Source organism: Isoptericola jiangsuensis (genome assembly GCF_002563715.1).
In the GTDB taxonomy this organism is placed as follows: Bacteria; Actinomycetota; Actinomycetes; order Actinomycetales; family Cellulomonadaceae; genus Isoptericola; species Isoptericola jiangsuensis.
On record NZ_PDJJ01000001.1, the window covers coordinates 853,727 to 911,397 of the forward strand.

Here is a 57,671-nt window from a genome sequence, read left to right on the forward strand (position 1 = left end):
TCGTCGCCGCCGCGGAGGTCGTCGTGGGGCTCGCGATCATCGTGACGATCTTCCGCGCCCGCCGGTCGGCCTCGGTCGACGACGTCAACCTGCTGAAGAGCTGAGGGGCCGACGACGATGACGACGCAGACGCTGTCCCTGGTGCCCTGGCTGGTGGCCACCCCGCTGATCGGCGCGGCGCTGCTGCTGCTCCTCGGCCGGTGGACCGACCGCTGGGGCCACTGGCTGGGCGTGCTCGCCTCGGCGACGACGTTCGTGCTGGGCCTGGTGGTGGTGCTGGCCATGCTGGGGGTCGACCCCGAGCAGCGGGTCGCCACCCACACGGTGGGCACGTGGATCGAGGCCGGCCCGCTCTCGGTGCCGCTCGGGTTCCAGGTGGACCCCCTGTCGATGACCTTCGTGATGCTGGTGACGTTCGTCGGGACGCTCATCCACGTCTACTCCGTGGCGTACATGAGCGGCGATCGCGACCGGCGCCGGTTCTTCGCCTACCTCAACCTGTTCGTCGCGGCGATGCTGCTGCTGGTGCTCGCCAACTCCTACCTGCTGCTGTTCGTCGGCTGGGAGGGCGTGGGTCTGGCCTCGTTCCTGCTCATCGGGTTCTGGGACCACCACCTGCCCAACGCGGTCGCCGGCAAGAAGGCGTTCGTCATGAACCGCGTCGGTGACATGGGGCTGCTCGCCGCGATGATGCTCATGCTGGCCAACGTGGGCGCCCTCGACTTCGCCACCGTGCTGGGGAACACGGCATCCGACGCCGTCCCGGGTGCCGGGCTGTCCGAGGGCACATGGACGGCGATCGGGCTGCTGCTCCTGCTCGCGGCGTGCGGCAAGTCCGCGCAGCTCCCGCTGCAGGCCTGGCTCGGGGACGCGATGGCCGGCCCCACGCCCGTGTCCGCGCTCATCCACGCCGCCACCATGGTCACCGCGGGCGTCTACCTGCTGGTGCGCTCCGGCCCGATCCTCGAGGCCGCGCCCGACGCGCAGCTCGTCGTCGCGATCGTCGGCGCCCTGACCCTGATCTTCGGGGCGATCGTCGGCTGCGCGAAGGACGACATCAAGAAGGCGCTCGCGGCGTCCACGATGTCGCAGATCGGGTACATGATGCTCGCCGCGGGCCTCGGCCCGGTCGGGTACGCGTTCGCGATCTTCCACCTGGTGACGCACGGCTTCTTCAAGGCGGGGCTGTTCCTCGGTGCCGGGTCGGTCATGCACGCGATGGACGACGACGTGAACATGCGGCGGTTCGGCGGCCTGGCCCGCCTGCTGCCGGTCACGGCGATCACGATGGGCCTCGGCTGGCTCGCGATCCTCGGTGTCCCGCCGTTCTCCGGCTTCTACTCCAAGGACAAGATCATCGAGTCGGCGTTCGTCGGCGAGGGCTGGGAGCCCTGGGTGTTCGGCACCGCGGCCCTGCTGGGCGCGGGCATCACCGCCTACTACATGTCCCGGCTGTTCTTCCTGACGTTCGCGGGCCGGCGGCGCTGGAGCACGGGTCACGACGGTCGCACCGGCGACGACGTCGTCACGCGGCACCCGCACGAGTCGCCGTGGCTGATGACGGTGCCGATGATCCTGCTGGCCGTCGGGTCGGTGGGGCTCGGGTTCGTGCTGAACGCGGGGGACCGGTTCGTGACCTGGCTGGAGCCCGTGACGGGCCACGCCGAGCATCACGAGCCGGTGCTGCCGATCTGGCTGATCATGACGCTCACGCTGCTCCTCGTGGTCGTGGGTGCCGCACTCGCGTTCTGGCAGTTCGCGACGCGCGCGGTGCCCGTCGAGCCGCCGGCGGCCCCCGCGCTGGTGCGCGCTGCCCGGGTGGACCTCCACCAGGACGACGTCAACGAGACGCTGGTGATGCTGCCCGGACAGGTGCTGACCCGGTCGCTGGTGTACGCGGACCGCACGGCGGTGGACGCGGGGTGGCTGGGCCTGGCCAGCGGGGTCGGCCGGTTCGGCCGGGCGCTGCGCGGGATGCAGTCGGGATATCCGAGGCAGTACGCGGCGGTGACGCTGGGCGGCCTCGGTGTGGTGGTGCTGGTGATCTGGCTCGTGGCCCAGGGCGCGAGCTGAGCGGAGGAACATTCGATGTCGACATTCCCCTGGTTGACGGCCCTGGCGGTCTGGCCGCTCGTGGCCGCGCTCGCGACCGCGCTGACCGGCGTGGGTCGCGGACGACCCGCGGCGGGCGTGACGGGCGGCGGGAGGTTCAGCGCCGGCTCCGCCCGCACGGTGGCGCTCGTGGGCGCGGTGGTCGAGGTCGGGCTGCTGGTGGGCGCGTTCCTCGCGTTCGACACCGCGACGGCCGGCACCCACCAGCTCACCGAGACCTACTCCTGGATCCCGGCGCTCGGTGCGAGCTACGCCGTCGGGGTCGACGGGGTGGGGCTGCTGCTCGTGGCCCTGTCCGTCGGACTGGTGCCGCTGGTGATCCTCGCGGCCTGGCACGAGCAGGGCGGTGACGCGGCCCGGCTGCGGCGCTACCTCGCGACCGTGCTGGTGCTGCTGAGCTTCATGGTGCTCGTCTTCGCCGCGCGCGACGTGTTCCTCTTCTACGTCGTGTTCGAGGCGATGCTCATCCCCGCCTACTTCCTCATCGGCGGGTTCGGGCAGGGGGCGCAGCGCCGGTACGCGGCGGTCAAGTTCCTCATGTTCTCCCTCGGCGGCGGGCTCGTCATGCTCGCCGCGGTGGTCGCCCTGTACCTCCAGGTCCCGGTCGACGCCGCCACGGGCACCCGCCCCGCGGACGCGTTCCTCACCGACACGCTGACGGGGCTGCCGCTCGACCCCACGACCGAACGCCTCATGTTCTGCGCGTTCTTCCTCGCGTTCGCGATCAAGGCCCCGATGTTCGGCGTCCACACCTGGCTGCCCGACGTCACCCAGAACGCCACCCCCGGCACGTCCACGCTGCTCATCTGCGTGCTCGACAAGGTCGGCACGTTCGGGATGCTCACCCTGTGCCTGCCGCTGTTCCCGGAGGCGAGCCGCTGGGCGGCGCCGTTCGTCGTCGTCCTGGCGGTGATCTCGATCCTCTACGGCGCGATCCTCGCGATCGGGCAGTCCGACGTGCTGCGCCTCATCGGCTACACGTCGGTGTCCCACTTCGGGTTCATCATCCTGGGCATCTTCACCTTCACGTCGCTCGGCATCTCCGGGTCCAGCTTCATGATGCTCAACCACGGGATCTCCACGGCGGCCCTGTTCCTCATCGCCGGGTTCGCCATCGCGCGGCACCCGCGCCGCAGCCAGGAGATCGCGGACTTCGGCGGCCTGCGCACCGTCGCGCCGCTGCTGGGCGGCACGTTCCTGGTGGCCGGGCTGTCCGCGCTCGCCCTGCCGGGGCTGGCGACGTTCGTGTCCGAGGTCATGGTGTTCCTCGGCGCGTACGGCCGCTGGCCCGTCGCGGCGCTGGTGGCCGTGCCCGCCGTCGTCCTGGCCGCGGTCTACGTCCTGCTCACCTACCAGCGCATGTTCACCGGTGCGGTGGGCGCCGAGATCGCGGGCGTGCCCGACCTCGGGCGCCGCGAGAAGGTCGTCGCCGGGGTGCTGGTGACCGCGCTGGTCGTCCTCGGGCTCGTCCCCGGACCGGCGCTCGACTACGTCCGTGAACCCGCCACCGTCTCCGTCGAGACCGTCGGTGCCACCGATCCGCAGCCCGTGCTCGGGGCGGCCGAGGGGAGCCAGCAGTGAACGAGTTCGTCGCACCGGAGATCGACTGGTCCGTCCTGTCGCCCGTCCTCGTGGTGCTCGCCGCGGGCGTCGTCGGGGTCCTCGTCGAGGCGTTCGTCCCCGCCCGGGCGCGCCGCACCACCCAGCTCGTCCTCACCCTCGCCGCGCTCGCCGGCACGGTGGTGGCGGTCGCGCTGCTCTGGGACCGGGTCAGCACGGACGGGCTGGCGTTCGTCGTGGACGGCACGTTCCTGCTCACGCCGTTCACGCTCGGGATCCAGGTGGTCGTGGCGCTGCTGGCGTTCCTCGGCGTGCTGGTCATCGCGGACCGCACGGGCGCGGGGGAGGACTCGTTCGCGCCGACCGCCGCGGCGGTGCCCGGCACCGCGTACGAGGACGCCGCGCGCCAGGCCGGGCTGCAGCAGACGGAGATCTACCCGCTGCTGCTGTTCGCCACCGGCGGCATGCTGCTGTTCCCCGCGACCGACAACCTCATCGTGCTGTTCATCGCGCTCGAGATGATGTCGCTGCCGCTCTACGTGCTGTGCGCGACGGCCCGACGCCGCCGGCTGCTCAGCCAGGAGGCGGCGTTCAAGTACTTCCTGCTCGGCTCGTTCGCGAGCGCGCTCATGCTGTTCGGCATCGCGCTGGTGTACGGGTTCGCCTCCTCGGTCGGCCTGGAGACGGTCGTGTTCGTGCTCCAGCACCCGGACTCGACGGTCCTCGCGGACATGCCGGGGCTCGTCATCGCGGGCGTGCTGCTCGTCACCGTGGGCCTGCTGTTCAAGATCGGTGCCGCGCCCTTCCACACGTGGACGCCGGACGTCTACCAGGGTGCCCCCACCCCGATCACGGGCTTCATGGCGGCCTGCGTGAAGGCCGCGGCCGCGGGCGCCCTGGTGCGGGTCGTGTTCACGCTCGCCGCCGGGCTCGACGAGCAGCTCCGCGCCGACCTCGTCACCGGGCTGTGGGTCGTGGCGATCCTCACCATGCTGGTCGGCACCGTCGCCGGTGCCGTGCAGACCGACGTCAAGCGGATGCTCGCGTACTCGTCCATCGCGCACGCCGGGTTCCTGCTCGTCGCCACCGTCGGGTTCTCCGTCACCGGGGCGCGCGCCATCCTGTTCTACGTCCTGGCGTACGGCCTGGCCACCGTCGGCGCGTTCGCCGTGGTCACGCTGGTCCGGGAGCGCGACGCGGCCGGCAACGTCCTCGGCGAGGCGACCCACCTGTCGCAGTGGGCCGGGCTGGGCCGCCGGTCCCCGCTCCTCGCCGCGGCGTTCTCCCTGTTCCTGCTGTCGATGGCGGGCATCCCGCTGACGGCCGGCTTCATCGCGAAGTTCTCCGCCTTCTCCGCGGCGGTGGACGCCGGCGCGTGGCCGTTGGCCGTGATCGGCGTGCTCGCCTCGGTCGTCGCCGTGTTCTTCTACGTGCGGCTCATCGTCCTCATGGTCCTCACCCCGCCCGCCGAGGACCAGGCGGACGTCGGCGGAGCCGCCGGGGGAGCGGCGACGTCGTCCACGGGGGAGGCCGGGACGACCACGGGGACCCTCACCGCGACCCGTTCCGCGATCGCGCAGGTCGGCGTGGTCGTGGTGTCGTCCCGCGGCCCGGCGGCGGTCGCGATCGCGCTGTGCGTGGTGGGCGTCGTGGCGCTGGGACTGGTGCCCGGACCGGTCCTGGACTGGATGACGCACGCCGCCGACTTCCGGCCCTGAGAGCAGTGTCCAGCGGGTCCCGTTCGGCCCGAGGGCCTGTCGGCAGATAGGTTCGGACCGTGACAGGTGCTTCCCACGTCCCGGCGCAGGCCGCCGCGACCCTGCCGACCGGCATCCCGATGCAGGACCCGGAGCTGGCCGACCGGATCGCGCAGCGGATGGCGCAGGTCGACGCCGCGCTCGACGCGGCCACGCGTTCGGCCGACCAGCTCGCCGACGACGCGGGCCGCCACCTCGTGGCCGCCGGCGGCAAGCGGTTCCGTCCGCTGCTGACCCTGCTCGCCGGCGAGCTGGGCGACGGCACGGTCCCCGAGCTGGTCGACGCCGCCGTCGTCGTGGAGCTGACGCAGGTGGCCTCGCTGTACCACGACGACGTCATGGACTCCGCGCCGGTGCGGCGCGGGGCGCCGTCGGCGCACACGGTGTGGGGCAACACGGTCGCGATCCTCGTGGGTGACCTGCTGTTCGCCCGGGCGTCCGCGCTCGTGGCCGGCCTGGGCCCGGAGGCGGTGGTGCTCCAGTCGCGCACGTTCGAGCGGATGTGCCTGGGGCAGCTCCACGAGACGATCGGGCCGCGCGACGGCGAGGACCCGGTGGACCACTACCTGCAGGTGCTGAGCGACAAGACGGCGTCGCTGCTGGCGACGTCGGCACGCCTCGGTGCGCTGTTCGGCGGCTGCCCGCCGGAGATCGTGGAGGCCGTGACGGCGTACGGCGAGAAGGTCGGCATGGCGTTCCAGCTCGCCGACGACGTCCTCGACGTGGCCTCCAGCGGCGCGGAGTCCGGCAAGACCCCGGGCACGGACCTGCGCGAGCACGTGCCCACGATGCCGGTGCTGCTGCTGCGGCGGCTCGTGGAGCGGGGCGAGGGGACGGCGGCCGACGCCGACCTGCTGGCGCGACTCGACGGCGACCTGTCCGACGACGCGGCGCTGGCCGCGGTGGTGGCGGACCTGCGCGGGCACGCGGTGCTGGCCGGCACCCGGGAGCTGGCGCACCGCTGGGCCCGCGAGGCCGCGGCCGAGCTGGCCCCGCTGGCGGACGGCCCGGTCAAGCAGGCGTTCGCCGACCTCGCCGAGATGCTGGCCGACCGCACCGTCTGACGGCCGCGCCCTGCTGACGGCCACGGCCTCCTGACGGCCGGTCCGTCAGGCGGCCAGCCGCGCGGCGGTGAGCGCCAGCGCGGTGCCGACGAGCATGAACGGGCCGAAGGCGATGGCCGTGGTCCGGGTGGCGCGGCGCGCGACGACGAGCCCGAGGGCGACGACGCCGCCGACGACGAACGGCAGCACGAGGGCGGCCCACCACACGGTCCAGCCCGCCCACGCGGCGAGCAGGCCGACGAGCGGGGCGAGCTTGACGTCGCCGAGCCCGAGGCCGGGGCGGTGCGCGAGGTGCAGCAGGAGGTAGAGGCCGCCGAGCGCGGCGGCTCCGGCGAGGGCCCGTGCCAGGGCCGCGCCGTCGTCGGCGGCGAGCGCGGCGAGGGCGAGCAGCGCGCCGACGGTGACGGTGGCGGGCAGCGTGAGGGCGTCGGGCAGCCGGTGGGTGCGGACGTCCACGACGAACAGTGCCGTGCCGGCGGCCGCGGCGACGACGAGCGCGGGCGTGGTCCACGACGCCCCGCCGACCCACATCGCCCAGGCGACGACGGGGACGAGCCCCCACGTGACGGCGCGACGGTGGGGGACGACCTCGTCGCGGGCGCGCTGCAGCAGGGGCGGCATGCCGGGATGCTACGCAGGGGCGCGAGGGGTCCGGGGCGGTCGTCCACAGGCTGCCCGGACCCGTCGGCCGCCGGGCGGGGACCCCTGGCGGCGGCGTCGACAGGCCCCCGCAGGGCCGTGACCGCCTCGGTGAACCACATCTGCTCGCCAGGTGAGACGGGCTGTTCAGTTCCCGAGACGTCTGTGGCATCCTGGAACTGTTGAGGCCTTGGCGTGAGGTATACCTCACCTACGCCCGAGGGATGCCTCCTAGAATCGAACCTCACGCAAGCCCCGACCCGGAAGGCGTACCTGGCTGTGACCAGCACCCGATCCCTGCGCGTCGCGATCGTCGGCGCGGGCCCCGCGGGCATCTACGCCGCGGACATCCTGTCGAAGACGGACCTCGACGTCAGCATCGACCTCTTCGAGCGGCTGCCCGCACCGTTCGGCCTGGTCCGCTACGGCGTCGCGCCGGACCACCCGCGCATCAAGGCGATCATCAACGCCCTGCACAAGGTGCTGAGCAAGGGCGACGTGCGCCTGCTCGCCAACGTCAACTACGGCGTCGACCTCAAGCTCGAGGACCTCCGCCAGTACTACGACGCGGTGATCTTCTCCACCGGCGCCATCAAGGACGCCGCCCTGCCGATCCCGGGCATCGACCTCGACGGCTCCTACGGCGCCGCCGACTTCGTGTCCTGGTTCGACGGCCACCCCGACGTCCCGCGCACCTGGCCGCTGGAGGCCAAGGAGGTCGCGGTGCTCGGTGCCGGCAACGTCGCCCTCGACGTCGCGCGCATCCTCGCGAAGCACCCGAAGGACCTCCTGGTCACGGAGATCCCGGCGAACGTGCAGGCCGGTCTCGAGGCCTCGCCCGTCACCGACGTCCACGTGTTCGCGCGCCGCGGCCCGGCCCAGGTGAAGTTCTCCCCGCTGGAGCTGCGCGAGCTCGGCCACGTGCCGGACGTCGACATCGTCGTGTACCCCGAGGACTACGACTTCGACGAGGGCTCGATGGCCGCCATCGAGGCGACCAACCAGACCAAGCAGGTCGTCAAGACCCTCACCGACTGGACGCTCGTCGAGCCGTCGCAGCAGACGGCGTCGCGCCGCATCCACCTGCACTTCCTGCACTCCCCGGTCGAGGTCCTCGGCGAGGACGGCAAGGTCGTCGGGCTGCGCACCGAGCGCACCGCGCTCCAGGGCGACGGCACCGTCAAGGGCACGGGCGAGCACCACGACTGGCCCGTCCAGGCCGTCTACCGCGCCGTCGGCTACTTCGGGTCCCCGCTGCCGGAGATCCCTTTCGACGACCTCAAGGGTGTCATCTCCAACCGCGAGGGCCGGGTGGTCGACCTCGACGGCGAGCACCTGCCGGGCGTCTACACGACCGGCTGGATCAAGCGCGGCCCCGTCGGCCTCATCGGCCACACCAAGTCGGACGCGTCGGAGACGGTGCGCCACCTCGTCGAGGACGTCACCGGAGCCTCGGCCGACTCCGACGAGCCGGGTGACCTGACGGGCGGCCGCACGGCCCCGCACGGCGACCCGCAGCAGATCGTCGACTTCCTGGCCGAGCGTGGCGTCGACGTCGTCACCTGGGACGAGTTCAGCGTCCTGGACGCCCACGAGATCGGCCTGGGCGAGGCGGCGGGCCGCGAGCGGATCAAGGTCGTGCCGCGCGACGAGATGATCGACGTCGCCAAGGGTCGCGGCTGACCGCCGCAGCAGCGCCACGGCCATGACGGGCCGGGACGGGACGCGAGTCCTGTCCCGGCCCGTCGTCGTCCCGGGACCTGTGGACGGCGCCGGTCGGGGCCGCGGACCGCTGCGGTATGGTCCGGGTCGGTCCCGCCGCCGACGGAGAGGTCCTCCCTGTGAACGCATCGAGCAAGCGCACGCTGTACGTCGTGGTGCTGGTGGTGATCGCGCTCTGGTCGGCCGTGCGGCTCACCGTCGACCTGCGGGCGGGCCGGTCGGACGCCGCGACGCTCTGGATCGCGCTGCTGGTGGTGCTGGTGATCGTCGCGGTCACGCTCGCCGTCGTCACGCGACGCGTCGCCGCGTGCGCCGCGAACGCCGCCCGGTTCCGCCCGGGGGCGGTGGTCGTCCCGGGCTTCACGACGGCGGAGATGCCCGACATCGCCCGGCACCAGGGTGCGTCGGGGCGCGGGTGGCTGCCGATGGGCGGCAGCCCGCTCGCCGTCGTGGTGACGCCCACCGAGCTGGAGGTGTGGGGCCGCAAGGACACCGGGCCGCGCTGGGTGGTGCAGCGCACGGCCGGCGGCGTGACCGCCAACGGCGCCGTGTACGGCAACCGGGAGGTCCCGGCCGTGTGGGCCCACGACGGGCTCGCCGCCGTCGTCCTCGTCCCCGCCTACCGGCCGTTGCGCGCGGCGGCCGGCATGGTCGCCGGCGACGTCGACCGTGCGGTGGCCGAGCTCTCGGGCGCCGCACCGCACGGCCACCACGGCGCCCCCGGGTGACCCCGGGGTGAGACGCATGGGGAGAACTGCCCATGTCCGCGGGACGGAACACCCTCTACCGTTTGACCCGGGCATGGATATCCTGTGCGCGCGGACCTCGCCGTCGACGACGCGAACGTCACGGCGCGCCACCACCTCGGGGGAGAAGTGAGCATACTGACGCGCCTTCGCGCGGACCGTCGGACCAGCATCTCGACGGCGGTCGTCCTGGCGTTCTCCGGCGGTGTCGCCGTCGCGGCGATGCTCTACGACGGCGAGGCCACGGCATCCGTCGACCTCGACGACTCCGGCGTGTGGGTGACCAAGGAGTCCTCGGGGCTCGTCGGCCGCTTCAACACCGAGGCCAAGGCGCTCGACGGCACCCTCCTGGCGGGCAGCGCGTCGTTCGACGTGCAGCAGCAGGCCGGGGACGTCCTCGTCGCCGACGGCGGCAACAGCTCGGTGAGCGTCGTCGACGTCGCCCGCCTCAAGTACGCGTCCACCACCCTCCTGCCCGCCGGCGCGGCGGTCGCGTCCGGCGGCGGCCACGTCGCGATCCTCGACCCGGAGGACGGACGGCTGTGGACCACCACGGTCGAGCGCCTGCCCGGGTTCGACGCGACGGAGACCGACCCCACGGTCGAGCTCGACGCCGCCGCGAAGATCGTCGTCTCCCCGGGCGGCACGGCGTTCGCGGTCGTGCCCGAGACCGACACCCTGTGGACGTTCGCGCCCGGCGAGGACCCCGCCTCGACCGAGCTGGACGGCCTCCTCGCCGCGGGCGACGACGTCGTGCTGACGACCGTCGGCGACGACGTGGTCGTCCTGGACCGCACCGGTGCGCGGCTGCGGCTGCCCGGCGGTGACGTCGTCACCGTGCCCGACGCGCAGGGCGCGCGCCTGCAGCAGCCCGGCCGGGACACCGACGCCGTCGCCTACGCCACCGTGTCCGCCCTGGTGATGCAGCCGCTGGACGGCGGGAGCGCCACGACGCGGCGCGCGTCGGGCACCCCGGCGGCCCCGGTGCAGCTCGGCGGCTGCCTCTACGGCGCGTGGTCCGGCACGGGCCAGATCCTGCGCGACTGCGCCGGCACGGACGCCGACCTCGACCGCACGCTGGACGGCATCGACGCCGACACGCGCCTGGAGTACCGCGTCAACCGCAACGCCGTGGTGCTCAACGACCTGTCGGCGGGCACCCTGTGGATGGCGCTCGACGAGTACGAGAAGGTCGACGACTGGGAGGTCCAGCGACCCGAGGAGGGCGACGGCGAGGACGAGAACGCGGACGACGACACGCCCGAGCTGGTCGACAACACGATCGTCGACCGCGAGCGGCAGGACCCGCCCGAGGCCAACGACGACCGGTTCGGCGTGCGCCCCGGGCGCGCGACGGTGCTCGACGTCCTCGCGAACGACCTCGACCCCGACGGGGACGTCATCACGGCGTCGTTCGACGGCGACCAGCCGGACGACATGACGATCCAGGAGGTGCTGGGCGGCAAGGCGCTCCAGGCGGTGGTGCCTCAGGACGCGACCGGCCGTGCGAGCTTCCGGTACACCGTGAGCGACGGCCGCGGCGGCGAGGACACGGCCGAGGTCGCGGTGAAGGTCGTGCCGTGGGAGGAGAACTCGGCGCCCGAGCAGACCGGCGAGCCGGTGCTCAAGGTGCAGCAGGGCGGGTCCGCGGACATCCGCGTCCTGCCGTTCTTCCGTGACCCGGACGGCGACGACGCCTACCTGGCCACCGCCTCCTCGACCGTCAAGGGCGACGAGGTGCGCGCCTACCCGGACGGGCTGGTCGAGTTCCAGGACGACGGGTCGGCCACGGGCCGCAAGAAGGTGGACCTCGTCGTGGTCGACGGCCAGGGCGACGCGGTCGAGGGCACGCTGTGGGTCGACGTCATCGGGGACACCCCGGAGCCGCCGATCGCCGTGGGCGACCACGTGGTCGTGCCCGCCGGCGAGCCGGTGACGGTGGAGCCGCTGAAGAACGACTCCGACCCGAACGGCGACACGCTGCGGCTCGCGTCCGTGAGCGAGGCCGCCCCGGCGGAGATCACGCCGAACTACGACGCCGGCACGTTCACGTTCGTGGCGTCCGAGCCACGGTCGTACGACATCCTCTACCAGGTGTCCGACGGCCCGAGCTCGACCACGGGCGTGGTCCGGGTGGACGTCCTGGACCCGGACGACGCCGCGGGGCCGCCGGTGGTCGTGGCCGACACGGGGCTGCTCCCGGCGGGCGGCTCGACGCTGGTCGACGTCCTCGCGAACGACGTCGACCCGGCGGGCCGCGTGCTCGTCGTGCAGTCCGTCGAGGTGCCCGACGACGCCGGCGTGACGGTGGCGGTGCTCGGCCACCAGATGCTCAAGGTGACGGAGTCCCGGCGCATCTCCGAGCCGGTCGTCATGGAGTACACGGTGACGAACGGCGAGGAGTCCGCGACCGGTCAGGTGCGGATCCTCCCGGTCCCCGCGCCGGAGAAGCTCCAGCCGCCGCACGCCTCGCCCGACGAGGTCACCGTCCACACGGGCGACTACGTCAACATCCCGGTGCTGGCGAACGACACCCACCCGGACGGCCTCGAGCTGATCCTCGACGACGAGCTGGAGCAGGGCGTCGACCCGTCGCTCGGCGAGGTGTTCGTCGCGGAGGACATGCTGCGCTTCCGCGCGGGCGCCGAGGACGGCACCGCCTACGCGATCTACAAGGTGTCGGACGCCAACGGGCAGGAGGACTCCGCCCAGGTGACGATCCACATCCGCGGCGGCGAGGACAACGCGGCGCCCGTGCCGCACGACGTCGAGGCGCGCGTGATCTCCGGCGGCACCGTCCGCGTGCGGGTGCCGCTCGACGGCATCGACCCCGACGGCGACTCGGTGCGCCTGGTCAACCTGGTCCGCCCGCCCACGAAGGGTCTCGCGCAGATCGTCGAGGGTCGCTACGTCGACTTCCGCGCGACGCGCGGCACGTCCGGCCAGGACACCCTGACCTACGCGGTGCAGGACTCCCGCGGCGAGACCGCCGTGGGCACGATCCGCATCGGCATCGCGGCGCCGTCGACGAAGAACCACCCGCCCGTGGTCGAGGACGACTCCGTGACCGTGCGCCCCGAGCGCCGGGTCGCGGTGCCCGCGCTGCGCAACGACTCCGACCCCGACGGCGACCAGATCGGCCTCGTGCCGGGCGCCCTCGAGGCGGAGCCCCCGCTCGACCCCGAGGTGTCGCAGGACCGGATCGTCCTGGAGACCCCGGGCGACGAGGGCACCTACAGCTTCTACTACGCCGTCGAGGACTCCTGGGGCGCGCGGGCCATGGGCACCGTGTCCGTCCAGGTGGCCGAGGACGCGCCCCTGCTGGCACCCGTGGCGCGCGACGACGTCGTGCTGCCCGACGCGGTCACGCCGACGACGACCGAGGTGTCGATCGTCGCGCTGGAGAACGACGAGGACCCGGACGGCTCGGCCGACGAGCTGACCGTCACCGTCGACTCCCCGCAGGCGGTCGTGGACGCCGACGGCGTCGTCACGGTCACCCTGACCGACGAGCGCCAGCTCCTCACCTACACCGTGACCGACCAGGACGGCCTGAGCGCGAAGGCGTTCCTCCAGGTGCCGCCGCTCCACCGGGCGGAGGCGCAGGCCGCCGACGAGCCGGAGGACCTCGGCCCGGCGCCGCGCCTCAAGGACGGGTTCGTCGCCCTCGAGGTCCTGTCCGGGGAGACCCTGAAGATCGACCTCACCGACGCCGTCGTGGTCGCCGAGGGCGGCACCGTCGCGATCTCCGACGCGGGCAGCGTCAGCGCCGTGGCCGGCAAGGCCGACATCGTCGACGCCCAGCACCTGACGTTCGTGTCCGACCCCGACTACGTGGGTCCGGCCGCCGTGAGCGTGCAGGTGACCGACGGGCTGGAGGACGCCGACGGCGAGTCGCGCACCGCGCTCGTCCAGGTGCCGATCAACGTCCTGCCGCCGGAGAACCTGCCGCCGGAGCCGGGCTCACCGTCCGGTCAGGTGGCCGCGGGCGAGGAGAGCAGCGTCGACCTGTCGCGCTACGCGACCGACCCGAACCCCGAGGACGTGCTGTCGTTCGCGCTCGGGTCCGTGCCCGAGGGGCTGTCGGCCTCCGTCACGGGCGACGTCGTCTCGGTCCAGGCGGCCCCGGAGATCAGCAAGGGCTCCTCCTTCTCCATCCCGTTCACCGTGTCCGACGGCGTGAACCCGCCGGTGGACGGCACGATCGCGGTCGAAGTGGCCGCCTCGACGCGGCCGCTGCCGCGCGCCAACCCCGACACCGTCGAGGGCGCCCACCAGGGCGTCGCCGTGACGGTGCCGGTCCTGGAGAACGACGTCGACCCGTTCGCGCCGGAGGGCCTGGAGATCGTCGGCACCAACGTCGAGACCGGCGTCGGCGAGGCGACCTTCGACGGTGCCGACACGGTCGTCGTCAGCCCCGGCGCGAGCTTCGTCGGCACGATGGTCGTGGTGTACCGGATCCAGGACGTCACCAAGGACCCGGACCGCCAGGTCGAGGGCCGCATCACCCTCACCGTCCTCGGCGTGCCGGAGGCCCCGGCCGCGCCGCTGGTCGAGGAGGTGCGCTCCGAGACGGTCGTGCTGTCGTGGACCCCGCCGGTCAACAACGGTGCGGAGATCACCGGGTACACGGTGACCTCCAGCCAGGGCGACACGTTCCAGTGCGCGACGACCACGTGCACGCTGGACGGCCTGACGAACAACGTCACCTACACGTTCACCGTGGTCGCGACCAACGAGGTCGGCGACTCGAAGGCGTCGCCGGCGTCGGCCGAGGCGCGCCCCGACGAGAAGCCGGACCCGCCGGCCGCCCCGACGCTCGTCTTCGGCGACAAGTCGCTCGAGGTGACGTGGGAGAACGCGACCTACACCGACCGGTCGCCGATCCAGGCCGTCAACCTCGAGATCTCCCCGGCCCTGCCGTCGGGCGAGACGCAGAAGGTGGGTCTCACGGGCAACCGGATCGTGTGGGAGGGCCTGCAGAACGGCACCGCCTACAAGATCCGCGTGCAGGCCGAGAACCTGGCGCCGGACCCCTCGGAGTGGGGTGCCTGGTCCGCCTCCGAGATCCCGGCGGGCGTGCCCGACGCCCCGGCGGCCCCGACCGCCACGCGCGTCGACACGCCGCTGGGCGGGCAGGTCAACGTGTCGTGGACCGCGCCGTACAACAACGGTGACGCGATCAAGGCGTACTCGGTCGACGTCTACGCCGGCGGCAGCAAGGTGCAGACGGTCGAGACGTCGTCGACCAGCTACGCCTTCACCGGGCTGGACACCAAGTCGACCTACACGTTCGACGTCAAGGCGAACAACAAGGCGGGCTGGGGCGCCACGAGCGCGCGCTCCGCAGGGGTCACGCCGTACGGTCGCCCGTTGACGCCGTCGGCGCCCAGCGCGTCGATCGACGCCGGTGACGTCGTGGTGACCTGGGCCGCCGCGGACGGGAACGGCTCGCCGATCACGGGGTACACCGTGACCGCGTCGAACGGTTCGCGGACCACCACGACGGGGGGCCGCAGCGTGAAGTTCACCAGCCTGCCGGACGGCCAGAACGTCACCTTCACGGTGACCGCCACGAACGCGGGCGGCACGTCGGACGCGAGCCCCGCGTCCAACGCGGTCAAGCCGTTCTCCGCACCGAGCGCGCCGAGCGTGAGCTGGACGAAGACCTCGGCCACGGACGGTCGCTTCACCGTGAGCGGTCCGGGGAGCTGGAACGGCCAGTCCGGGACGGTCCACTGGAGCATGTCCGGGTCGGAGTCGAAGTCCGGCACGGGCACCGGCAACGTCGGCGTCAGCGGCGGGTACGGCAAGTCGTACACGCTGCAGGCGCGGGCCTGCAACGACGCCGGCTGCTCCGCCTGGCGCTCGGCCTCCGGCAGCACCGACGCCCCGCCGGACCCGAGGATCTGGACCTCGGACTCGGGCATCGTCTTCAAGGTGAGCGGCTGCGACACGAACAACTGCACCCGGGTGCGCGTCCACTCCAACGCCGACGTCCCGTCCGGGACGTACAGCTTCCGCTGCTGGAACGACCGGAACGGGCCCAGCAACTTCTCGACCCAGACCGCCTACCTCGCTTCCGGCGGGTACGCGGACCTGTACTGCGTCGTCGGCATCATGAACGGCGCCAACGTCTGGGCGACGGTCGACGGCAAGAGCTGGACCTTCGAGAAGCGGGCCTGGCCGCGATGACCTCGGCCCCCGGCACCGCCCCGCGCACACCCCTGAGAACCACGACCTGGAGAACCCACCGATGAGCACGATGACCCCCGAGCAGGCCGCCTGGTTCGCCCAGACGTTCGACCGCATCGTCGGCAACGTCGCCCAGGCGCTCCTCGGCAAGGACGACCAGATCCGGCTCGCGCTGACGTGCATGCTGGCCGAGGGTCACCTCCTGCTGGAGGACGCCCCGGGCACGGGCAAGACGTCGCTCGCCCGGGCGATGGCGGCGAGCGTGCAGGGCACGAACCACCGCATCCAGTTCACGCCGGACCTCCTGCCGTCCGACGTCACGGGCGTGACGATCTACGACCAGAAGTCGGGCCGCTTCGACTTCCACAAGGGCCCGATCTTCGCGAGCATCGTGCTGGCGGACGAGATCAACCGCGCCTCGCCGAAGACGCAGTCGGCGCTCCTGGAGGTCATGGAGGAGGGCCAGGTCACGGTCGACGGCGTCACCCACTCGGTGGGCGAGCCGTTCATGGTGATCGCGACGCAGAACCCCATCGAGCAGGCGGGCACCTACAAGCTGCCCGAGGCGCAGCTCGACCGCTTCCTCATGAAGACGTCGATCGGCTACCCGGACCTGGTCTCGACGGTGGAGATCCTCGCGGGTTCCGCGGTGCGCGACCGCAGCTCGGCCCTCCAGCCGGTGATCACCGGCCAGGCCGTCGTCGAGATGGCGTCCCTGGCGGCCTCCACGCACGTGGACCCGGCGATCCTCGAGTACGTGTCCCGCCTCGCGGAGGAGTCGCGGCAGGCCGCCGACGTCCACGTCGGCGTGTCCGTCCGCGGTGCGCTCGCCCTGGTGCGCTGCGTCAAGGTGTGGGCCGCCGCCCACGGCCGCAACTACGTGCTGCCCGACGACGTGAAGGACCTGCTCCTGCCGACGTGGGCGCACCGTCTCGTGCTGGACCCCGAGGCGGAGTTCGCCGGTGCCACGGCGGAGACGGTCGTGGCGCGCCTGCTGTCGGACGTGGCCGCGCCGCAGGAGCGCCGCACCGCCTGAGGCCGGACCGCCGACCGCACCGCACCATCCCTTCACCGGAGCAGCCATGACCACCACCACCGCGCCGGAGGCGACGACCGCCCCTGAGACGGCGGAGCCCGACGTCGTCGCACCCCCGGCACCGCCGGCCGCGCCGCAGCCGGAGCCGCGCCCGTCGGGCCGACGCCGGGCGGGGGCCGCGCTGGCGCCCGTCGCGGCGTCGGCGCAGGCCGCGCTGGCCGCGGCGCGCCGGCACGCCGGACCGGTGCTGGGCGTCGTCTCCCCGCTGGGCTGGTCCGTGCTGGTGCTCACCGCCGGCGCGTGGGTGGCCGGGCTGGTGCTGCACTGGGAGGAGTGGGCGCTGGTCGCCGTCACCGCGACCGTGGCCCTGCTGGCCGCGGTCGTGTTCGTGCTCGGGCGGCTGCGCTACGAGGTGACGCTGGACGTCGCGTCGCGCCGCGTCGTCGTGGGGGACCGTGCGGTCGGCCGTCTGCTGGTCCGCAACGGGTCGTCGCGCCCGATGCTCCCGGCGGTGATGGAGCTCCAGGTCGGGCAGGGCATGGCGTCGTTCCCGGTGCCGCGCCTGCGCCCCGACGCCGAGCACGAGGAGATCTTCGCGGTGCCGACCCACCGTCGCGCCGTGATCCCCCTGGGCCCGGTGCGGTCCGTGCGCGCCGACCCCCTCGGTCTGCTGCGGCGCGAGCTGCAGTGGACGGAGCCGGAGGAGCTGTTCGTCCACCCGCGCACCACGCCCCTGTCCGGCTCGTCCACCGGGCTGCTGCACGACCTCGAGGGTCGTGTCACCCCCGACATCTCCGACTCCGACGTGTCGTTCCACGCCCTGCGCGACTACGTGCCGGGCGACGACCGCCGCCACATCCACTGGAAGTCGACGGCGCGCACGGGCCAGCTCATGGTGCGTCAGTTCGAGGAGACGCGTCGGTCCCGGCTGGCCGTCATCCTGTCGACCCGCAGCGACGACTACGCCGACCCCGACGAGTTCGAGCTCGCGGTGTCGGTGTGCGGATCCCTCGGGCTCCAGGCGATCCGCGAGGACGGCGGCCTGGCCGTCATGGTCCAGGCGGGCCGGGTCCGCGGCGACCACCGCACGCGCCTGCTCGACGATCTCACCCGGCTCGAGCTGTCCCCGGCACGGACCAGCCTGACCGAGGTCGCGCGGGCCGCGTCCGTGTCCGCGACCGACGCCTCCGTCGTCGCCGTGCTCGTCGGCAGCACCGTGACGCCCACCGACCTGCGCGCCGCCGCCGTCCGGCTGCCCGTGGACGCCCGGCTCGTGGCCCTGCGCTGCGCGCCCGGCAGCTCCGTGAGCCGCGGCCGCGTCGCCGACATGCAGGTGCTCACGCTCGGCGAGCTCGCCGACCTGCCCCACGCCCTGCGGAGGATCCATGACTGACCCGCGGCCGACCCCTCCGGCGGAGGGCACGGGCTCGACCGGGCGCACCGGCGGGACGTCGCGCACCTCGGTGCGGGCCGGGACCACGCGGGCCCGTCGCCGACCCGGCGACCGGCCCCGGGCGCTCACCCTCGGCGGTGTCGTCGACGGTGTCGTGCTCGCCGCGATGCTGGGCGTCGTCGCGCTCGGCTTCGGCCCGGCGTGGGGGACCACCGGCTATCTGCTGCCCGCCCTCGGCGGCGCCGCGGTCGGGCTCGCCGTCGCCTGGACGGCGGCGGCGCTGCGCTGGCCCGTGCTGCTCACCGCGGGTGCCACGGTGGTCGCGTTCTTCGTCCTCGGCGGTGCGCTCGCGCTGCCGGGCACGACCGTCGCGGGCGTCGTCCCCACCCCGGAGACGTGGCAGGTCCTCGCCGTGGAGTCGGTGCGCGGGTGGAAGGCGTTCGTCACCACCGTGCCGCCGCTGTCCTCGTTCCCCGAGCTCGCGGTCGTGCCGTACCTGCTCATGACCGTCACCGGCGTGCTGGCCGGCACCCTGGCGTGGCGGGCCCGGCAGGCGGCGTGGGCGCTGCTGCCGGTGGCCGTCGCGTTCGCCGGTGTCGCGCTGCTCGGCACGATCCTGCCCGCCCGCCCGCTCGTCCAGGGCCTCGTCGTCGGCGTCGTGGGCCTGCTGTGGGCGTCGTGGCGGGCCGTCGAGACGCGCATGGAGGCGAACCGTCTGCTGTCGGACGCCAGCCGTGACGCCACCCGGCGACTGCGCGCGCAGCGGGTCCGCGGCGGCGCGGTCATGCTGGCGCTCGGCGGGGTCGTCGCCGTGCTCGTCGCCCCGGCCACCGTCGCGGGCGAGGAACGCGTCGTGCTGCGCGAGGTCGTCACCCCGCCGCTGGACCTGCACCAGTACACGAGCCCGCTGGTGGCCTTCCGCGGCTACACCAAGGACCAGGCCGACACGACGCTGTTCACCGTCACCGGGATGCCGGAGGGCGCCCGCGTACGGCTCGCCACCCTCGACGACTACGCCGGGACCGTCTACGACGTCGCCAGCGGCGGCGCCTCCGGCGTGTTCAACCGGGCCGGCGAGGTCATCGACACCGTCGCCGCGGGCACCCGCAGCGTCGTCGAGGTCGAGGTCGCGGGCTACGACGACGTGTGGCTGCCCGACGTCGGTGAGCTCGCCGGCATCCGGTTCACCGGCGAGCGCGCCGAGGCGCTCCAGGCCGCGACCTACTACAACGGGGCCTCCGGCACCGGGCTGGTCACGACCGGTCTGCGCCCGGGCGACACGTACGAGCTCGACGCGATCGTCACGACGCCGCCGGCCGAGGAGGACCTCGCGACGGTGCCGATCGAGGACGTCGACCTGCCCACGGCGAAGGACGTCGCGGACGCCGTGCCCGCGAAGGCGGCGCAGTTCGCCGCGGAGGCGACCGACCCGTTCGAGCAGCTCACGAACATCCGCGACGTCCTGGTGGCGACCGGCATCTACTCCAGCGGCCTCGACAACCAGCCGCACTCGCTGCCCGGCCACTCGGCCGCCCGCATCGACGCGCTGCTGTCCCAGGACGAGATGGTGGGCGACGACGAGCAGTTCGCCACCGCGCTCGCGCTGCTCGCCCGGCAGGCCGGCATCCCGGCGCGCGTCGTCATGGGCTTCTACCCGGACGACCGCGAGTGGGAGCCCGGCACGCCGTACGTCGTGACGGGTGCCGACGTGCACGCCTGGGTCGAGGTGCCCTTCGAGGGGTACGGCTGGGTGCCGTTCGACGTGGTGCCGGACGAGGACAACAAGGTCGAGCCGCTGCCCCGCTCGCGGCAGGTCCCCAAGCCGCCGGTCCTGGAGGATCCGGAGACGCCGGAGGAGCCGCCGCAGGCGGACGCCGGCGAGGTCGAGGACGAGGACAAGGACGACGACGAGGCGGAGTCCGTCGACTGGCGGCAGGTCGCGATCGTCGTGGTGACGGTCGGCGTCCCGCTGCTGGTGCTCGCGGCGCCGCTGCTCGCGATCCTGCTGTTCAAGGCGCGCCGTCTGCGCCGCCGCCGGTCCGCCCCGGTCGCCGTCGACCGTGTCAGCGGTGGCTGGCGTGAGGTGCTGGACACCGCGACCGACCTCGGGGCCGTGGTCCCGGGGGCCGCGACCCGGCGCGAGAGCGCACGCCTGCTCGCCGAGCAGCCCGCCACCTCGGCCGCCGGTCCCACCACGACGGCGCTCGCCCACCGGGCGGACCAGGTCGTGTTCGGCGCCGGCACCCCGACGGACGCGGAGACGGCCGCCTACTGGGCGGACGTCGACACGGCGGTGCGGGACATGCAGCGCTCGGTGCCGTGGGGGCGCCGCGTCCGGGCCCGGTTCTCGCTGCGCTCGGTGCGCGGCGCGGACGCCCCGCCGCTGCGCGCCGCCGCGTGGTCCGCGCTGACGGCCGGGCCGCGCGCCGTCGGGCGCGGGGCCGGTGCCCTGACGGCGCGGGTGCGTGACAGGATGGCCCGCACGCGTCGCCGCAAGCAGCGTGCGCAGCAGCAGGAGGATCGATGACGACGACGTGCACCGCGTGCGGTGCCCAGGGCCAGGCCGGCCGGTTCTGCACGGTGTGCGGGACGGCGCTGGGGGCACCCGCGGGCTATCCGGGACCGGACGAGCGGACCGACGCGACGACGGAGCCGGAGATGCGCGAGCAGACCCGGTACGGCGCGGTCGGCATGCTGCGGGCGGGCGCCGCGGCGCAGCAGGTCCCGCTCGCGGGCACCGGCCGCCGCGCGGGCGCCTACCTGCTCGACCTCCTGGCGGTCTCGCTGGTCGGTCTCGTCGTGGCCGTCGTCGTGGGTCTCGCGACCGGCCTGCCGGAGCAGTACGCCGCGCTGGCCGAGGTGACGACCCCGCTGGGCGCGGAGGCGGCGAGCACGGAGCTGCTCGGGACGCTGGTCGTGGTCTACGGCGCGCTGGGGCTGGTGAGCCTCCTCGGCTGGCTGGGCCTCGCCCTGGCGGACGGCCTGACCGGCCGCACGATCGGCGGTCGGCTGCTCGGCCTGCGCACGGTGTCCGCGGTCGACGGCGGACCGATCGGCGCGGGTCGGGGGCTGCTGCGCTGGCTGGTGCTGTCCCTGTGCGGCTCCGTGCCGCTGGTCGGCACGGTCCTGGTGCTGGTGTCGCCGAACTTCGACTCCTCGGGCCGCCGGCAGGGCTGGCACGACAAGGCGTCGCGTGCCGTGGTGCAGGACGTCCGGGGCGTGCCGCCGCGGACGTTCGCCCCGGCGAGCGCCACCGCGGGACCGCCGTCGGCGGTCCACCCCGCGCCGGTGCCCGTCGGTGGACCCGCCCCCGCCCCGGTGGCCGCGCCCTCCGGTCCGACGAACGGGCCGCAGGGCTTCGCGCCCGCCGCGACCGCCTCGGACCCGTGGGGGTTCCCGGCGGGAGACCGGGCCACCGGCGGCGTCATCACCGGCGTGCCGGGCTCGTCGGCGCCGTCCGGCGCCCCGACCCCGGCCTCGGCCGCACCCGCCGCGCCGGGCGTCGTCGACGCCCCGACGGTGATCGGCGCGCCCGACCGCGTGGCGGCGTCGCCGGCACCCGCACCGTCCGCACCGTCCACCCCGGTCCCCGCCGCCCCGGCGCCCGTCCCCGTGGCGTCCGTGGCCTCCCCGGCCCCGGCGACGGACGGCCTGGACGACGACCTCGAGCAGACCCGGTTCAGCGTCTCGTCGCACCGCGGCGTCGGCGGCACCGGCACGCCGCCGCGCATCGTGGTGCAGCTCGACACCGAGCGCCGCGTGCACGTGGCCCGGCGCACCCTCGTCGGCCGCAACCCGCAGCAGGACACCGGAGCCGCGGCCGAGCTCGTGCGGCTGGAGGACACGACCCGTTCGGTGTCCAAGACGCACCTGGAGCTGCTGCCCACGGCCGACGGCCTGACCGTGTCCGACCTGCGGTCGACGAACGGCAGCGCGCTCATCGCGCCGGACGGCACGGTGCGTGAGCTCGCGCCCGGTACGCCGGCGACGGTCACGGCCGGCTGGACCGTGCAGCTCGGGGAGCGTCGTCTCACCGTGCTCGGGGCGGACGCCGGCGCATGAGCGTCGAGGTGAACCTCGGCCTGCTCTGGGGCGCGGCGACGCACCGGGGGGCCCGGCGCACGCTCAACGAGGACTCGTTCCTCGCCGGCGGCTCGGTGTTCTTCGTCGCGGACGGCATGGGCGGCCACGACGCGGGCGAGGTGGCCAGCGCGGCCGCGGTGGACGCCCTGCGACCGCTGCAGGACGCCCCGATCGTCGGCGTCGACGCGGTCCGGGTCCTGGTCCGGGCCGCGCACCACGCCGTGCGGGGCATCGAGACCGCGCCCGGCCGTGGTGCCGGCACCACCCTGTCGGGGGTGGTCCTCACCGAGCAGGGCGGCGAGCCGTACTGGCTCGTCGTCAACATGGGCGACTCGCGCACGTACCGCCTCGCCGACGGCGAGCTCGAGCAGGTGAGCGTCGACCACTCCGAGGTGCAGGAGCTCGTCGACGCGGGCGAGATCACCCGGGCCGAGGCGCTGACGCACCCCCGCCGGCACGTCGTCACGCGAGCGCTGGGCGCCCCGGAGACGCCGGACGCGGACTACTGGTTCCTGCCCGTCCACGCGGGCGACCGCCTGCTGGTCTGCTCCGACGGGCTGACGGGCGAGCTGACGGACGAGCGAATCGCCGTCCTGCTGCTCACGCAGCCCGACCCGCAGACCGCCGCCGAGCGGCTCGTGGCCGAGGCGCTGGCCGCGGGCGGCCGGGACAACATCACCGTGCTCGTGGTGGACGCGACCGGGCTGGCCGACGACCTGGAGAGCACGGCGCCGCGGGACGCGCGCGACCTGCGGGACGACGAGGACACGGTGCCGCGCACGGCGGCGTGGAGGGAGACGCTGACATGACCGCCCGCTACGTGATGGGGCCGGCGTACGTCGTCGTGCGGGGCGGCGCCGTGGTGCTGCTGCCGGAGAAGGTGACGCCCGAGCTCGTGGACGAGCTGTGGACGGTCCTCGGCGAGCGGACCGGCGTCGTCGCGGTCCTGGAGGTCCTCACGGGGTCGTTCGGGGCGTCCCTCGCGTCGCTCCCGCCCTTCGCGATGGCGGTCACCGACGGGCGCCGCGTGCAGGTCGCGGCCCGGGGCGGTGCCTCCGTGACGATCGCCCGCGAGGACGGCCGCGAGCACGTGTCCGGCGACGGTGTGACGACCTGGGCGGAGCGGGTGTTCGACGACGTCGTGGACCTGGCCGTGCAGGTCGGCGTGACCGAGTCGCGCGAGGACCTGGTCGACGCCCGGGGCCTGCCCCTGGGCGACGGCGTGGTGCTGGCCGCGTCGGTGGGCGTGCGCCTGACGGACTCCGCCGCGCCCGCCGCCGCGGCGCCGCGGCCGGTCCCGAGCGCCGAGCCGTGGGAGGCGGAGCCGCGCCACCGGCCGTCGTCGGCGTCGTCCGCCGCGTCTCCGGTCCCTGCGCCGCCTGGCCCGGGTCCCGGGTCGTCGACGTCCGCACCGGTGCCGCCGGTCCGGCCCTGGCTCGCGTCCGGTGACGCGCCGGTGAGCGGGGTGCCGTCCGACCCGGCCGACGCCGAGGCCACGATCGCGCCGGAGGCGACCATCGCGCCGGAGGCCACCATCGCGCCCGAGGCGACGTTCGCGCCCCTGCCGTCGTGGTCGGCGTCGACGCCGGACCCTGCGACGCCCACCGGGTCGGACGGTCCGTCCGCGAGCCCGTCCGACGCGCCGGGGGGCGCCCCGGACGTCCCGGCGGAGGCACCGCCGGAGGAGACCACGGGATTCGGCCACCTGTGGGGCTCCACGGTGATGCGCGGCGTCGAGGACGCCGCGGTCCGTCCGCCGGAGGAGAACGAGGAGGAGGACGCCGCGTCGTCCCCCGCTCCGACCGCTGCGCCGGCTGCCGATCTACCGGCACCGCCGGCCCCCGACCCCGCCCTGCCCGCCGCGCCGGTGCCCGCGCCGCCGGGGCCGGCCGGGTTCGAGGACGAGATCGACGGGAGCACCGTGCTGTCGTCCGCCATCGCGGACCTGCGCGCCACGGCCCCTGCCCCGGGCCCGCTCCTCACCGGCGTCCCCGGGACCCCGGTCCCCCGGATCGGCGCGGTGCCGCCCGGCCCTGCGTTCGCGGCCACGCCGCCCCCGGCCCGCCCCACGATCCTCGCCCGCGAGTGCCCGCTCGGGCACCCGAACCCGCCCCAGCGGGACACCTGCGCGACGTGCGACCAGCCGCTGCTCGGCGAGGCCCGTCAGGTGGCGCGGCCCTCGCTGGGCACGCTGGCGGTGTCGGACGGGCCGCGGGTCGCGCTCGACCGCCCGGTCGTCGTGGGCCGTCGCCCGCGCTCGCCGCGCGTCACCGGCGACGACCTGCCACGGCTGGTCACCGTGCCCAGCCCGCAGCAGGACATCTCCCGCTCGCACCTCGAGGTGCGGCTGGAGGGCTGGCACGTGCTGGTCGGCGACATGAACACGACCAACGGGACCACGCTGCTGCGCTCGGGCCAGCCGCCCCTGCGCCTGCACCCCGGTGAGCCGGTCCTCGTGGTGGCGGGTGACGTCGTCGACCTCGGCGACGGCGTGACCCTGACGTTCGAAGGGATCCTCTGAGGTGAGCAGCAAGCGCACGCCGTCGCCGCCGCCCCAGATCGACGGCTTCGAGTACCTCTCGCTCATCGGGTCGGGCGGGTTCTCCGACGTCTTCCTGTACCAGCAGCGGCGCCCGCGCCGCCGCGTCGCGGTCAAGGTGCTGCTGCACGAGTGGACGAACGAGGGGCAGCGCGAGGCGTTCGACGCCGAGGCCGACCTCATGGCCACCCTGTCCACGCACCCGTCGATCGTCACGATGTACGAGGCGGACGTCGCGGAGGACGGTCGCCCGTACCTCGCGATGGAGTACTGCTCGCGCCCCAACCTCGGCTCGCGCTACCGCAGCGAGCGGCTCAGCGTCGCGGACGTGCTGCGCATCGCCGTGCAGATCTCCGGCGCGGTGGAGACGTCGCACCGCGCGGGCATCCTGCACCGAGACATCAAGCCCGCGAACATCCTGGTCACCGAGTACGGCCACCCGGCGCTGACGGACTTCGGCATCTCCTCGACCCTCGACGACGCGGGCCGCGCGGAGGGCATGAGCATCCCGTGGTCCCCGCCGGAGTCGTTCGGCGACCCGCCCGGCACCGGCGTCGGGACGGACGTGTGGGGCCTGGCCGCGACGACGTACTCGCTGCTGGCGTCGCGGACGCCGTTCGAGGTGCCGGGCGGCACGAACTCCAGCGCGGACCTGGTGTCGCGCATCGAGACGGCGCCGCTGCAGCCCACCGGTCGCACCGACGTCCCGGCGTCGCTGGAGCGGGTGCTGAGCACGGCGATGGCGAAGAACCCGGCCGCCCGCTACCCGACGGCGCTGGCGTTCGCCCGCGCGCTCCAGGCGGTGCAGACGGAGCTGTCGTTCGCGGTGACGCCCATCGACCTGCTGGACGACGCGGGGCTGGTGCACGAGACCGACACCTCGGCCGCGTCCGGCGGGAGCGCGGACGACGAGGACGACGTCGGCACGCGCCTGCGCGAGGTCGTCTCGGTCGACCCGCGCGGTCCGGGCGCGGGCGGTGCGTCGTCCGCGTCGTCGCCGACGTCGATGACCTCCGTCCCGACGTCCTGGTCGACGGCGGGCACGACGGGCACCGCCGGGGGCGGCTGGGCGGCCACGGGCTCGCGGCCCGGGACGCAGGGTGCGCCGGTCGCGACCGCGCAGCTGGCACCCGACCTCGGGGACACCGTGCACCGGGCGGTCGCGTCGGCCGCGAACCCGGAGCCGGCCCCGGCACCCGCGGCGGAGCCCGCCGCCCGGCCCCGCGGTGCGGTCGGAGCCCTGGTGGCGGTGGCCCTCGTGGCGGTGGCGGCGGTCGTGGCGCTCCTGGTCGTCCTGCTGGGGCCGGACGACGAGGACACGCCGGCGGCCCAGGAGACCACGGCGGCGCCGGTCGACGACGCCGGCCCACCGGCCGACAACCTCGGCGGGATCGTGCCCGCCGTGCGGGAGCTGTCCGGCGAGGTGCAGGGTGACGAGGTGGTTTTCACGTGGACCAACCCCGAGCCGCAGGACGGCGACGCGTACGGGTGGCGGGTGCCGACGATCGGTGAGGGCACCCCCTACACGACGGTGCCGGACCCGACGGTCACGGTGCCGCGCGCCGACGCTGGCGAGACCTGCGTCGAGGTGGTCGTGATCCGCTCCGGCGCCGGGTCGTTCGAGCCGAAGATCGCGTGCGTCGATGGCTGAGCTGGCGCTGGAGTTCGCGGGGGAGTGGTTCCACCCCGACCCGCAGGAGGTGTTCGAGATCGGGCGCGAGGGCGACCTCGAGCTCGACGACAACCCGTACCTGCACCGCCGGTTCCTGCGGATCACGCACGACGGCGGCCTGTGGTGGCTCGCGAACGTCGGCGCGCGCCTCGCGGTGACGGTGTGCGACGCCGGCGGCGGCGTGCAGTCCTGGGTGTCCCCGGGGACGTCGCTGCCGCTGGTGTTCCCCGCGACGTCGATCGTCTTCACCGCGGGTCCCACGACGTACGAGCTGCTGGCCCGGCTGGCGCCCGCCCCGTACGCGCAGATCCGCACCGAGGAGCCCGAGGGCGGGGCCACGACGATCGGGATGATCCCGTTCACCGTCAGCCAGCGTCAGCTCGTGGTCGCGCTGTGCGAGCCGATGCTGCGCCGTGACGGCACGGGGCTGTCGCAGATCCCGTCGTCGGCGGACGCCGCGGCCCGGCTCGGGTGGTCGACGACGCGGTTCAACCGCAAGCTCGACAACGTGTGCTCCAAGCTGGACCGGATCGGCGTGCGGGGGCTGCGGGGCGGCACCGGCGGGCCTGCGGCGAACCGGCGTGCGCGCCTGGTCGAGTACGCGGTGGCGTCCCGGCTGGTGACCGCGCAGGACCTGCCGCTGCTGGACGTCGACTCCGCCGACGACGGCGAGGCCGCGTCGTGAGGGGCGTCCGGTGAGCGGCGGCACGCGCCCCCCGTGGTGGCAGCTCGTCGTCGTGCTCGCCGTCGCCGGGGCGGCGATCGCGTTCGTCGTGACGTACGCCGTCGGTGTCGTCTCGGACGGCGCGGGCACCGGTGACCCGGCGGACTTCTACCGGGCGGTCGGCCGCGAGCTGACCGACCCGGGCACCTGGCGCGTCACCGCCGTCGGGGCCCTCGTGGGCGCCGTCGTCGGGGGCGTCCTCGCCCTGCTGGGGCGCCGGAGCAGTTGACCTGGCGGCGCGACCCGCCCGCGGGCCCCGTGCCCGCACCCCGTGACGGAACGACCCGAGGAGAACGATGCGCGTCAAGGTGACGCTGCGGCGCCCGGACACCACGCACGACGACGTGGTCGTCACCGCGGACGCCGGTGCGACGATCGGCGAGGTCGCGGCGACGATCGCCCGCGTGGACCCCGGTGCCGCCGGCGGTCCGGGCGACCGCCCGCGCACGCTGGAGGCGCGCCTGCCCGGGCAGGACACCCCCGTCCGGCTGCCGGCCGACGCCGCGCTGGGCGAGGCGTGGATCGGGTCGGGTGCCGAGGTGGCCGTGGTGGACACCGACCGGCCGGGCTTCGAGTACGCGTCGTCCCGGGACACCCGGGCCACGCTGCGGTTCGCCGACGGCTCCGTGCTCGACCTGCCCGAGGGCAGCTGGGTGCTGGGACGTGCGGCGGGCAGCGACGTCGTGCTCAACGACCCGTTGGTCTCCAAGCGGCACCTGCGCCTCGACGTCGGGGACGTCGTGGACGTGGTCGACCTGGGGTCGGCGAACGGCATCCTGGTCGACGGTGACCACGTGCAGCGCCTGCGCGTCGAGGGCACGCAGCGGATCGTCGTCGGGGACACGACGATGACGATCGAGCGGCGCCGCCCGCAGCACCTGACGGGCGTCGCGCCGAAGGCGGGGCCGGTCCCGTTCACGCGGTCGCCGCGCGTGGAGGCCCGCTACAACGGTGCGGAGTTCGACGCCCCGGACGTGCCGAAGGAGACCGACCCGCAGCCGTTCCCGCTCCTGGCGATGATCGCGCCGATGCTCATGGGCGGGGCGATGTTCATCGCGCGCGGCAGCGTGCTCTCCCTGATGTTCATGGCGATGACGCCGATCATGCTCGTGGGCAACTACCTCACCCGCGGGCGGCAGGAGCGCAAGCGCAAGGAGCGCGACATCGCGCGCTTCACCGAGCGGCTCGACGGGCTGCGCGAGGAGCTCGCCGGCGAGGAGGACACCGAGCGGGCCGTCCGGCTGCGCGAGGCCCCCGCGACCCAGCACGTGTTCGTCGAGGCCATGCGCCACGGCCCCCTGCTGTGGACGCGCCGCCCCGAGCACTGGAGCTTCCTCAACGTCCGGTTCGGCATCGGCACCATGCCGTCGCGCAACCGCGTCAAGGACACCGACCGCGGCGCGATGATCAAGGAGTACCGCGAGAAGCTCGACGAGGTCGTCGACACCTACCGCGACATCTCGGGCGTCCCCGTCGTGGAGAACCTCTACGACGCCGGCGCGATCGGTTTCGCGGGCCCGCCGGCGCGGGTCGTGGGCAGCGTCAACGCCGCCCTGCTGCAGCTCACCGGCCTGCACTCGCCCGCCGAGGTCGTCGTCACGGGCATGGTGAGCCCCGCGTGGACGCAGCACCTGCAGTGGCTCACCTGGATCCCGCACACCTCGTCGCCGCAGAGCCCCGTCGAGGGCCACCACCTCGCGGACTCCGCCAGCGGCGCCGCCCGGCTGGTCGCGGAGCTCGAGGAGCTCGTCACGACGCGCCTGCGCGCCGCCCGGGGGGCCCGGCGCCGCGGGGCCGTCGACACCGACGACGCCGCCCTGGAGCGCGGCGCCGACGTCGGCGCGGACGCCCAGCAGGCGGGCACGCCGTCCCCCGTGCCGGCCGTGGTCGTCGTCATCTCCGACGACATCGACGTCGATCGGGCCCGGCTGATCCAGCTCGCCGAGCAGGGCCCCGACGCGGGCGTCTTCCCGCTGTGGCTGGCCGCCGACCCCGCGAACCTCCCGGCCGCGTGCCGCACGTTCGTCGACCTCGGCGAGGCCGGCCCGCGGGTCGGCATGGTCCGGCTCGGCCGGTGGGTCGACGACGTCGAGCTGGAGGAGCTGGACCCCGCCTCCGCGCTCGACTACGGGCGGCGCCTCGCGCCCGTCTTCGACGCGGGCGCCATCGTCGAGGACTCGTCCGACCTGCCCCGGTCGGTGTCCGTGCCGGCGCTGCTGGGCCACGACCTGTTCGAGGACCCGGGCGCCGTCGTGGAGCGCTGGCGCCAGAACCTGTCGATCTACGACCGCACCCAGGTCAGCCCGCGCAAGCGTGCCGGGTCGCTGCGTGCGATCGTCGGGTCGGCCGGTCTGGACGCCCAGCACCTGGACCTGCGCAGCCAGGGGCCGCACGCCCTGGTGGGCGGCACCACCGGCGCCGGGAAGTCGGAGTTCCTCCAGGCGTGGGTGCTCGGCATGGCCGCCGAGTACAGCCCCGACCGCGTGACGTTCCTGTTCGTGGACTACAAGGGCGGGTCGGCGTTCGCGGACTGCGTCCAGCTGCCGCACTGCGTGGGTCTGGTCACCGACCTGTCCCCGCACCTGGTGCTGCGGGCGCTCACGTCGCTGCGCGCCGAGCTGCACCACCGCGAGCACCTGTTCAACCGCAAGAAGGTCAAGGACCTCCTGGAGCTGGAGAAGCGCGGGGACCCGGAGACGCCGCCGGCGCTCGTCATCGTCATCGACGAGTTCGCGGCCCTCGTCGGGGACGTGCCGGAGTTCGTCGACGGCGTCGTGGACGTCGCGCAGCGCGGACGCTCGCTCGGCATCCACCTCATCATGGCCACCCAGCGTCCCGCGGGCGTCATCAAGGACAACCTGCGCGCCAACACCAACCTGCGCGTCGCGCTGCGCATGGCCGACGAGTCGGACTCCAGCGACGTCGTCGACATCAAGGACGCTGCGCACATCGACCCGTCGATCCCCGGCCGCGGCGTCGTCAAGACGGGTCCGGGGCGCCTCCAGGCGTTCCAGTCCGGCTACGCCGGCGGGTGGAGCACCCGGTCGCCGGAGCGCGCCGCGATCCGGGTCGCCGGCCTGCACTTCGGACGCGAGGAGCGCTGGGAGGAGCCGACCCTCGACACCCCGGAGGAGGACGTCGACCTCGGCCCGAACGACCAGCAGCGGCTCGTCGCACGCATCACCGAGGCGTTCTCGGCGGCCCGGCTGCCCGCGCCGCGCCGACCGTGGCTCGACTCGCTGGCGGACGTCTACGACCTCACCCGCCTGCACCAGCGCACGGACACCGAGATCCTCGTGGGTGTCGCGGACATCCCCGAGGCGCAGGCGCAGCGGCCGGTCTACTTCAACCCGGACACCGACGGACACCTGGGCGTCTACGGCACGAGCGGCGCGGGCAAGTCGACGGCGCTGCGCAGCATCGCCACCGCCGCCGGCATCACGCCCCGCGGCGGTCCGGTGCACGTCTACGGCCTGGACTTCGCGGCCGGTGCGCTGCGGATGCTGTCGTCCCTGCCGCACGTCGGCACGGTCGCCCGCGGCGACGACGTCGAGCGCGTCGTCGGCCTCATGCGGATGCTGCGCGACGAGCTGGTGCGCCGCGGGGAGGCGTTCGCCGCGGTGTCGGCGTCCAGCGTTACCGAGTACCGGCGCCTCACCGGCCAGCAGGGCGTGCCCCGCATCCTGCTCCTCGTCGACGGGTTCCCCGCGTTCCGCGACGACTTCGAGGTGGGTGCGGGCCGCTCGGAGTGGTTCGACGCGTTCCGCGACATCCTCAACGACGGCCGTGCGCTCGGCATGCACGTCGTGTTCACCGCCGACCGGTCCGGCGCGGTGCCGACCTACGTGCGGTCGATGGTGCAGCGCAACCTGCTGCTGCGCATGACGGACGACGGCTACCTGGCGTTCAACGCGCCCCGCGACGTCATCACGGCGGACTCGCCGAACGGCCGGGCGCTGCTCGACGGCCTCGAGCTGCAGGTCGCGGTCATCGGCGGCACCCCGTCGGTGTCGGCGCAGGCCGCCGCCACGGAGAAGCTCGGCCGGTCCATGGTGGAGGCCGGCGTGCGTCCGGCGCCCGCCGTGCGGGTCCTGCCCACGCAGTACCGGCAGGCGGAGCTGCCGCCCGCCGTCGACGGACGGCCGGTGCTCGGCCTCGACTCGCTCGGCATCGCGCCGCTGCCGTTCGAGCCGACGGGCACGATGGTGGTCGCCGGCCCGCCGGGGGCGGGACGCTCGAACGCGCTCGTCGCCATCGGGCGTGCCGTGCTGCGCGCGAACCCCGACGCGCGGCTCTACCTGTTCGCGCAGGCCCGCTCCGCGATCGCGGACCAGCTGCCCTGGGCGGACGTCGCGACGGGCGTGGAGAAGGTCAAGGGGCTGGCCGCCGACCTGCTCGCCGCGGTCCAGGACGAGGACGTCTCGCCCGGGATCGTCGTGGTGGTCGAGGCGATCAACGAGTACCTGCAGACACCCGCCGACAAGGCGATCCAGGACCTCACCAAGGCGATCCGCAGCAGCGAACACCTGCTCGTCGCGGAGGCCGAGACCGGGGCGTGGGGCGCGACGTGGCCGCTGTTCGGCGAGGTGAAGAACGGCCGCCGCGGCCTGCTGCTCCAGCCGGAGAACCTCGACGGCGACACGATCCTCAAGACGTCGCTGCCGCGGTCCGGCAAGGGCGAGTTCCCGCCCGGGCGCGGCGCGTGGGTCGCCCGGGGCAAGCACACGCGGGTCCACCTCCCGTTCGTCCTGGACGAGCAGGGGTAGCGTCCACCCGGCGAGATGGGGAGTTCTCCCCATCGACGCCCCGGGCATCGGTCACTAGTGTCGGGTCCGACGACGGACCGACCCGCACGGGTCGGGTTCATCCACTCACGAGGAGCAATGTCATGGCGAACGTCAACGTGTCCTACGACGAGCTGCGGTCCCAGGCCGGCCAGCTGCGCAACGGCCAGCAGCAGCTGACCGAGATCCTGCAGAACCTGCAGACCCAGGTGAACAACCTGGTCTCGTCCGGCTTCGTCACCGACCAGGCCTCGGGCGCGTTCCAGACCTCCTACGAGGAGTTCACCACGGGCACCACCCAGGCCATCGAGGGCCTCGAGGGCATGGCCTCGTTCCTCGAGCAGACCGCCCAGACGCTGTCCGACGTCGACGCCCAGCTCGCCCAGGGCATCCGCGGCTGACGCAGGCGACATCCGACCGACGGGGCGGCCCAGAGCGGGCCGCCCCGTCGGTCGTTCCGGCGAGGTGACGGCAGGGAGACATGACCGATCTGAGGCTCGACACGGCGCTGCTGGCGAACACCGGCACCGGCCTGGAGCTCGTGGCGGCGGAGTTCGACGCCGCGGACACCTATGCGGGGCGGGTGGCCGACGCCGTCGGCGACGACGAGCTGGCCGACGCGATCCGTTCGTTCGCGGGCGACTGGAAGGAACGGCGCGCGAAGATGCGCGACTCGGTGGCGAACGTCGCCGAGCTGGTGGGTGCTGTCGCGGAGCAGTTCCAGTGCGTCGACGCCGACCTCGCGAAGTCGCTGGAGGAGTCGTGAGCCGCTGGGAGCCGCTGGCGGCGGCGAACCCCGTCCCCGGGAACCCGCAGACCTCGACGGACGCCGCGACGTACTACACCGGTGTGGCCGACGCGATCGACGAGGCGTGGCAGGCGCTCGGCGTCATCGAGGACACCTGCGACTTCACCTCGGACGCGGTCGAGGCGCTGCGCGAGAAGACGGACGACGTGCGCAAGGAGCTCCAGAAGGCGAGCACCCGCTACGCCGCCGTGGCGACGGCGCTGACCACCTACGCCGTGGCGCACCACCAGGCGCAGGCCGACGCCGAGGCCCTCCTGACGCGGGCGAAGGCCGCGCAGGAGGCGGTCGACGACGCCGAACGGGCGGTCACGACGGCGCAGGAGCACTACGACGACGCCGTCACCACGGCCCGCACCACCGGTGAGCCCGTCGACTCGGCGGCGAGCTGGATGCTGCGGACCCAGGTCTCCACGCGGGACACCGCCCGGACGTCCCTGAGCCTCACCGTCGGCGAGCTCGACGGCATCGTGTCGACGTGGCGCGCCGCCGCGCGGGCGGCCGCCGGCGACATCCGCGAGGGCGTCAAGGCCAGCGACCTGAACGACGGCTGGTGGGAGAAGTGGGGGTCCGACCTCGCGAACTTCGTCTCGAAGTGGGCCGGCAAGATCGCCATGTGGGCCGGCATCGCCGCGCTCGTCCTCGGGTGGGTGCCGATCCTCGGGCAGATCCTGGCGGTCGTCGCGCTCGTGGCGACGGTCGTGGCGCTGGTCGCCGACATCGCGCTCGTCCTCCACGGCGAGGGGGACTGGGTCAACGTCCTGCTCGGCTTCGTGGCCATCGCGACGTTCGGGGTGGGCCGGGGCGCAGGCGCCGCCTTCAAGGCCACGGGTGCCCGCGGCGTCGCGCAGGGTGCGGCGCGGCAGACTCGCCTCACGCAGAACATCAGCCGCTTCGGCAGCCCTCAGACGCGCAACGTCGTCCGCAGCACCTGGAGCCGTGCGACCTCAGGGTTCCGCAGCGCGGACGTGCGCCGGTACAACCCGGTGACATGGTTCCAGCAGGGCGTGCGCTCGTTCTCGGGACTCCGGGGGCGCGCCTGGGTCATGAACTTCATGGGTCATTCCGACGCGGCACGGTCCTTCCAGGCGTTGAGCAACGCGAACGGCGTCCGACAGTTCGCGCAGGGGGCGACGGCGTACCCGGCCACCCTGCAGCGTCTGGGCTCGCTCAACCCGCTCGCCGTCGGCTCCCTGGGCACCGTCGTCGCCCCGTACGTCAGCGACGTCGTCGGCAATGGCACACTGCTCTACCGTGATCAGAAGACGTGGTGACCGATGACCGATGACCCGGCGCGTCCCGGCGCGGACGAGGTGTTCACGTTCCCGTCTCGCCCGGGCTGGATCTTCTGGCCGGCCGGGCTCAACCCCGCCGGATGGGGCGACGTCGCTGCCGAGGTGCCGGGGGGCGAGAACGACGACGCCGTCATCGCCGCGGTGCGGGCCGTCGACGAGCGGGCCACGGGCGCGGGCGATGCCTGGGGCGCGGGGATCTGGTTCGATCCGGCGAACGACCACCGTCCGACCGCGAGCCTTCTCGTGCGGACCTTCCGCGCGCGCGGGGACGTCACCAAGGCGTTCCGCCGTGCGGTCAAGGGCGCGCGGCGGGTGCCGCGGATCCCCGGCGTCGTGGTGGATGGCTACACGTCCGACTCGGTCGAGACCGGCAGCGGTCCGCTCCTCGTGCAGGTCGTGGACACCTCCGACGCGACGACCGGCCAGGTGCTCCACACCTGGCGGTTGAGTCTCTTCCCCCTGTCCCGCGACGAGGTCGTCGAGATCGAGTGCGACACCCCGTACTCGCACCTCGTCGACCAGGTCGAGGACGAGATCTCCGTGCTGGTGAACGGTTCGACCTACGCCCGGCTCGAGGTGTCGTGAACTTTCCCGCGGACCCGCCGTGGCCCTCCCAGACGGCATCCGGTCTCTTCCTGATCGTCGTGATCGTCTTCTTCGCCTGGTTCTGCCTGCGCGGGCCGGTCCACGTCCCGGCCGTCCGAGCCGTCGTGTCCGAAGCGGTCAGCGACTCCACGGAGCGACTCTTCCGCGCCGGGGTCGCCTGGGCGATGTTCGCCGCCGCCGGCGTGTGGCTGGCGGTCCAGAGGGCGACCGACGCGCTGCGCGACGTCGAGCAGGACGGGTTCGACGTCTGGTGGGCGGCAGGTCGTCCCGACGACTTCCCGGTCCCGCCGTCGGCGGGGATCGGCGCGGCGGGATGGCTCGGTCTCGCGGTCGCGTCGGCGGCCATCGTCTGGGGGATCTGGTACGTGCTCCACGGCTTCCGGCGGTACGGTTCCGGACGACGTGCGGTACGGGTCGGTGCACTCCGGTTGAGCCTCGTGTCCTTCGTGGTCCTCGTCTACGGTGGGCTCCTGTGGTGGGAGGTCGCACGGCAGCGGCAGGAGTGGGCGAGCTGGATCGAGGTGTTCCCGGGATGAGCGACGTCCGGGCGCTGCCCACCGACCCGCTCGGCACCGACCGCGTCGCCGCCCACCTGACCGAGGAACGCGAGCCCGGCGGCGACGACGCCGTGCCTGAGCCCAGCAGCGAGCGGGTCGATCTCACCGAGGCGGCCACCCACTGGGCGTTCGTGTACCCGAACGGCTGGTGGCCGGTCCCGCTGGACGACCCGGCGGCGATCGACGCCCGCGTGCGCGACGTCGTCGTGCAGCGCCTGGGCCGGCGCGACGACCGGGCCCGGGCCCGGCGCGAGGCGCGGGACAACCTCACGGCGGCGGCCCGCGGCGCGGCCGAGGCGGGCGCGGCCGCGATCACGGTGTTCGCCATGGACGTCGGGGACGTCGCGCTCACCGGCACGATGGCGGTGTTCCCCGTGGACGCCGCGACGGCCGGCTCGGACGAGCTGGTGGCCCGGCTCGCGGGGACGCTCGCGGGCGCGGACGTCGACCGTCAGGAGCTCGAGGACGGCTGGGTGCTGCGTGCGGTGCGGCAGACGGAGGTCGAGCGGACGGACGTCGACGGCGAACCGGCGCTGCCCGAGCTGCGGGCCGATTACTGGACGGCCCGGCGCGGGCTGGAGCCGGTGCTCAACGTGACCTTCACGACGCCGTTCGTCCCGCTGCGCGAGGCGATGCTCGGCCTGTTCGACGCCGTCGTGCTGTCCCTGCACCCCGTGGTCCGCACGCCCGCCTGAGGCAGGACGGGAACCGGCGACGTACCCTGCGCGTTGCACGGGTGTCGTCAACCAAGGAGATCAGCGGTGGGTCATCAGCACTTCAACGGCCTCAAGACGGTGCTGCTCTTCGGGGTGCTGTGGGCGGTGCTCCTGGGCCTGTGGGCGCTGTTCTTCCGCGGCAGCCAGGGGATGCTGTTCCTGTTCACCGCGCTGGGTCTGATCGGCACGTTCGTCGGGTACTGGAACTCCGACAAGATCGCGATCAAGGCGATGCACGCCTACCCCGTGACCGAGCTCGAGGCGCCGGAGATGTACCGCATCGTGCGCGAGCTCTCCACGGTGGCGCGCCAGCCCATGCCCCGCCTCTACATCTCGCCCACCCAGGCGCCCAACGCGTTCGCGACCGGTCGCAACCCGAAGAACGCGGCCGTGTGCTGCACCGAGGGCATCCTGCGGATCCTCGACGAGCGCGAGCTGCGCGGCGTGCTCGGCCACGAGCTCATGCACGTCTACAACCGCGACATCCTCACCTCGTCGGTCGCGTCGGCGCTCGCGGGCGTCATCACGTCGCTGGCGCAGTTCCTGCTGTTCTTCGGCGGGGGCGACCGCCGCGAGGGCGGCAACCCGCTCGCCGCGCTCGCGCTGGCGATCCTCGCGCCGTTCGCCGCGATGCTCATCCAGATGGCGATCTCCCGCACCCGTGAGTACGACGCCGACGAGGACGGCGCCAAGCTCACCGGCGACCCCCTCGCGCTGGCGTCCGCGCTGCGCAAGCTGGAGAGCGGCACGTCGGCGGCACCGCTGCCGCAGACGCAGCCCCTGGAGAACGTCTCGCACCTCATGATCGCCAACCCGTTCCGCGGCGGCGGCATGGCCAAGCTGTTCGCCACCCACCCGCCGATGAACGAGCGCATCGCCCGCCTCGAGAAGATGGCCGGCGGCACCGGGTTCGGCCCCGGCGGCATCACCCGCTACTGACGCACCGCCCCGCCGCGCCGCTAGGGTGGCGCGCGATGTCCTCGACTCCCGCACCGCCGACCGACCGCCCCCTCGACCACCCCGACGGTCCGGCGACCGACGCGCCGGACGCCCGTCCTCGCACCGGTCGTCTCGACCGGGCCCGGGCCGCCGCGGGCGGCGACGGGGCCGGGGACCGGTTCGCGCGCTGGGAGCGTGCCGTCGAGTGGCCGCTGCTCGTGGTCGCCCTGCTGTTCCTCGTCGCGTACGCCGTCCCCGTCGCGTTCCCCGACGTCCCCGCGGCCGTGCGGACCGCCTGCTCCGGCGTCCTCTGGCTGACCTGGGTGGCGTTCGTCGTCGACTACGGGGTGCGGCTCGTCCTCACGCCGCGGCGGTGGCACTTCGTGCGCACCCACCCGCTGGACCTCGCGGTCATCGCGCTGCCGCTGCTGCGACCCCTGCGGCTGCTGCTGCTCGTCAACGCGCTGCTGCGCATCAACCGGATGGGTTCCCGCCACCTGCGCGGCCAGGTCGTCGTGTTCGCCGCCGCCGGCACCGCGCTGCTCGTCCTCACCGGCGCCCTCGCCATCACCAACGCCGAGCGCGGCGTGCCGGGGTCGTCGATCGCGAACCTCGGTGACGGGTTCTGGTGGGCCATCGTCACGATGTCCACGGTGGGCTACGGGGACATGTTCCCGGTGACGGTCACCGGCCGGTTCGTGGCCGTCGGCCTCATGATCGGCGGCATCGCGCTCCTCGGTGTCGTCACGGCGACGCTCGCGTCCTGGCTGGTGGAGCGCGTGGACGCCACCACGGAGGAGGAGCACCAGGCCACCCGCGGCCAGGTGGACGCGCTGCACGCCGAGCTCGCCGCGCTGCGCGCCGAGCTGAGGGACCGGGCCGTCCTCGCGCCGTCCGGCCCGTCCGGGACGGACGACGCCACGGGCGCGCCGCCGCACGGCGACCGGGAGGCCGACGGGCGCCGCTGACCGCACCCGGTCACCCGCCCCGCCCGAGCGGGGCGCGCCGCCGCCGGTTCGTCCCGGTGCCGGCTCCCCGGGCGTGCGGCCGCCGGTTCTGGCAGGCTGACCAGCGATGTCGTCGGAACCGTTCCTCCAGCAGGCCCTCGCTCGTCGCGAGTCCGAGGTGGTCGGGCCGCGCCTGCGTCGCTGGGAGGCCGCCACGGAGCGGCCGCTCACGGCCGTGGGCGTGCTGTTCCTCGTGGCGTACGCCGTGCCGATCGCCGTCCCGGAGGTCGGGTCCGACGTCCGGGAGGCGTGCGCCTGGTTCCTCGCCGTGACGTGGGCGGTCTTCGCCGCGGACTACGTCGTGCGCGTCGTCCTGGCGCGGCGCCGCTGGGTCTACGTGCGACGGCACCCGCTCGCCCTCGCCGTCGTGCTGGTGCCGGCGCTGCGCCCCCTGCTGCTCGTGTCGGTGGTGAGCCGGCTCAACCAGGCGGGTCGACGACGGCTGCGCGGCAAGGTGGTGCGGTACGCCGCCGTCGGGACGGTGCTGCTCGTCGTCACCGCCGCGCTCGTCGTCACGCAGGCGGAGCGGGGCGAGCCCGGCTCGACGATCGAGACGCTCGGCGACGGCGTCTGGTGGGCGCTGGTGACGGTCACGACCGTCGGGTACGGGGACATGGCGCCCGTGACGACGCTGGGCCGCACCATGGCGGTGCTCCTCATGCTCGGCGGCATCGCCCTGCTGGGCGTCGTCACCGCCACGCTGTCGTCGTGGCTCGTCGAGCTGGTCGCCTACACCCCGCCGGACGAGGACGACCTGGAGACCTTCGCCGCGCAGCAGGCCCGGGCCGGCTCCGACGACGTCGACGCCGCCGACCTGCCGCCGCGCTTCGTCGACGCGGGGGTGGGCACGATGGTGACCCCGGAGCAGGCGGCGCTCCTCATGGCCGAGCTGAGGGCGCTGCGCGGCGAGATCGCCGAGCTGCGAGCCCGGCTCCCCGAGGGCCCCGCCTGACGCGGGCGCCCGACGGCGGCGTCACCGCCCGGCGAGCGCACGCTCCAGCACCGACGCGACACCGTCGTCGTCGTTGCCGTCCGTGACGAGGTCCGCGCACCCCAGGACGTCCGGGTGCGCGTTGGCCACCGCGATGCCGCGCCCCGCCCAGCGCAGCATGGGCAGGTCGTTCGGCATGTCGCCGAACGCCCAGACGTCCGCCGCCGCGATGCCGAGACGGGCGCACCAGCGCGCCAGCGCCCGGTCCTTCGTCACCCCGGCGGGCAGCAGCTCGGCCAGCCCGGCCGCACCCGAGAACGCCAGGTGCGCGCGGTCGCCGACGGCGGTGCGGACCGCCGCGAAGAACTCGTCCTGCGCCGCGTCGGTCCGGTGCCCGCGCTGGACGTCACCGACCCGCGTGGACAGGCCCCGGCCCGGCACGACCGCCAGCAGCTTGCCGACCGTCCCGGCCGGATGTGCGACGTCGTCCAGGGACTCCTCCACCGCCACGGCGCGCACGGCGGGCGGGAGACCGGTCTCGTCCGGCGGGAACCACGGGTCGAAGACCGGCCCGGAGACCCGCTCCAGGGCCAGCGCGACCCCGGGCACCGCCGCGCGCACGTCCGCGACCAGCGCCCGGAGCTCGTCGTCGGCGAACCCGTGCACCTCGATCGCGGCACCCTCGGCGAGGTCCCAGACGGCGGCCCCGCCGAGGCACACGACACGGCCGTGACCACCCACGCAGTCGGCCAGCGGGTCGAGCCACCGCGGCGGGCGGGCCGTCACCAGCACCACCTCGACGCCCGCGTCCTCGACGGCACGCAGCGCGGCCCGCGTCCGCTCCGACACGGTGCCGTCCGAGCGCAGGAGCGTGCCGTCGAGGTCGCTGGCGACGAGGCGGGGGAGGGTCACCGGTAGTTCGTGAACTGCAGCGCCACGTCGAGGTCGGCGGCCTTGAGCAGCGCGATGACGGTCTGCAGGTCGTCGCGGCTCTTGGAGGTCACGCGTACCTCGTCACCGGTGATCTGCGTCTTGACGGCCTTGGGACCCTCGTCACGGATGATCTTGGTGATCTTCTTCGCGTTCTCGCTCGACAGCCCCTCCTTGAGGGCGACCGGCAGGCGGTACTCCTTGCCGGACGGCTGCGGCTCCTTGTCGTCGGTGTCGAGGACCTTGAGGGAGACGCCGCGCTTGATGAGCTTGGTCTGGAAGACGTCGAGCACGGCGTTGACGCGCTCGGCGCTGTTGGCGACGAGCAGGACGCCCTCGCCGCTCCACGCGATCGAGGCGCCGACGCCGCGGAAGTCGTAGCGCTGCGCGATCTCCTTGGCCGCCTGGTTGAGGGCGTTGTCGACCTCCTGGCGGTCGACCTTGGAGACGATGTCGAACGACGAGTCGGCCACGGGATGCTCCTTGCGTCAGGGGTCAGGGTTCGGTGACCACGGTAGTCGGTCCCGCGGCGGCGAGGCGCGTCGCGCGGGCGGCCCGCGTGCCGTCGACGGTGAGGACGACCAGCGCCACCCAGACGAGCCCGAACCCGACCCAGCGGACGGGGGACATGTGCTCGCCGAACACGAGCAGCCCCACGAGGAACTGCAGGGTCGGGGTGAGGAACTGGAGCATCCCCACGACCGACAGCGGCAGGCGCCGGGCGGCCGCCCCGAACAGCAGCAGCGGCACGCCGGTGACGACGCCGGCCGCGGCGAGCAGCAGCGCGTGCCCGGCGCCCTCCTGCGCGAACGTCGAGGTGCCCTGGGCGACGAGCCACCCGAGGTACGCGACGGCGAACGGGGTCGCGACGGCCGTCTCGACCGCGAGGCTCGGCAGGGCGCCCACGGTGCGTCCCACGCGGTTCTTCGTCAGGGAGTACAGCCCGAACGAGAAGGCGAGCACCAGGGAGACCCACGGCAGCCCGCCGACGCCGGTGGACAGGACCACGACCGCCGCCGCGCCCGAGCCGAGGGCCACCCACTGGGCCGTCCGCAGGCGCTCCCGCAGTAGGACGACGCCGAGCAGCGTCGTCACCAGCGGGTTGATGTAGTAGCCGAGCGCGGCGTCCAGGACGTGCCCGGACAGCACCGCGTACACGTAGGTGGCCCAGTTGACGACGATGAGGACCGACGCGACCGCGAGCACGCCGAGCGTGCGCGGCCGGCGCAGCACGGCCGTCAGCTGCGGCAGCGTGCGGGTGGCGGCCAGCAGGACGAGGCAGAACAGCAGCGACCAGACGATGCGGTGGGCGATGATCTCCAGCGCCCCCGCCGGTTCCAGCAGCGGGAAGTAGAGGGGCATGGCGCCCCAGAGCAGGTAGGCGCTCAGACCGAGGGGGAGCCCCCAGCGGTCCGGGGCGGGAGGGGTCGTCACTCGCGCAGGATATGTCCGCGCGGGGACACCGACCCGGGTGCCGGCGAGAGGGCCGGGGGAGGGGGCCGGGGGCGCGCGAGCGGCACCGGACGGGGCGTGATCAGGGCCACGGCGGACCGATTTCCACCTGGGCGCCCGGTGCCGCTATGGTTGTCCACGCAAGGTCGTTCGCGGCCCTGCTAGGCAGGTTGCCCGAGCGGCCAAAGGGAGCTGACTGTAAATCAGCCGTCATCGACTTCGGGGGTTCGAATCCCTCACCTGCCACCGCACGGAACGGCTCGATCCGCGGTCGAGACGCTCCTTGCACCAGGAGAAGGTGTGACGCAGGACCGGATTTCTTCGGAAGCCCGGGAACGTGTAGAGTCTTCTCCGCTGCCCCGATAGCTCAGTCGGCAGAGCGTCTCCATGGTAAGGAGAAGGTCAAGGGTTCGATTCCCTTTCGGGGCTCTGTGATTCGACGCGGGGCCGTCCACCGGTACGACGGACGGACGGTCCCGCGTTTCGTCACGCGCGGCGGGGTAGCTCAGCTGGTCAGAGCGCACGACTCATAATCGTGAGGTCGCGGGTTCGAGCCCCGCCCTCGCTACCAAGCAAGACATTCGTCCGACGGCCGGCGTCGGACCGACATCATTCCTTGACGCACGTTGCGCCTTCCGGGGGCGCGAGAGGTGACACACCATGGCTGCCAAGAGCGCGGACGTCCGCCCGAAGATCACGCTCGCCTGCGTGGACTGCAAGGAGCGGAACTACATCACCAAGAAGAACCGCCGGAACAACCCGGACCGTCTCGAGCTGGCGAAGTTCTGCCCGCGCTGCGGCAAGCACACGTCGCACCGCGAGACCCGCTGACCTCCGGCACAGAGCACCCCGACGTCGTGGCGAACCCTGACTTCGCGGGCCGCGAGTACCCGGCCACCGCGCCGTACTCCGTCGGTCGCGAGAAGATCCGCGAGTTCGCCTCGGCCGTCGGAGCCGAGCACCCCGCGCACCACGACCTCGTGGCGGCGCGGGGTCTCGGCTATCCGGACCTCGTCGCGCCGCCGACCTTCGCCGTCGTCGTCGCGCAGCGCGCCGAGTCGCCCTACGTCTCGGACCCCGAGGCCGGCATCGACTTCTCCCGCGTGGTGCACGCCGACGAAGGCTTCACGCACCACCGGCCCATCGTCGCCGGTGACGAGCTCGTCACCGTGCTGCACGTCGACTCCGTCACCCAGCGCGCCGGCATCTCCATGGTGAGCACCCGCTGCGAGATCTTCGCGGCGGACGCCGACGCCGCCCCCGGGGAGCACGTCGCCACCGTGACGTCCAGCCTCGTCATCCGCGGCGAGGAGTCCTGATGAGCGACACCACCCGTCCCGCGCTGGCGGACCTCGCCGTCGGTGACGTCGTCGCGACCCGCACCGTCGAGCTCGAGCGCGCCACCCTCGTGCGCTACGCCGGCGCCAGCGGCGACTTCAACCCCATCCACTGGGACGAGTCCTTCGCCACCGAGGTCGGCCTGCCCGGCGTCATCGCGCACGGCATGTGCACCATGGGCACCGTCGTCGGCGTCGTCGTCGACTGGGTCGGCGACCCCGGCGCCGTCGTGCGCTACGGCACCCGCTTCACCAAGCCCGTGCCCGTCCCGGCGCGCGGCGCCGCGACCGTCGAGGTGAGCGCCGCCGTCGGCGCCCTCGACGCGGAGGCCGGCACGGCCCGCATCGACCTCACCGTCACCCACGACGGCGCGAAGGTCCTCGGACGCACCCAGGTCGTCGTCCGCCTCTCCTGACCCGCGCCGGTCACGACAGTCCCCGCGACTCAGCGCACCTCCCCGCGACTCAGCGCGGCTCCCCGCGACTCAGCGCGGCTCCCCGCGACTCAGCGCGGCTCCCCGCGACTCAGCGCGGCTCCCCGCGACTCAGCGCGGCTCCCCGCGACTCAGCGCAGTCTCCCGCGAGTCAGCGCAGTCTCCCGCGACTCAGCGCGGCTCCCCGCGACTCAGCGCAGTCTCCCGCGAGTCAGCGCAGTCTCCCGCGAGTCAGCGCGGCTTCCCGCGATCCGTGCGTCCGGGTCCTGGTCGCGGCCTCGTCGTGACCGTGCAGGTCACGGCTCCACCCCCCCGTGCTACGTTGTCGTGCGATCCCACGGGTGCCCTGGCAAGGGCTGAGATCGGACTGCTGCCGTCCGGACCGTCGAACCTGACCGGGTCATGCCGGCGTAGGAAGCAGGAGCACTCATGGAGCACGACGTCGTCCCCACCCGCACGCTCGCCCACGAGACGTGCGAGCACACCGGCATCAGGGTGCCGGTCACCGAGATCACCCTGGCGAACTCCCCGGACGGGACCCCCAACGCGCCGGTCCGGGTCTACCGCACCGACGGCCCCGGCGGGGACCCCGTCCGCGGCATCCCGGCCCTGCGCGAGGACTGGGTCGCCGCCCGCGGCGACACCGAGACGTACGAGGGGCGCACCCGCGACCTCGCCGACGACGGACGCGGCGCCCGCCGCCGCGGTGCCGCGTCCGCGGAGTGGCAGGGTGTCGCCCGCCCGCCCCGCCGCGCCACGGAGGGCCGCACCGTCACGCAGATGCACTACGCCCGACGCGGCGACATCACCCCCGAGATGCGGTTCGTCGCGCTGCGCGAGGGGGTCGACGTCGAGCTCGTGCGCAGCGAGGTGGCCGCCGGCCGCGCCATCATCCCCGTCAACGTCAACCACCCCGAGTCCGAGCCGATGATCATCGGCAAGGCGTTCACCGTGAAGGTCAACGCGAACATCGGGAACTCCGCGGTGCACTCCTCGATCGCCGAGGAGGTCGAGAAGCTCCAGTGGGCCACCCGGTGGGGCGCGGACACCGTCATGGACCTGTCCACCGGTGACGACATCCACACCACCCGCGAGTGGATCCTGCGCAACTCCCCTGTCCCCATCGGCACCGTGCCGATCTACCAGGCGCTCGAGAAGGTCGACGGCGACGCGTCCCGCCTCACCTGGGAGATCTACCGGGACACCGTCATCGAGCAGTGCGAGCAAGGCGTCGACTACATGACCGTCCACGCCGGCGTCCTGCTGCGGTACGTGCCCCTCACCGCGAACCGCGTCACCGGCATCGTGTCGCGCGGCGGCTCGATCATGGCCGGCTGGTGCCTCGCCCACCACCAGGAGAACTTCCTCTACACCCACTTCGACGAGCTCTGCGGGATCTTCGCCCGCTACGACGTCGCGTTCTCCCTCGGCGACGGCCTGCGCCCCGGCTCCATCGCCGACGCCAACGACGCCGCCCAGTTCGCCGAGCTCGACACCCTCGCCGAGCTGACGAAGCGCGCCTGGCGCCACGACGTCCAGGTCATGGTCGAAGGCCCCGGCCACGTCCCCTTCCACCTCGTGCGCGAGAACGTGGAACGTCAGCAGGAGCTCTGCGACGGCGCCCCGTTCTACACGCTCGGGCCGCTGGTCACGGACATCGCGCCCGCCTACGACCACATCACGTCCGCCATCGGCGCCACCGAGATCGCCCGCTACGGCACCGCGATGCTCTGCTACGTCACCCCCAAGGAGCACCTCGGGCTGCCGAACCGCGACGACGTCCGCACCGGCGTCGTCACCTACAAGATCGCCGCGCACGCCGCCGACCTCGCCAAGGGGCACCCCGGCGCGCAGGCCCGCGACGACGCGCTGAGCAAGGCCCGCTTCGAGTTCCGGTGGCGCGACCAGTTCAACCTGTCCCTCGACCCGGAGCTCGCCGAGGAGTACCACGACGAGACCCTTCCCGCCGAGGCCGCGAAGACCGCGCACTTCTGCTCCATGTGCGGGCCGAAGTTCTGCTCCATGCGCATCTCGCAGGACATCCGCGACGAGTTCGGTGACGCCGGGGCGCAGCGCGCCGTGGTCGACGTCGCGCAGGAGGGCATGGCCGCGAAGTCGGCGGAGTTCCGGGCCTCCGGCGGTGAGGTGTACCTCCCGACGCCGACCGTCCCGGTCCGGTAGCCCGCGAGTCGGCGCACGTTCCCGCGAGTCAGCGCGGACTCCCGCGAGTCAGCGCGGACTCCCGCGAGTCAGCGCACGTCTTCGCGAGTCAGCGCACGTCTTCGCGAGTCAGCGCGGCCTCTTGCGGGTGGTGTGCCGGGTCGTGCGGCTCGGTTCCGGTCGGCGGAGGACGTCGCGCGTCGTCGCGTTCACGGGCGCAGGGCGCCCTCCACTTCGGGGTGGACGACGACGCGCGACGTCCTCCGCCGACCTTTACCGTCGCGTGGGTGGTCGTGCCTGCCCGGCACCCGCCCGAGGACCGGGTGCGGCCGGGTCGCGGTATCCGGTGCAGTTCGCGTCTCCCGCTGGGTGGCCGAGACATGCGCTGACTCGCACGAACTTGCGCTGAGTCACCGGAACCTGCGCTGAGTCACCGGAACCTGCGCTGAGTCACCGGAACCTGCGCTGAGTCACCGGAACCTGCGCTGAGTCACCGGAACCTGCGCTGAGTCACCGGAACCTGCGCTGAGTCGCTGGGCCCGCGCTCGGTCGTTCCGGGCGCGAGTGGTCAGGGTCACAGGGGTGGGCGTCTCGGATGGCGGTCCGGGAATGGACAGTGCGCCAAAGGTCGGCCTAAGTTAGGCGAGCCTAGCCTCAACATTCCCTGCACGGAGGTTCATCCGGCGTGTCCACGATCCCGCCCGACGCGACCCTGACCAGCACCGGAACGCTCCTGCGCGGTGCCACGGCCGGGACGTACGCCCGCGTCGTCCACGACGTCGTCGACGACGTCGCCGCCCGCTTCGCCGCCGTCTCCCAGCCGTGGAGCGGCGCGAGCCGCGACGAGCTCGCCGCGCTGGTCGACGCGGTCGACCTCGACGGGCCGGGCGTCGGCACGTCCGCGGCGCTGCGCGAGACGGCCGACCTGTACGCGACGCACGCCGTGTGGTTCCACGACCCGGGGTACGCGGCGCACCTGAACTGCCCGGTCGACATCGCGGCGGTCGGGGCGGAGGCGATGCTCGCGGCGATCAACACGAGCGTGGACACGTACGACCAGTCGACGGTCGCGACGCTCATGGAGCGCCGGCTGGTGGCGTGGACGGCGGACCGGATCGGGTTCGCGGGCGGCGACGGCGTGTTCACGTCGGGTGGCACCCAGTCGAACCTGCACGCGCTGCTGGCGGCGCGGGAGCGGGCGCTGACGGGTCCCGACGGGAGCCGGCTGGGCGGGCTGGCGCGTACGGGCCTGCAGGCGCGCCTGCGGATCCTCGCCACGGACGTCAGCCACTTCTCGGTGGCGAAGTCCGCGATGCTGCTGGGCCTGGCGGACGACGCCGTGGTGCCGGTGGCGACGGACGCCGACGGGCGGCTGGAGCCGGCGGAGCTCGCGGACGCGCTGGCCCGCACGGCGGCGGCGGGCGACGTCGCCATGGCGGTGGTCGCCACGGCGGGGACGACGGACCGCGGCACGGTCGACCCGTTGCCGCAGGTCGCGGACCTGTGCGACGCCCACGACGTGTGGTTCCACGTGGACGCCGCCTACGGGGGCGGGCTGCTGGTCTCGCCGACGCGCCGGCACCTCCTGGCGGGGATCGAGCGGGCCCGCTCGGTGACGGTGGACTTCCACAAGACGTTCTTCCAGCCGGTGTCCGCCAGCGCGGTGATCGTCCGCGAGGCGGCGGACCTGGCGCGCACGGCGTGGCACGCGGACTACCTGAACCCGGCCACCGACCCGGACAACCAGGTCGACCGGTCGTTGCAGACGACGCGCCGGTTCGACGCCCTCAAGCTGTGGGCGACGCTGCGCGCCATCGGGCCGGACGGCATCGGTGCGATGGTGGACGCGGTGTGCGACCTCGCGGCGGCGGTCCACGCGGACCTCGCGGACGACCCGGAGCTGCGCCTGGTCGCGCCGACGGACCTGTCGACGGTGATCTTCCGCTACCAGCCGGACGGGGTGACGGACGCGCAGGCGGACGCCCTCGTCGCGCAGGTGCGGCGCGTGCTGTTCGACTCGGGGCGCGCGAGCGTCGCCAAGACGGTGATCGACGGCCGCCCCTGCCTCAAGCTCACCCTGCTGGACCCGGGCCGCACCCTGGACGAGGTGCGGCACGTCCTGACGCTCGTGCGGGACGCCGCCCACGGCCTCCTCGCGGGCGAGGCCCTCATCGGCGCGGCGCAGCCGCCCTGCCGCGACGTCCACCCGCACCTGGACCGCACCACCCTGGAGGAGACCCGATGAGCGAGCGCACCTACGACGTCGTCGGCATCGGTATCGGGCCGTTCAACCTGGGCCTGGCGGCGCTCGCGGACCCGTTGGACGACGTGGACGCGGTGTTCCTGGACCAGGCGGACGGGTTCCGCTGGCACCCGGGGATGATGATCGACGGCTCGACGATCCAGGTGCCGTTCCTCGCGGACCTGGTGACGATGGCGGACCCGACGTCGCCGTTCTCGTTCCTGGCGTTCCTCAAGGACTGCGGGCGGCTGTACCCGTTCTACATCCGGGAGTCGTTCTACCCGTTGCGCGCGGAGTACGACGAGTACTGCCGGTGGGTGGCGGCGCGCCTGGAGTCCCTGCGCTGGGGGCGGCGCGTGGTCGCGGTGGAGCACGACGCGGCGTCGGACGACTACGTGGTGGTCGCGGAGGTGGCGGGCCCGGACGGGACGGTCACGGAGCGGTACCGCGCGCGGCACGTCGTGCTGGGCGTGGGGACGACGCCGCGGCTGCCGGCGCCGCTGGCGGACCTGGTGGCCGACGCGGCCGGGTCGGACGGCGGTCCGGTGGTGCACACGGCGGACTACCTGCCGCACCGGGACGCCCTGAAGGCGTCGGGCGCGGTGACGGTCGTCGGGTCGGGGCAGTCGGCCGCTGAGGTGTACCGCGACCTGCTGGAGGACGCCGGCGAGTACCGGCTGGACTGGGTGACGCGGTCGTCGCGGTTCTTCCCGATGGAGTACACGAAGCTGACGCTGGAGATGACGTCGCCGGAGTACACGGACCACTACCACGCGCTGGACCCGGAGCTGCGGGACCTGCTGGGCCGGGAGCAGCGCTCCCTGTACAAGGGGATCAGCGGGGACCTGATCGACGACATCTACGACACGCTGTACCGCCGCACGGCGCTGGGTGCGCAGGTGCCCACCACGCTGCTCAGCGACACGGAGGTGGTGGCGGCCCGCACGGAGCGGGCCGAGGACGGCGGGTGCGAGTACGTGCTGACGCTGCGGCACGCGCAGCTCGGCACGGTGGCGGAGCACCGCACGCGCGCGGTGGTCGCGGCGACGGGGTACGGGGCGGGCGTCCCGGCGTTCCTCGACCCGGTGCGGGACCGGCTGCGGCTGGACGACCGGGGGCGGTTCGACGTGACGCGCGACTACGTGGTGTCGGACGACGGGCGGGTGCTGACCCTGAACGGGGAGGAGCACTCGCACGGGGTGACGGCGCCGGACCTCGGGTTCGGGCCGTGGCGGAACTCGGTGGTGCTGGCCCGGGTGACGGGTCGGGAGCCGTACCGGGTGGAGCGCCGGATCGCGTTCCAGCAGTTCGGCCTGCCGGGCGGGGTCCCGGCGGGCGAGGGCGTGCGGGTGCACGCCGGGACGGAGGTGGCCCGATGACGGCGACGGCGCCGGCGCCCGCGGCGGTGTTCTCCCGCTCGACGCGGGTGGGGACGACGTCGGTGGTCCGCGCGGTCCCGGCCGAGGACGCGGCGCGCCTGCAGGCGTGGCTGGCGCACCCGGCGTCGGCGGCGTGGCACATGGGTGAGCTGGGGGTGGACGCGGTGCGGGAGCACCTGGCGACCCTCGTGGCCGACCCGGCGCAGGACGCGTGGTTCGTGCTGCTCGACGGCGAGCCGGTGGCGTACACGGAGACGTACGACCCGGCGCGCGTCCTGCTGCCGGGCCTGCACGACGCCGAGCCGGGCGACGTGGGCATGCACCTGCTGGTGGCGCCCCCGGGTGCGGGTGAGCGGCGGCATGGTCTGACGGACGCCGTGATGGCGACCGTGGTGGCGTTCTGCCTGGCGTCGGCGGCCGCGGGTGGCCGGGACGGGGCGCGCGTCGTCGTGGAGCCGGACGTCGCGAACGCGGCCATCGGCGCGAAGAACGCGGCGGCTGGCTTCCGGGTGCTGCGCGAGATCGAGGTGACCGACGGCGGGCACACGAAGACGGCGGCGCTGAGCGTGTGCACGCGCGCCGACTTCGCGGCCTCCCCGCTGGGGGAGGGCGTCGACCTGGCGCCGCACCTGCGCCGCGACCTGGCGGAGCACGCGCACCGGCACCTGGTCGCGAAGGCGGTGGCGGAGCTGGCGCACGAGCGGCTCTTCGCGCCGACGGCGACCGGGCCGGGACGGTGGCGTCTCGACCTCGACGGCGTCTCGTACGCGTTCGCGGCCCGCACGTTCGCCCTCGAGCACTGGGTGGTGGACCCGGCGTCGGTCGTCCGCACCGCCGCCGACGGCGCCGTGCTGCCGGTGGACGTCCTGGAGCTGGTGGCCGAGCTGCAGCCGCTCCTCGGGGTCCCGGACGACCTCCTGGCCGTCTACCTGGAGGAGCTGTCGGCGACCCTCGCGGCGGCGACCGCGAAGCGGGACCGGGAGCTCGCGGGCGTGACGCCGGACGTCGCCCGCCTGGTCGCCGGCCTCACCGCCGCGCCCGTCGACGCCACGGCCGGTGCCGCCGAGGAGGCCCGCCGCACGGCCGCGACGTTCGCGACGGTCGAGGCCGCGATGAGCGAGGGCCACCCGGGGTTCCTCGCGAACAACGGCCGGATCGGCTTCTCCCTGGACGACTACCGTGCCTACGCCCCGGAGCGGGGCGGGCGACTGCGCCTGCACTGGGTCGCGGCCCGCCGCGAGCACACCCACCTCGCGCTGTGCGCCGACCAGACCGAGACCGGCCTGTACGGCGCCGAGCTGAGCGGCGCCGAGCGCTCGGCGTTCGCCGACCGCCTGACCGCCCGCGGCCACGACCCGGCCGACTTCCTCTACCTGCCGGTGCACCCGTGGCAGGCGCAGCACCGCCTGCCGGTCACGTTCGCGGCGGACGTCGCCCGCGGCGACCTCGTGCCGCTGGGCCCCGGCGCCGACGAGTACACCCCGCAGCAGTCGATCCGCACCATGGTGAACCGCACACGCCCCGCGCGGCACTACGTCAAGACGGCGCTCGCGATCCAGAACATGGGGTTCCTGCGCGGGCTGTCCCCGGCGTACATGCGGGTCACGCCCGCGATCAACGACTGGGTCGCCGACCTCGTCGCCGGGGACGCCACGCTCCGGGGCGCCGGGTTCGGCGTGCTGCGCGAGGTCGCGGCCGTCGGGTACACCGGCGACGTCTACCACCGCACGCCCCGCCCCAACCAGCACCGCAAGATGCTCGCCGCGCTGTGGCGGGAGTCCGCCCTGCCCCGGGTCGGGCCGGGCGAACGGCTCGCCACCATGGCGAGCCTCCTGCACCGCGACGCCTCCGGCACGGCCCTGGCCACCGCCCTCGTGCGGGCCTCGGGTCTTGCCCCCGAGGCGTGGCTGCGCGCCTACCTCGACGCCTACCTCTACCCGCTCGTGCACGCGCTGCGCGCCCACGACCTCGCGTTCATGCCCCACGGGGAGAACCTCGTCCTCGTGCTGCGCGACGGCGTCGTGCAGCGGGCACTGATGAAGGACGTCGGCGAGGAGGTGGCCGTGCTGTCCACCGCCCGCAGCCTGCCCGAAGGCATCACGCGCATCGCGACCGACGTGGACGACGACGAGAAGGCGCTCGCGATCTTCACCGACGTCTTCGACGGCGTCCTGCGCCACCTCGCGGGCATCCTCGCCGTCGACGGCGTGCTGGGCGAGGACCGGTTCTGGGCCGTCGTGGCGGACGTCATCGACCGGCACCACGCCGAGCACCCCGACCTCACCTCGGGCGTCGACCTGCGCGCCGACCGGTTCGCGCACTCCTGCCTCAACCGGCTCCAGCTGCGCAACACCCTGCAGATGGTGGACCTCGCCGACCAGTCGTCGTCCCTCATCTACGCGGGCACGATGGCGAACCCGGTGGCGCGCGCGTGAGTCGCCCCTTCGAGGTCTTCCGCGACGTCCGCGGCGTGCCCCACGTGCGCGCCGCGGACGAGCTCGACCTCGCGTACGGCCAGGGCTACGTCACGGCGCGGGACCGCGGCTGGCAGCTCGAGACCGACCGGTGGCGGGCCGAGGGGCGGCTCGCCGCCCGGTTCGGCCCCGGCGGCCTGGAGTGGGACCGGTTCGCGGTGCGCGTGCGCCTGGCCGACACCGCCCGCCGGGTCCACGCCGCGCTCGCGCCGCCGGAGCGGGCCTGGCTGGCCGCATACACGGCGGGCGTCAACGCGGGTCTGGCCGACGGCGGCCGCGGCGTCCCCGAGCTCGACCTCCTGGCCCGGGCCCCGGGCCGGCTGCCCGACCACACCCCGTGGCCGGACTGGGCACCGCTCGGCGTGTTCTGCGTCAACCACGTCCTGTTCAGCGGGTGGCCCGGCCTGCTGTGGCGCGAGCACGTCGCCCGCACGCTCGGCCCCGGGCACCCGCTGCTCGGCGTGCCCGACGGCGCCTCGTCCGGGTCGAACGCGTGGGCGCTCGCGGGCTCGCGCACCGCGTCGGGCGCACCCCTGCTGGCGGGGGACCCGCACCGGATCCTGGAGCTGCCGGGCGTCTACCAGCAGGTGCGCCTGGCGTGCGACGAGTACGACGTCGTCGGCCTCGCGTTCCCCGGCGTGCCGGGCGTGCTGCACTTCGGCCACGCCGAGTCCACCGTCCCGTCCGGGACCGCGTCCGAGGACGGCGGTGACGTCGCGTCGCCGACGTCGGTCGCGTGGGGCATCACCAACGCGATGGCGCACCACGTCGAGGTGTTCACCGAGTCGGCCGCCACCCTGGAGGGTGCTGAGCACGGCGTCGAGGTCGTCCCGGTCCGGGGCGCCGAGCCCGTGGAGGTGGCCTGGACCGAGACGGCGCGCGGACCGCTCGTCACCGACCGGCACGCGCTGCGCTGGCCCGTGCGCGTCGACGCCGACCTCGGGGTCGCGTCGTGGCGTCGGCTGCAGCGCTCCCGCACCGCGCACGACGTCGCCGCCGCGTTCACCGGCTGGGTCGACCCCGTGAACCGGGTCCTGGCCGCCGACTCCGACGGCACCGTGCTCAGCCTCACCGCGGGCCGCGTGCCGGACCGGGACCGGTCGGAGCGCGTGCTGCCCCACGTCGTCGGGCCGGGCTGGGCACCGCCCGTCCGGCGGTCCGCGCCCACGGCGGTCACGGTCGACGACCTCGCCGTGGACGCCAACGACGCCCCGCACGAGCCTGCCCGGGTCCCCGACCTCGGCCACTCGTACGCGCCGCACCGCGGGCCCCGCATCCGGGCGATCCTCGCCGACGCGCCCGCGGGTGGCGAGACGCCCGCCACCCAGCACCGCGTGCACGGCGACGTCCAGGACGCCGGCGCCGCCGCGCTGGTCGGGCTCCTCGACCGCGTCACGGGTGACGACCTCGGCCCGGCCGCCGCCCGCCTGCGCGCGTGGGCGGCCGACGGTGCCCGCATGGAGGCCGGGTCGCGCGACGCCGGGCTGTTCGCCTGCTGGCGCGACGCCCTCGTGCGGCGCGTCGCCGCGCACCGGGCCCTCGCGCCGCTGCACGCCCCGCACGGGCTGCCGGTGGTGCTCGCACCCTGGCTGGACGTCACCACGAACGTCGGCCTGCACCTGCCCGCGGTGCTCGCGCACGGCGGGACGCCGGAGCACCCGCTCGACCCCGCCGCCGAGGCGGTGGCCGCGCTCGCCGAGGTGGCGGGCGCCGCCTCGACGTGGGGCGAGCTGCACCCCGTGGTGCCGTGGCACGCCCTCGTCGACGCCACCGGCGTCGCGCGCGAGCAGATCGCGGGCGTCCCGCCGGCGCTGCGGGCGGGGGTCGGCGGGACCGCCGACACCGTGTGCTGCACGGGCGGCGTCCCGGGGGTGTCCACCGTGTCGTGGCGCGGCAGCGTCGCCCGCTGGGTGTGGGACCTGGGCGACCGTCGCCGCAGCCGGTGGGGCGTGCCGTTCGGCGCGAGCGGCGACCCCCGCTCGCCGCACCACGCGGACCAGCACCCGCGGTGGGCGGCCGCCGGCACCGACGACATCGAGACCGACTGGGCGCGGCTGCGCCCCGAGACCTGGGAGGCGTCATGACGGACCGGTTGTACGAGGGGGAGCCCGGCGCCGAGGTGTGGCGGTCCGACGTCGCGCCGGGCTTCACCGTGCACGTCCTGGACCCTGCGGCGGACCTCGACGTCCTGCACGCGTGGGTGACGCGTCCCCACGCCGGGTTCTGGGGCCTCGACGCGCTGTCCCGCGACGAGCTGCGCGAGACGTACGAGTTCGTCGCGTCGCTGCCCACCCATGCCGCCTACCTCGTGCGGGCCGCGGGCGAGCCGGTCGTGCTCGTGCAGCTCTACCACCCCGAGGACGACCCGCTGGCGGCCGCCTACGACGTGCGCCCCGGCGACCTCGGCGTGCACTTCTTCCGCGGCGAGGGGTCGGTGCCGTGGCAGGTCCTCGGTCCGGCGATGCTCGACTTCGCGTTCTCGCGGCCCGCGGTCGACCGTCTGGTGGCGGAGCCCGACGTGCGCAACCGGGCGGCCGTCGCGCGCACCGCCGCGAGCGGCTTCGAGCTCGCGGGGGAGATCTCCTTCGACTCCGCCTCCGGTCGCAAGGACGCCGTGCTGGCGTTCTGCACCCGGGAGCGGGCCGAGCAGCTCGTGCGCCGCGCGGGCGCCGCCGCGGTGGGCTGAGGGCGGAGCCCGTCGGGCGGTCGCGGAGGTCCCGCCGCGCTCAGAGCGCCGGGACGGGGCCCGTCGTCGTCCCGGGGACGAACCCGACGGGAAGCGTGACGGTGGTGGGCTCCTCGCCCGCGAGCAGGTCGATGACGGCGCGGCCGAGTGCGGCGCCCTTGTCCCGCAGCGGCTGGTGGACGCTGGTGAGCACGTCGGGGGAGAGCCACGGCAGGTCGAGCCCGTCGAAACCGGCGATGGAGACGTCCTCGGGGACGCGCAGACCGAGCTCGCGCGCGGCGATGACGGCACCGGCGGCCAGCAGGTCGGAGTGCGCCACGATCGCGGTGGGGCGTTCCGACGCGGGCACCCAGGCGCCGAGGATCTCGGTCGCGGCGTCGCGGCCGTGCTCGACGAGCGAGGCGGGGCACTCCCAGGTCAGGACGGGCTCGACGACGTCGCGGACCCCGGCGAGGCGGTGCGCGGTCGAGGTGCGGTCGGCCTGGGCGAGGCGGGCGGCGTCGACGGGGCCGCTGCGCTCGTGCTGGTCGAACGGCAGGGCGATCTCGGCGATGCGGGTGTGCCCGAGCTCGAGCAGGTGCCGCACGGCCTCCGCGGTGCCGGCGCGGTCCTCGAGCGCGACGAGGGGGGCGTCCTCGACGGCGTGGCCCTCGCCGATCACGACGGGCACGTCGCGCCGCTGCAGCGCGGCGAGGGTGGGGTCGTCGCGCAGCGCGCCCCACACGAGCACGGCGACGTCCATGCCGGCGGTCTCGAGCAGCGGGTCGACGGTGTCCTCGCCGCGCACGCCACGGATGAGGAGCACGCCGAGACCGTCGGTGCCGAGCACGTCGACGAGGCCGTCGAGCACCTGGACGGCGACGGGGTCGCGGAACGCGCGGCCGGGCTGGTCGCCGATGACGACGCCGACGATCCCGGAGCGTCCGCGCCGCAGCTGGCGGCCGAGCGGGTTGGGGCCGGTGTACCCGAGGTCGGACGCGGCGGCGAGCACCTTGTCGCGCGTCTCGGGGGTGATGGGTCCGGAGCCGGAGAACGCGAGCGAGGCCGTGGAGACGGACACGCCGGCGCGTTCGGCGACCTTCGCGAGGGTCGGGCGGGTGCCCGGGGTGCGGCCCAACGCGGCTCCTTCCTGCCGAGGTGGCGACAGCCTACCGGCGGACCGTGATCGAAACGATTTGACCGGCCGTCGGCGATCCGGGATCGTCGTCCCGTGACCAGTCCCGTGACCTCCGCCGACGCCCGTCGGCTCCGCGCCGCCACCTGGGCGGTGTTCGGCGTCTTCACCGCGGCCGGCTTCGGCATGGCCACCTGGGCCTCCCGCATCCCCGCGGTGCGCGACGGCCTCGGGTTCTCCGAGGGGCAGATGGGCCTGCTGCTGCTCACCGCGTCCATCGGCTCGATCTGTGCGCTCCCGCTGTCCGGGATGATCACCTCCCGGCTCGGCGCGGCCCGCACCGTGCTGTTCTTCGCCCTGCTCTCCTCCGTCGGATTCGCCGTCGCCTGCTTCGGCGTGGAGACCGGGGACGCCGGCTGGGTACGCCTCGGCCTCTTCGGTGTCGGCATCGGCGTCGGCGTCTGGGACGCCGCCATGAACCTCGAGGGCGCCGTCGTCGAGCAGCACCTCGGTCACGCGATCATGCCGCGCTTCCACGCCGCGTTCTCCCTCGGCACCGTCGCCGGCGCGGGGGTCGGGGCGCTCGCCGCCTGGGCCCACGTCCCGCTCACCCCCCACCTCATGACCGTGCAGGTCGTCGACGCCGTCGCCGTCCTGCTCTGCGTCCGCGCGTTCCTCCCCGCCCGCGCCGCCGGACCCGAGACCTCGGTCGCCGGCGCGCAGGACGCCGCCGCCGACCCCGCCACCGCCGTGGAGCCGTCCCACGGCCACTCCGTCAAGGACACCCTGGCGACCTGGCGGGAGCCCCGCACCCTGCTCATCGGGCTCGTCGTCATGGCGGCCGCGCTCACCGAGGGCGCCGCCAACGACTGGGTCGGGCTCGCCACCGTCGACGGGTTCGAGACCGGCGACGGCATCGGCGCGCTCGCCCTGGCGGTGTTCCTCGTCGCGATGACCCTCACCCGCCTGGCCGGCACGGCACTCATCGACCGCTACGGCCGCGTCGCCGTGCTGCGCGGCAGCGGCGTCGCGGCGATCGTCGGCGTCGGTGTCTTCGCGCTCGTCCCGAGCCTGCCCCTCGCCCTCGTCGGCGTGGCGCTGTGGGGCGCCGGCGCGGGCATGGGCTTCCCCATGGGCATGTCGGCCGCGTCCGACGACCCGCAGCGCGCGGCCCTGCGCGTCGCGGTGGTCTCCACCATCGGCTACTCGGCGTTCTTCGTCGGCCCGGCGCTCATCGGGTTCCTCGCCGAGCTCACCGGCTACCGCCTCGCGCTGCTGGTGCTGGCGCTGCCCGTCGCCGTCGGCCTCCTCGTCGCCGGGGCCGCGCGCCCGCTGCCCCGCCCGCAGGCCGTCTGAGCCCCCCGCCGGGCGTCTACGCTGGACGGGTGAGCCAGACCGCCCCGCAGACCACCGCACCGTCCGACGACGCCCCCACGCCCAGCCTCGCCGAGCTCACGACGCTGCGCGTCGGTGGACCCGTCGACCGGTACGTCGAGGCGACCACCGAGGCGGAGCTGATCGACGCCGTCCGTGCCGCCGACGACGCGGGGGAGCCCCTGCTCGTCCTCGGCGGCGGGTCGAACCTGCTCGTCGCGGACGCCGGGTTCGACGGCGTCGTCGTCCGGGACGTCCGGCAGGGCCTCGACGCCGACCTCAGCGCGTCCTGCGGGCTGGACGAGGGCTCGTGCGGCGGGGCCACCCTCACCCTGCCCGCCGGCCAGGACTGGGACGCGTTCGTCGCCGAGGCGGTCGCCAACGAGTGGGTGGGGGTCGAGGCGCTGTCCGGCATCCCGGGCACGCTCGGCGCCGCGCCCGTGCAGAACATCGGGGCGTACGGGCAGGAGGTGTCCGGCGTCGTCGCGTCGGTGCGCACCTGGGACCGCGCCACCGGGCAGCGCCGGACCCTCACGCTCTCAGAGCTGGGGTTCGGCTACCGCACCAGCGTCCTCAAGCGCTCGATGCGTGCCGGTGCCGAGGGAGGGCCCTGGTACCCCACCCCCCGGTACGTCGTCCTCGACGTCAGCCTGCAGATGCGGCTCGGCTCGCTGTCCGCGCCCATCGGCTACGGCGAGCTCGCGCGCACGCTCGGCGTCGAGGTGGGGCAGAGGGCGCCGTCGGCCGACGTCCGCGCCGCGGTGCTGGAGCTGCGCGGCCGCAAGGGCATGCTGCTCGACGGCGTCGGGGGAGCGGCCCGGCCCGACCACGACCGCTGGTCCGCGGGATCGTTCTTCACCAACCCGGTCGTGCCGGCCGACGCGGCGGCCGACCTGCCCGCCGACGCCCCCCGCTACCCCGTGCGCTCCTCCGTGCCCGAGTCGACCGTGGCTCCGAGCCTCGGCGCCGTCGACCCGAGCCTCGTCAAGACCAGCGCCGCCTGGCTCATCGAGCACGCCGGGTTCACCAAGGGCTACGGCGTCGCCGGGGAGCACTCCCCGGCCCGGCTGTCGACCCGGCACACGCTCGCGCTGACCAACCGTGGCGGGGCGACGGCGCAGGACGTCGTGACCCTCGCCCGGGCCGTGCGCGACGGCGTCCGGGACCGGTTCGGCGTCGAGCTGGAGCCGGAGCCCGTGCTCGTCGG

At 74.2% G+C, this 57,671-nt stretch carries 43 protein-coding genes, 3 tRNA genes and 1 riboswitch (2 of these 47 running past the window's edge); of the genes, 41 read left to right on the forward strand and 5 right to left on the reverse strand.

Going from position 1 to position 57,671, the window contains the following annotated elements:
- From nuoK to ATJ88_RS03890, 5 genes are all read left to right on the forward strand, one after another.
- Positions 1–104, forward strand: the final stretch of a protein-coding gene (gene nuoK, locus ATJ88_RS03870; RefSeq protein WP_098462693.1) for an NADH-quinone oxidoreductase subunit NuoK. 196 nt of this gene lie to the left of the window's left edge; only the last 104 of its 300 coding nucleotides appear in the window; the start codon falls outside the window, past its left edge; the stop codon is at positions 102–104.
- A gap of 13 nt (positions 105–117) precedes the next feature.
- Complete coding sequence (nuoL, locus tag ATJ88_RS03875) at positions 118–2,073, forward strand: NADH-quinone oxidoreductase subunit L (RefSeq protein ID WP_098462694.1); 1,956 nt, start codon at positions 118–120, stop codon at positions 2,071–2,073.
- A gap of 15 nt (positions 2,074–2,088) precedes the next feature.
- On the forward strand, positions 2,089–3,693 hold the full coding sequence (locus ATJ88_RS03880; RefSeq protein WP_098462695.1) for an NADH-quinone oxidoreductase subunit M: 1,605 nt from the start codon (positions 2,089–2,091) through the stop codon (positions 3,691–3,693).
- Positions 3,690–5,390, forward strand: coding sequence for an NADH-quinone oxidoreductase subunit NuoN (gene nuoN, locus ATJ88_RS03885; RefSeq protein WP_098462696.1), 1,701 nt, complete (start codon positions 3,690–3,692; stop codon positions 5,388–5,390). Before ATJ88_RS03880 ends, nuoN begins: the two co-directional genes overlap by 4 nt.
- A 119-nt stretch (positions 5,391–5,509) precedes the next feature.
- Positions 5,510–6,493: a polyprenyl synthetase family protein gene (locus ATJ88_RS03890; RefSeq protein ID WP_098465103.1), complete on the forward strand. Its 984-nt coding sequence runs from the start codon at positions 5,510–5,512 to the stop codon at positions 6,491–6,493.
- Between the two features lie 45 nt (positions 6,494–6,538).
- Here the strand turns inward: ATJ88_RS03890 and ATJ88_RS03895 are convergent, their stop codons facing one another.
- Positions 6,539–7,114, reverse strand: a complete 576-nt coding sequence (locus ATJ88_RS03895) for a prepilin peptidase (protein ID WP_098462697.1) — start codon at positions 7,112–7,114, stop codon at positions 6,539–6,541.
- Between the two features lie 297 nt (positions 7,115–7,411).
- Between ATJ88_RS03895 and ATJ88_RS03900 the strand changes: the two genes are divergently transcribed.
- The 22 genes from ATJ88_RS03900 to ATJ88_RS04005 all read left to right on the forward strand — a co-directional run bounded on the left by ATJ88_RS03900 (position 7,412) and on the right by ATJ88_RS04005 (position 38,903).
- Positions 7,412–8,815 carry an FAD-dependent oxidoreductase gene (locus ATJ88_RS03900; protein WP_098462698.1) on the forward strand — a complete coding sequence of 468 codons (1,404 nt, stop codon included), beginning with the start codon at positions 7,412–7,414 and terminating at the stop codon, positions 8,813–8,815.
- Positions 8,816–8,973: 158 nt separating this feature from the next.
- A complete protein-coding gene (locus ATJ88_RS03905; protein ID WP_141538608.1) occupies positions 8,974–9,582 on the forward strand; it encodes a hypothetical protein in 609 nt (202 codons plus the stop codon).
- Positions 9,583–9,666: 84 nt separating this feature from the next.
- A complete protein-coding gene (locus ATJ88_RS03910) occupies positions 9,667–15,795 on the forward strand; it encodes an Ig-like domain-containing protein (RefSeq protein WP_245852110.1) in 6,129 nt (2,042 codons plus the stop codon).
- A gap of 61 nt (positions 15,796–15,856) precedes the next feature.
- Positions 15,857–16,831, forward strand: a complete 975-nt coding sequence (locus ATJ88_RS03915; RefSeq protein WP_098462700.1) for an AAA family ATPase — start codon at positions 15,857–15,859, stop codon at positions 16,829–16,831.
- A 46-nt stretch (positions 16,832–16,877) separates the two neighbouring features.
- Positions 16,878–18,224: a DUF58 domain-containing protein gene (locus ATJ88_RS03920; protein ID WP_098462701.1), complete on the forward strand. Its 1,347-nt coding sequence runs from the start codon at positions 16,878–16,880 to the stop codon at positions 18,222–18,224.
- Positions 18,217–20,751 (forward strand): transglutaminase-like domain-containing protein, encoded by a 2,535-nt coding sequence (locus tag ATJ88_RS03925; RefSeq protein WP_098462702.1) that lies wholly within the window; start codon positions 18,217–18,219, stop codon positions 20,749–20,751. Before ATJ88_RS03920 ends, ATJ88_RS03925 begins: the two co-directional genes overlap by 8 nt.
- Positions 20,748–22,286: an RDD family protein gene (locus ATJ88_RS03930; protein WP_098462703.1), complete on the forward strand. Its 1,539-nt coding sequence runs from the start codon at positions 20,748–20,750 to the stop codon at positions 22,284–22,286. The genes ATJ88_RS03925 and ATJ88_RS03930 overlap by 4 nt, the downstream gene beginning before the upstream one ends.
- On the forward strand, positions 22,283–23,116 hold the full coding sequence (locus ATJ88_RS03935; protein WP_098462704.1) for a PP2C family protein-serine/threonine phosphatase: 834 nt from the start codon (positions 22,283–22,285) through the stop codon (positions 23,114–23,116). Before ATJ88_RS03930 ends, ATJ88_RS03935 begins: the two co-directional genes overlap by 4 nt.
- A complete protein-coding gene (locus ATJ88_RS18695; RefSeq protein WP_098462705.1) occupies positions 23,113–24,828 on the forward strand; it encodes an FHA domain-containing protein in 1,716 nt (571 codons plus the stop codon). Before ATJ88_RS03935 ends, ATJ88_RS18695 begins: the two co-directional genes overlap by 4 nt.
- A 1-nt stretch (position 24,829) precedes the next feature.
- Positions 24,830–26,497 (forward strand): serine/threonine-protein kinase, encoded by a 1,668-nt coding sequence (locus ATJ88_RS03945; RefSeq protein ID WP_098462706.1) that lies wholly within the window; start codon positions 24,830–24,832, stop codon positions 26,495–26,497.
- Positions 26,490–27,203 (forward strand): FHA domain-containing protein, encoded by a 714-nt coding sequence (locus ATJ88_RS03950; protein ID WP_098462707.1) that lies wholly within the window; start codon positions 26,490–26,492, stop codon positions 27,201–27,203. Before ATJ88_RS03945 ends, ATJ88_RS03950 begins: the two co-directional genes overlap by 8 nt.
- Positions 27,204–27,213: 10 nt before the next feature.
- Entirely contained in the window at positions 27,214–27,471 is a 258-nt protein-coding gene (locus ATJ88_RS03955; RefSeq protein ID WP_098462708.1) for a hypothetical protein, read from the forward strand.
- Positions 27,472–27,538: 67 nt separating this feature from the next.
- Complete coding sequence (locus ATJ88_RS03960; protein WP_098462709.1) at positions 27,539–32,008, forward strand: type VII secretion EssC family protein; 4,470 nt, start codon at positions 27,539–27,541, stop codon at positions 32,006–32,008.
- A 122-nt stretch (positions 32,009–32,130) separates the two neighbouring features.
- Positions 32,131–32,427, forward strand: coding sequence for a WXG100 family type VII secretion target (locus ATJ88_RS03965; protein WP_098462710.1), 297 nt, complete (start codon positions 32,131–32,133; stop codon positions 32,425–32,427).
- An 80-nt stretch (positions 32,428–32,507) separates the two neighbouring features.
- The gene (locus ATJ88_RS03970) at positions 32,508–32,792 is read left to right on the forward strand and encodes a hypothetical protein (RefSeq protein ID WP_098462711.1); all 285 of its coding nucleotides are present in this window, start codon (positions 32,508–32,510) and stop codon (positions 32,790–32,792) included.
- Positions 32,789–34,105 carry a hypothetical protein gene (locus ATJ88_RS03975; protein ID WP_098462712.1) on the forward strand — a complete coding sequence of 439 codons (1,317 nt, stop codon included), beginning with the start codon at positions 32,789–32,791 and terminating at the stop codon, positions 34,103–34,105. Before ATJ88_RS03970 ends, ATJ88_RS03975 begins: the two co-directional genes overlap by 4 nt.
- Before the next feature lie 3 nt (positions 34,106–34,108).
- Positions 34,109–34,711, forward strand: a complete 603-nt coding sequence (locus ATJ88_RS03980) for a hypothetical protein (protein WP_098462713.1) — start codon at positions 34,109–34,111, stop codon at positions 34,709–34,711.
- Between the two features lie 59 nt (positions 34,712–34,770).
- Complete coding sequence (locus ATJ88_RS03985) at positions 34,771–35,268, forward strand: hypothetical protein (protein WP_141538609.1); 498 nt, start codon at positions 34,771–34,773, stop codon at positions 35,266–35,268.
- A complete protein-coding gene (locus tag ATJ88_RS03990) occupies positions 35,265–35,984 on the forward strand; it encodes a hypothetical protein (protein WP_098462715.1) in 720 nt (239 codons plus the stop codon). The genes ATJ88_RS03985 and ATJ88_RS03990 overlap by 4 nt, the downstream gene beginning before the upstream one ends.
- Before the next feature lie 66 nt (positions 35,985–36,050).
- Positions 36,051–36,944, forward strand: coding sequence for a zinc metalloprotease HtpX (gene htpX / locus ATJ88_RS03995; protein ID WP_098462716.1), 894 nt, complete (start codon positions 36,051–36,053; stop codon positions 36,942–36,944).
- A gap of 35 nt (positions 36,945–36,979) precedes the next feature.
- A complete protein-coding gene (locus tag ATJ88_RS04000; RefSeq protein WP_098462717.1) occupies positions 36,980–37,912 on the forward strand; it encodes a potassium channel family protein in 933 nt (310 codons plus the stop codon).
- Between the two features lie 106 nt (positions 37,913–38,018).
- Entirely contained in the window at positions 38,019–38,903 is an 885-nt protein-coding gene (locus ATJ88_RS04005; protein ID WP_098462718.1) for a potassium channel family protein, read from the forward strand.
- A 21-nt stretch (positions 38,904–38,924) separates the two neighbouring features.
- Here ATJ88_RS04005 and ATJ88_RS04010 read toward each other — a convergent pair whose 3' ends face one another.
- The 3 genes from ATJ88_RS04010 to rarD are packed head-to-tail and all read right to left on the reverse strand — an operon-like array spanning position 38,925 to position 41,246.
- The gene (locus tag ATJ88_RS04010) at positions 38,925–39,794 is read right to left on the reverse strand and encodes an HAD family hydrolase (protein WP_098462719.1); all 870 of its coding nucleotides are present in this window, start codon (positions 39,792–39,794) and stop codon (positions 38,925–38,927) included.
- Positions 39,791–40,285 (reverse strand): YajQ family cyclic di-GMP-binding protein, encoded by a 495-nt coding sequence (locus ATJ88_RS04015; RefSeq protein WP_098462720.1) that lies wholly within the window; start codon positions 40,283–40,285, stop codon positions 39,791–39,793. Before ATJ88_RS04015 ends, ATJ88_RS04010 begins: the two co-directional genes overlap by 4 nt.
- A gap of 22 nt (positions 40,286–40,307) precedes the next feature.
- Complete coding sequence (gene rarD / locus ATJ88_RS04020; RefSeq protein ID WP_098462721.1) at positions 40,308–41,246, reverse strand: EamA family transporter RarD; 939 nt, start codon at positions 41,244–41,246, stop codon at positions 40,308–40,310.
- 182 nt (positions 41,247–41,428) lie between these two features.
- On the opposite strand from rarD, the gene ATJ88_RS04025 reads away from it, so the two are divergent.
- From ATJ88_RS04025 to ATJ88_RS04080, 12 genes are all read left to right on the forward strand, one after another.
- A tRNA-Tyr gene (locus tag ATJ88_RS04025) sits at positions 41,429–41,510 on the forward strand.
- A gap of 110 nt (positions 41,511–41,620) precedes the next feature.
- Positions 41,621–41,693: transfer RNA gene (locus tag ATJ88_RS04030), tRNA-Thr, on the forward strand.
- A gap of 65 nt (positions 41,694–41,758) precedes the next feature.
- Positions 41,759–41,835, forward strand: a tRNA-Met gene (locus ATJ88_RS04035).
- 89 nt (positions 41,836–41,924) lie between these two features.
- Positions 41,925–42,095, forward strand: coding sequence for a 50S ribosomal protein L33 (gene rpmG, locus ATJ88_RS04040; protein ID WP_098462722.1), 171 nt, complete (start codon positions 41,925–41,927; stop codon positions 42,093–42,095).
- Between the two features lie 26 nt (positions 42,096–42,121).
- Positions 42,122–42,583 carry an FAS1-like dehydratase domain-containing protein gene (locus tag ATJ88_RS04045; protein WP_098462723.1) on the forward strand — a complete coding sequence of 154 codons (462 nt, stop codon included), beginning with the start codon at positions 42,122–42,124 and terminating at the stop codon, positions 42,581–42,583.
- A complete protein-coding gene (locus tag ATJ88_RS04050; protein ID WP_098462724.1) occupies positions 42,583–43,017 on the forward strand; it encodes a MaoC/PaaZ C-terminal domain-containing protein in 435 nt (144 codons plus the stop codon). The genes ATJ88_RS04045 and ATJ88_RS04050 overlap by 1 nt, the downstream gene beginning before the upstream one ends.
- A gap of 347 nt (positions 43,018–43,364) precedes the next feature.
- A riboswitch (TPP riboswitch) is annotated at positions 43,365–43,469 on the forward strand.
- A complete protein-coding gene (thiC, locus tag ATJ88_RS04055; protein ID WP_098462725.1) occupies positions 43,465–45,216 on the forward strand; it encodes a phosphomethylpyrimidine synthase ThiC in 1,752 nt (583 codons plus the stop codon). Its footprint overlaps the riboswitch before it by 5 nt.
- 664 nt (positions 45,217–45,880) lie before the next feature.
- Positions 45,881–47,440 carry a pyridoxal phosphate-dependent decarboxylase family protein gene (locus ATJ88_RS04060; RefSeq protein WP_281255228.1) on the forward strand — a complete coding sequence of 520 codons (1,560 nt, stop codon included), beginning with the start codon at positions 45,881–45,883 and terminating at the stop codon, positions 47,438–47,440.
- The gene (locus ATJ88_RS04065) at positions 47,437–48,816 is read left to right on the forward strand and encodes a lysine N(6)-hydroxylase/L-ornithine N(5)-oxygenase family protein (protein ID WP_098462726.1); all 1,380 of its coding nucleotides are present in this window, start codon (positions 47,437–47,439) and stop codon (positions 48,814–48,816) included. Before ATJ88_RS04060 ends, ATJ88_RS04065 begins: the two co-directional genes overlap by 4 nt.
- Positions 48,813–51,251, forward strand: coding sequence for a GNAT family N-acetyltransferase (locus ATJ88_RS04070; protein WP_098462727.1), 2,439 nt, complete (start codon positions 48,813–48,815; stop codon positions 51,249–51,251). The genes ATJ88_RS04065 and ATJ88_RS04070 overlap by 4 nt, the downstream gene beginning before the upstream one ends.
- Positions 51,248–53,374: a penicillin acylase family protein gene (locus tag ATJ88_RS04075; RefSeq protein WP_098462728.1), complete on the forward strand. Its 2,127-nt coding sequence runs from the start codon at positions 51,248–51,250 to the stop codon at positions 53,372–53,374. The genes ATJ88_RS04070 and ATJ88_RS04075 overlap by 4 nt, the downstream gene beginning before the upstream one ends.
- A complete protein-coding gene (locus tag ATJ88_RS04080) occupies positions 53,371–53,976 on the forward strand; it encodes a GNAT family N-acetyltransferase (RefSeq protein ID WP_098462729.1) in 606 nt (201 codons plus the stop codon). The genes ATJ88_RS04075 and ATJ88_RS04080 overlap by 4 nt, the downstream gene beginning before the upstream one ends.
- A gap of 40 nt (positions 53,977–54,016) precedes the next feature.
- Here ATJ88_RS04080 and ATJ88_RS04085 read toward each other — a convergent pair whose 3' ends face one another.
- On the reverse strand, positions 54,017–55,093 hold the full coding sequence (locus tag ATJ88_RS04085) for a LacI family DNA-binding transcriptional regulator (protein WP_098462730.1): 1,077 nt from the start codon (positions 55,091–55,093) through the stop codon (positions 54,017–54,019).
- 93 nt (positions 55,094–55,186) lie between these two features.
- On the opposite strand from ATJ88_RS04085, the gene ATJ88_RS04090 reads away from it, so the two are divergent.
- Both ATJ88_RS04090 and ATJ88_RS04095 read left to right on the forward strand, forming a co-directional pair.
- Positions 55,187–56,446, forward strand: a complete 1,260-nt coding sequence (locus ATJ88_RS04090) for an MFS transporter (RefSeq protein ID WP_245852111.1) — start codon at positions 55,187–55,189, stop codon at positions 56,444–56,446.
- Positions 56,447–56,475: 29 nt separating this feature from the next.
- Positions 56,476–57,671 carry the 5' portion of a UDP-N-acetylmuramate dehydrogenase gene (locus ATJ88_RS04095; RefSeq protein WP_098462731.1) on the forward strand. The gene runs 13 nt beyond the window's last position, so only the first 1,196 of its 1,209 coding nucleotides appear in the window; the start codon lies at positions 56,476–56,478; its stop codon lies beyond the right edge, outside the window.

Excerpts from the sequence above, each read along its gene's own strand:
- nuoL (WP_098462694.1), top strand. The coding sequence starts at position 118 with ATGACGACGCAGACGCTGTCCCTGGTGCCCTGGCTGGTGGCCACCCCG.
- ATJ88_RS03880 (WP_098462695.1), top strand. The coding sequence starts at position 2,089 with ATGTCGACATTCCCCTGGTTGACGGCCCTGGCGGTCTGGCCGCTCGTG.
- ATJ88_RS03890 (WP_098465103.1), top strand. The coding sequence starts at position 5,510 with ATGCAGGACCCGGAGCTGGCCGACCGGATCGCGCAGCGGATGGCGCAG.
- ATJ88_RS03895 (WP_098462697.1), bottom strand. The coding sequence starts at position 7,114 with ATGCCGCCCCTGCTGCAGCGCGCCCGCGACGAGGTCGTCCCCCACCGT.
- ATJ88_RS03915 (WP_098462700.1), top strand. The coding sequence starts at position 15,857 with ATGAGCACGATGACCCCCGAGCAGGCCGCCTGGTTCGCCCAGACGTTC.
- ATJ88_RS03920 (WP_098462701.1), top strand. The coding sequence starts at position 16,878 with ATGACCACCACCACCGCGCCGGAGGCGACGACCGCCCCTGAGACGGCG.
- ATJ88_RS03925 (WP_098462702.1), top strand. The coding sequence starts at position 18,217 with ATGACTGACCCGCGGCCGACCCCTCCGGCGGAGGGCACGGGCTCGACC.
- ATJ88_RS03930 (WP_098462703.1), top strand. The coding sequence starts at position 20,748 with ATGACGACGACGTGCACCGCGTGCGGTGCCCAGGGCCAGGCCGGCCGG.
- ATJ88_RS03935 (WP_098462704.1), top strand. The coding sequence starts at position 22,283 with ATGAGCGTCGAGGTGAACCTCGGCCTGCTCTGGGGCGCGGCGACGCAC.
- ATJ88_RS18695 (WP_098462705.1), top strand. The coding sequence starts at position 23,113 with ATGACCGCCCGCTACGTGATGGGGCCGGCGTACGTCGTCGTGCGGGGC.
- ATJ88_RS03950 (WP_098462707.1), top strand. The coding sequence starts at position 26,490 with ATGGCTGAGCTGGCGCTGGAGTTCGCGGGGGAGTGGTTCCACCCCGAC.
- ATJ88_RS03960 (WP_098462709.1), top strand. The coding sequence starts at position 27,539 with ATGCGCGTCAAGGTGACGCTGCGGCGCCCGGACACCACGCACGACGAC.
- ATJ88_RS03965 (WP_098462710.1), top strand. The coding sequence starts at position 32,131 with ATGGCGAACGTCAACGTGTCCTACGACGAGCTGCGGTCCCAGGCCGGC.
- ATJ88_RS03970 (WP_098462711.1), top strand. The coding sequence starts at position 32,508 with ATGACCGATCTGAGGCTCGACACGGCGCTGCTGGCGAACACCGGCACC.
- ATJ88_RS03980 (WP_098462713.1), top strand. The coding sequence starts at position 34,109 with ATGACCGATGACCCGGCGCGTCCCGGCGCGGACGAGGTGTTCACGTTC.
- ATJ88_RS03990 (WP_098462715.1), top strand. The coding sequence starts at position 35,265 with ATGAGCGACGTCCGGGCGCTGCCCACCGACCCGCTCGGCACCGACCGC.
- ATJ88_RS04000 (WP_098462717.1), top strand. The coding sequence starts at position 36,980 with ATGTCCTCGACTCCCGCACCGCCGACCGACCGCCCCCTCGACCACCCC.
- ATJ88_RS04005 (WP_098462718.1), top strand. The coding sequence starts at position 38,019 with ATGTCGTCGGAACCGTTCCTCCAGCAGGCCCTCGCTCGTCGCGAGTCC.
- rpmG (WP_098462722.1), top strand. The coding sequence starts at position 41,925 with ATGGCTGCCAAGAGCGCGGACGTCCGCCCGAAGATCACGCTCGCCTGC.
- ATJ88_RS04050 (WP_098462724.1), top strand. The coding sequence starts at position 42,583 with ATGAGCGACACCACCCGTCCCGCGCTGGCGGACCTCGCCGTCGGTGAC.
- thiC (WP_098462725.1), top strand. The coding sequence starts at position 43,465 with ATGGAGCACGACGTCGTCCCCACCCGCACGCTCGCCCACGAGACGTGC.
- ATJ88_RS04065 (WP_098462726.1), top strand. The coding sequence starts at position 47,437 with ATGAGCGAGCGCACCTACGACGTCGTCGGCATCGGTATCGGGCCGTTC.
- ATJ88_RS04070 (WP_098462727.1), top strand. The coding sequence starts at position 48,813 with ATGACGGCGACGGCGCCGGCGCCCGCGGCGGTGTTCTCCCGCTCGACG.
- ATJ88_RS04080 (WP_098462729.1), top strand. The coding sequence starts at position 53,371 with ATGACGGACCGGTTGTACGAGGGGGAGCCCGGCGCCGAGGTGTGGCGG.